This is a genomic window from Streptomyces sp. NPDC001536, from assembly GCF_042894505.1.
In the GTDB taxonomy this organism is placed as follows: Bacteria; Actinomycetota; Actinomycetes; order Streptomycetales; family Streptomycetaceae; genus Streptomyces.
Map to the genome: position 1 here is coordinate 1 of NZ_JBIAVQ010000004.1, position 56438 is coordinate 56438.

Consider the following 56438-nt stretch of genomic DNA (forward strand, 5'->3'; position numbering starts at 1 on the left):
GTACCGATGTAGATCCAGGAACCGGCGGTCATCTGCCCGTACATGGTCAGGCCCAGGGCCTCCAGACGGCGGAACTCCTCCCAGTTCGCCCAGTCGCCGACCAGGTTGGAGTTGGCGATCAGCACGCGCGGCGCCCACTCGTGGGTCTGCATGACACCGACGGGCCGGCCGGACTGCACCAGCATCGTCTCGTCCTGCTTGAGGGTGCGCAGCGTGCGGACCATCGCGTCGAAGGAGCGCCAGTCACGCGCCGCCTTGCCGGTGCCGCCGTAGACGACGAGCTTGTCGGGGTGCTCGGCGACCTCGGGGTCGAGGTTGTTCTGGAGCATCCGCAGGGCGGCTTCCTGCTGCCATCCCAGGGCACTCAGTTCCGTACCGCGCGGCGCTCGGACGGGGCGGGGTCCTGACATGGTCTGCCTCCTAGCGGACTGTTGCTGCTGTTATTCACATCCTGACTTTCTGAATAGACCTAGTCAATAGGGCCGTCCCGCAGCGTGGGACGGCAACCGGTGTTTGGCTGGATGCATGGGCGCGGACAACGACCTGACGGGGGACGGCGTGGACAACGGCAACGGGGAGCTCATGGCGCGTGCGGCGCGGCGGGACGAGGCGGTGCGGGCCGCGGTGGAGCAGGGGCTGCTGGGGCCCGGCCACCCCATCGTGGGCCTTCTGGACGTGGCCGGCATCCGGGAGTCGGCGGCGCAGTTGCGGGCGGCGTTCGACGCGGTCACCGCGCCCGGCACCCCGGTGCTGCACGCCTTCGCGGTGAAGGCGACCCCGCTGGTTCCGGTGCTGCGGCTGCTGCGGGAGGCGGGGATCGGGGCCGAGGTGGCGAGCCCCGGCGAGCTGGCGCTGGCGCGGGCGGCGGGGGTACGTCCGGAGATGACGGTGCTGGACTCGCCCGCGAAGACTCCGGCCGAGCTGCGGGAGGCGCTGGCGCTGGGGATCGCCGTCAACGCGGACAATCCGCAGGAGCTGGACCGTATCGACGCGCTGAAGCGGTCCGCCACGAGCCGCTCCCCCATCGGGATCCGGGTCAATCCGCAGGTCGGCGGAGGGTCGATCGGGGCGACGTCGACGGCCACGGCGACCTCGAAGTTCGGGGTGGCGCTGCGGGACGAGGGCGCGCGGGAGTGGATCGTGCGCGCCTACGCCGACCGCCCCTGGCTCACCCGGCTGCACGCCCACACCGGCTCCCAGGGCATCCCGCTGTCGCTGATGGCGCAGGGGGCGGCGGAGACGTACGCGCTCGCCGAGGAGATCAACCGGAGCATCGGGCGGCGGCAGATCGACACCCTCGACATCGGTGGCGGGCTGCCGGTGAACTTCGGCTCGGACGCGACGGCGCCGACGTACGCGCAGTACGCGCGGCTGCTGAGCGAGGCGGTGCCGGGGCTGTTCGACGGGCGGTACGGGCTGGTCACCGAGTTCGGGCGGTCGCTGCTGGCCAAGCACGGGACGGTCGTGGCGCGGGTCGAGTACGCCAAGAGCGCGGGCGGACGGGCGGTGGCGGTGACGCACGCGGGGGTGCAGGTGGCGACGCGGACGGTGTACGTGCCGGGGTCGTGGCCGCTCAGGATCGCGGCGTACGACGCGAAGGGCCGGCCCAAGGAGGGGCCCGAGGTGGTGCAGGACGTCGCCGGGCCGGCCTGTTTCGCGGGGGACCTGCTCGCCGAGGGGCGGGCGCTGCCGCTGCTGGAGCAGGGGGACTACGCGGCGGCGCTGGACACGGGGGCGTACTACTTCGCGCACCACTACGCGTACAACTCCCTGGCGCGGCCCGGCATTTACGGTTTCGCCCCGAGCAAGGGCGGCGGTGGCGGGGTCGCCTTCGCGACCGTCCGTACGCCGCAGACGCTCGACGAGATCGTGGCCGAATCCGGAGGGGCGCACGCGTCCGGCCTCACCACCCTTTGAGCGACCGCGCGCCGTTGACGCACGCCGGTGGACATGTGGGTCAACTGTTCGGAAAACGAGCTCAGTTGACCCACCTTAGTCACCCGGCGCATGTTCCACCGGAAAATGCCAGAATCCTCACCCCTCACGCACACCCTGCGTAGTTTCGGCGTCACTCAGCCGAACCCCATGCGGGAGGGGAACCGCGGTGCCCGGAATCGACGAGTGTCTGCTGGAAGCCATGCAACTGCCCGGTGCCCGGGGCGCCGCGCTGGTCGACTGGACCAGCGGGCTGGCCCTGGGCACCGCCGGGGAGTCTCCGGGCGGCGACCACGAGGCGGCCGCGGCGGAGGCGGCCGAGCTGGCCCGACTGGCCGCCGAACACCGGGCGTTCGCCCCGGACGACGACGTCACCGACCCACCGGTCGAGGACGTCATCATCAGCAACCGGGACAGCTACCACGTCCTGTGCTTCGTCCGGACGTCCTTCGACAGCAGCGTCTTCCTGCATCTGTGGCTGGCCCGCGTGGAGGGCAACCTCGCGCTGGCCCGGATCCGCCTCGGTGAGATGACCGGACGGCTGGTGCTCGGATGACAGCGGTCAGGACCCCACCGCCGCCCAGGCTGCCGATGCGGGACAAGGCGGAGGCCCGCGACCGGGCCTGGGGCGGTGTCTCACCGATGCTGACCCGGCTCGCCGCCGAGCGGGCCACCGGCGTCCTCGTGCGCGAGCGCGGCACCCTGCATCTCGCCGAGGGCCGGGTGGTGCACGCCGAGAGCCCCCTGGCACCGGGCCTCGACGTGCTCCTCACCGCCCACGGCACGCTCGACGCGGAGACCTGGAGCCAGGCGGTCGCCGAGGCCGACGGCGCCCCCGGCGCCGGTCTCCTGCTGGCCGGGCGCGGCCGGCTCACGCGGGGCGAGCTGGAGCTGTGCCATCTGGAGGCGCTGTACGACGCCGCCTACTTCGCGCTGGCGCCCAGCAGCAGCCCGGGCCGCTTCCGGTACACGGACGCGGGCCGCCACGGTGCCGTGCACCCGGTCACCGTGGCCGCCCTGGAGCACGAGACGCTGCGCCGCCGCGACCTGCTGCACCGCATCTGGCCCGACCCGGCGACCGACGAGGCGCCGCTGCTGCACTCCGACGCCCTCGCCGCCCCCGGCCTCACGGCCCGCCAGCGGGCGGTGCTGCACCTGGTCGACGGCGTCCGCGCGGCCTCGGACATCGCCCACCGGCTGGGCCGCCCGGCGTTCCACACCCTGGTGGACGTACGGCGGCTGGCGGCGGCCGGGGTCGTGACCCGCGACCCGGCCGCCGCACCCCGCACCCCCGGCCCCACGACCCGCGGCACGCCGACACCCCTGGCCGTCCGCGGCCCCGCACGCCCCTCCGATGCGGCCATGACCGACCCGTTGAGGGTCGCCGATCCCGACATCACGCTGCTGAAGAGGCTCAGGGATGCGCTGGAGTCCCTTTGAGCGGCAACGGGCACGCGCCGAGAGGAGAGACCTGATGGCGGCCGAACCCGAAATCCTGGACGAGCTGCGCCGGTTGAGAAGCCGGGTGCCGCACCTCACCGGCGCCCTGGCGGCGAGCGTGGACGGACTCGTCATCGCCCAGGACACGCCCGGAGTCGAACCCGAGGGCATGGCCGCGCTCACCGCCGCCGCGCTCGGCGTCGCCGTACGGCTGGCCGACGCGACCGGGCAGGGCGACTTCCGCGAACTGCTGGTGCGCGGGGCGTACGGCTATGTCTCGACGTACTCGGCGGGTCGCACCGCCGTCCTCACCCTGCTCGCCCAGGACGGCGTGAGCATCGGGCGGCTGCATCTGGAGGGCCGTCGCGCCAGTGCCCGCATCGGGGAGCTCGTCGACTCCCGGGCCCCCGTCGAGACCCCCGCGAAACCGGCCCGGGCGCCCGCCCGGACCGGCACCCCACGAACGAGAACGGCGCGCACGCCACGTACCACCAACGCGCGCACATCCACGGAAAGTTGAACCCGAGTAGAGGGGCTGACAAGCCATGGCCAACACCGAAACCTGTCTGAAGGAAGCTCTCGCCTCCATCGAGGGCGCGACCGGAGTCGCCCTCGTGGACTACACCAGCGGAATGGCGCTCGGCACGATGGGCGGCAGCAAGAGCTTCGACCTGAACGTCGCGGCCGCCGGGAACACCGACGTCGTGCGCGCCAAGATGCGCACCATGGAGCACCTGGGGCTCAAGGGCCAGATCGAGGACATCCTGATCACGCTGTCCGACCAGTACCACCTGATCCGTCTGATCAGCGGTCGCGGCGGCAACGGCCTGTTCATCTACCTGGTCCTGGACGCCAAGCGCTCCAACCTGGCGATGGCCCGCCACCAGCTGCGGAAGATCGAGGAGGACCTGGAGGTCTGACGGCTCAGACCAGTGCCGCGGCGCGGCGGCGCGCCCCGCCCGGGGCCGCGTCGCCCGCCGCGATGCCGGTGCCGCGGTACGCCTTGACCGCCTTGCCGGCCGGGCCTCCGCCGCGTGCATCGAGCCAGTCGACCCGCACCCACAGCAGGGCGTCCTCGGCCCGCTCGCGCCGCCCGAGCCACGCGGCCTTCAGCCGCAGTCCCACCCCGGTCCCGGCGAGCAGCATGCCGCCCGCCGCGGGCACGGCGAAGGAGCTGCCGAGCGCGGCCGCGAAGGCGAGCAGCAGCCACCAGCGGTGACCGCGGCGCCAGTTCCGTACGGTCACCGCGCGGTCCTGGAGCACATCGTGCTTGTCGGCGCGGGCGGCACCGCGGGTCAGGGCGGTGTAGCGCCTGCGACGGCGGTACGCCACCACGGCCGCCGCGACGATGAACAGCGCGGCCCCGGCCAGCACACCGATCCGGCGCCCCGTCAGCCCCGGCACCAAGGCGCCCACACCGGCGGCGAACACCCCGGCCCACCACAGCGGCGCGGCCCCGGCGCGTACGACGACGGCCACCCGGGCCAGGCCTTGAGCTCTGCGATCTCCGCGTGCCACGTTCCGCCTCCCAGCCGTATCGGCACAGTCCTTCAGCGGGGCAGATTAGTGAGCGAACGTGAGACAGGCATTAAAGTCGCGTCACTCCACGAAAAGACCCCGCGCCGCCGCCCGCACGTCGAACTCCTCCAAGCGGGCCTGTGCCTCCGGCAGGTCGTCGCACATGGCCTCAAGAAGCACCCGTCCGAGCAGCATCGGCGCGCACGCGGTGTCGAAGGCGAGCCCGGTGCCGACCGCGGCCGGCAGCAGCAGGTCGGACACCTTGGCGACCGGCGCGAACGCGGAGTCGGCGACGGTGACGACGGTCAGCCCGGCCTCCTTGGCGTACCCGAGGGTGTCCACGACCTCCCGGGGATGCCGGGGCAGCGCGAAGCACAGCAGCGTCGAGGCGCCCGCGCGGACGGCCGCGTCGATCCGGTCGTGGATCATCGTGCCGCCCTCGTGGAGCAGCCGTACGTCGGGGTGGACCTTGGCGGCGAAGTACGCGAAGCCGTACGCCTGGGAGGCCGCCGCCCGCAGGCCCAGCACCGGCAGCGGGCGCGAGGCCGCCAGCAGCCGTCCGGCCTTCTGCACGGGCCGCGGGTCGGCGAGCAGCTCCGCCAGGTGCCTGAGGTTCTCGATCTCGGCCTCGACGGCCTGCTGGTATTCGTTGTACGACGCGGATGCCGCCGTCTGTTCGGCGGGCGCGACCTCGCGCAGGTGCTTGCGCAGGGCCGGGTAGCCGTCGAAGCCGAGGGCGACCGCGAAGCGGGTCACGGACGGCTGGCTGACCCCGGCGAGCTCGGCCAGCTCGACGCTGGACAGGAACGGCACGTCGGCGGCGCGCCGCACCATGCTGTGCGCGATACGCCGCTGGGTCGGGGTGAGCCGGTGCCCCTCGAAGAGCGCCTGCAGCCGGGCCGCCGGGCTGTCGGCGACGGCCGTCGCCTTCTCGGCGCCGGGCTCGGCACCCTGCTCCGCGCTCATCACTCGCTCCCCCTCCAGATCTCCGTGAACCGGTCGAGCAGTGCGGTCGCCGCCGTCACGTCGTCCGTGAGCGGTCGGTCGGCCTGGTCCTCGTCGAGCACCGCCATGGCGAGCTCCAGCGCGCGGCCCACCGGGAGGTCCGGGTCGGGGCCGAGGTCGCGCTGGCGCAGCGCCCGTACGGCGGCGACGAGTTCGCAGGCCACCACCAGACGGTACGCACCGCACGCCCGCAGTGTCTGACGTGCGGCGAGCGAGGCGAAGCTGGCCTGTTCCTCGACGCCTCGGGAGAGTACAGCGTGGCCGAGCGACGCGGGTGCCGAGAAGGCCCGCAGCTCGCCGAGGGCGGCGCCGGCGGCGTACTCCAGGATCATCACGCCGGAGGAGGCGGGTTCGTGGTCGGCGAGGAAGGGGCGCAGACGGGTGTAGGCGGGCTCGTTGAGGGTGGAGAGCCGTGACGTGGACAGCCGGGCGACCTGGGTGAGAGCCAGCCTGAAGTGGTCCAGGGCGAGGGCGAGTTGGGCCTGGTAGAAGCCGCCGTGGTGGTAGGCGGCCATGTCCTCGGGGGTGATCAGCGGGTTCTCGGCCGCCGCGTTGATCTCGACCGCGACGACCTCCTCCAGGGCGTCGGCCGCGTCATGGGCGGGACCATGGATCTGCGGCAGGCACCGGAAGCCGTACGGGTCCTGGATCCGGCCCAGCGGCGGCGTCGGCCGCTCCTCGGCACCGATCAACTCCCGCATCCGCCGCGCCACTTCGGCGGACCCCCGGTGCGGCCGGGCGGCATGCACGGGCGCCGCGTACGCCTCGTGCGACCCGTCCACCGCGAGCAGGGACAGCGCCCCGACGACCTGCGTCGCCTCCAGCAGCCCCCGCAACTCGTGCAGGGCCAGGGCGGCCTGCCCGAGGGTGAGGGCGTTGCTGCTGATGAAGGCGAGGGCGTCGTTGTTGTCGAGGGGCTGCGGCTCGGGGGCACCGCTCACCCGCCAGAGCTCACCGGGGGTGCCAGGGGCACTCGCGCCGGAGACGCCGGAGACGCCGGAGACGCCGGAGCTGCCGGAAGGGCCCGCGCCCGAGCCACCGGAAAGACCCTCGGCCGCACCCGCCCCTCCCCGCCACGGATGCTCCCCCGCCAACGCCAGCCCCGCCTGCGCCAACGCCGCGATGTCCCCCGTGCCCACGGACCCGAACTCGTTGACGACCGGATACGCCCCGCTCTCCAGCGCCTCGCACAGCGCGGTGACCACGGTGGGGCGCAGCCCCGCGCCCCCGGCCAGCAGCTGGTTCGCCCGTACCGCGAGCATCGCGCGGACCTGTCTGGCCGGGAGCTCCTCCCCGATCGCGCCGGCGTGGCTGCGCAGCAGCCGCAGACCGTGCTCCGCGGCCGCCTCGGTGGGCACGGGCTCGTTCCGGTTGGCGCCGACGCCGGTGGAGCGGCCGTAGACGCGTCCGGTCGCGGCGATCTGCCGGGCGGCGTCCCAGGATTCGGTCACCCGCTTCATCGCATCGGTCCCGGGCACCGGCCGCGCGGCCCCGTCGGCGAGCCGCACGACGTCCGCGACGCCGAGTCCGATCCCGTCGAGGACCACCAGACCGGTGTGCACAGAACCGGGCGCGTCCACGATACGAGACGACATCAAGCCCAAACTCCCCTCAATCCGGACACAGGATCTTGCCTGCCGGTCATCCGTTACTTCGGATTTACGCCAACCCGTTGACAAGTTATTCAGCTACAGAGAACTCTGCATGACGTTATACAGCCGGGCAAGGGACATCTCATGATCCAGTTCGACGCGGTCCACAAGCGCTTCCCCAACGGCACGACAGCAGTGCACGACCTGACCCTCGACATGCCGGAAGGCGGCGTGACCGTCCTCGTCGGATCCTCCGGTTGCGGCAAGACGACGACCCTCAGAATGATCAACCGGATGGTCGAACCGACCTCCGGCACCATCAAGGTCGCCGGCAAGGACGTCACCCGCCAGGACGCGGCCGAGCTGCGCCGCTCCATCGGCTACGTCATCCAGCAGGCCGGCCTCTTCCCGCACCGCACGGTGCTCGACAACATCGCCACCGTGCCGCTCCTCCTCGGCCACGGCCGCCGCAAGGCCCGCGCCCGCGCCGCCGAGCTCCTGGAGACCGTGGGCCTCGCCCCGGACGCCGGCAAGCGCTACCCGCACCAGCTCTCCGGCGGCCAGCAGCAGCGCGTCGGCGTGGCCCGCGCGCTCGCCGCCGACCCGCCCGTGCTGCTCATGGACGAACCGTTCGGCGCGGTCGACCCCGTCGTCCGCACCCAGCTCCAGGACGAACTCCTCAGGCTCCAGAAGGAGTTGGGCAAGACCATCGTCTTCGTCACCCACGACATCGACGAAGCCGTCCGCCTCGGCGACCGCATCGCCGTCTTCCGCACCGGCGGCCACCTCGTCCAGTGCGCCGGCCCCGCCGAACTCCTCGCCCGCCCCGCCGACGACTTCGTGGCCGACTTCCTCGGCGCCGAGCGCGGCCTGAAGCTGCTCTCGCTGAAGACCCTGGCGGACGTCCCGCAGGGCCCGGCGCCGGAGGGCGGGACCTGGACCCTCGTCCTCGACGAGGCCCGCAAGCCCCTCCACTGGGCGAGCGAGGGCGCCGAGATCCCCGTACGACCGCTGACCGACGACGATTCCCTGCTGGCGGCGCTCAACGAGTCCATCGCCTCCCCCACCGGCCTGACAGCCCGCGTCGACGCGACGGGGGCCCTCACCGGCGTCTCCTCCCGCGACGACATCCACCAGCACGCCGGCCAGGCGCACAGCGAGGCCAGGGTGGTGACCGCATGACCATCGACTGGTCATGGATCGGCGACCACACCGACGACCTCACCACCCTCACGATCTCCCACCTCCAGGCAGCCCTCAGCGCCGTCTTCTTCGGCGTCCTGATCTCGCTGCCCCTCGCGGTGATCGCCCACCGGATCCGCCCCCTGCGCGGCCTGCTGCTCGGCGTCTCGAACATCCTGTTCACGATCCCGTCGATCGCGATCTTCGTGCTCCTGCTGCCGGTCAGCGGCCTGACCCGCACCACGACCGTGATCGGTCTGACCGTCTACACGCTGGTCGTGCTGCTCCGGAACACCGTCGAGGGCCTCGACTCGGTCCCCGCGAAGACCAAGGAGGCGGCGAAGGCGATGGGCACGCGCCCGCTGCGCACGCTCCTCACCGTCGAGTTCCCGCTCGCGCTCCCCGTGATCATGGCGGGCGTCCGCATCGCGACGGTCATGTCCATCTCGCTTGTCTCGGTGGCCACTTACATCGGCGACGGCGGCCTCGGCCAGCTCTTCACCGACGGCTTCCAGCGCAACTTCCCGACCCCGGTGATAGCGGGCGTGGTCCTCACGATCCTCCTCGCGGTGGTCGCGGACGCCCTGCTGGTCACCCTCCAGTACGTGCTGACCCCTTGGCGTCGGAGGCGAGCCTGATGTACGAACTGTTCAAGAACCTCGGCAGCTGGCTGACCAGCGGCGCGAGCTGGTCCGGCTCGGACGGCATCGCCCACCGCCTCGCCGAGCACCTCCAGTACTCGCTCCTCGCGACCCTCATCGCGGCCGCGATCGGCCTCCCGCTGGGGCTCCTCATCGGCCACACCGGCAAGGGCGCCTTCGTCGCGATCAACCTCGCCTCCTTCGGCCGCGCACTGCCGACCGTCGGTCTGGTCGTCCTCGTCTTCCTCGCCGGCGGGCTGTCGATGCTGCCGGTCTACGTCGCCCTGGTCGCCCTCGCGGTCCCGGCGATCGTCACCAACACGTATGCCGGAATGACGGCGGTCGACCCTGATGTGAAGGACGCCGCCCGCGGCCAGGGCATGCGCGGCCACCAGGTCCTCTTCCAGGTCGAGCTGCCGCTCGCACTCCCCCTGATCATGACCGGCCTGCGCCTCGCACTCATCCAGGTCGTCGCCACGGCGACCATCGCCGCGTACGTCTCCTTCGGCGGCCTCGGCCGCTATGTCTTCGACGGTCTGGCCCAGCGCGACCTCGTGCAGGTGCTCGGCGGCGCGGTGCTGGTCGCCGTGATCGCCGTGGCCCTGGACCTGGCCCTGTCCGGCCTCCAGCGCTTCCTCTTCCGCCACCGCACTGCCTAGGGACTTTTTCGATGAACCGTCGCACTCTCCTCGGCGGCCTGTTCGCGGCCGCCTCCGTCCCCGCCCTGACCGCCTGCGCGAGCGGCATCACCTCCCTCGACGGCGAAGGCGCCGGCACCGGTGGCGGCGGCTCCAGCAAGGACGGAGTCACCATCGGCACCGCCAACTTCACCGAGAACCAGGTACTGGGCTACCTCTACGCCGCCGTCCTGGAAGCGGCCGGCGTGAAGGTGAAGGTCCGCCCCAACCTCGGCACCCGCGAGATCCTCATCCCCGCCCTCAAGGGCGGCGACATCGACCTGCTGCCCGAGTACCAGGGCGCCCTCCTGCACTACCTCGACCCCAAGGCCACGGCCACCGAGGAGGGCGAGATGCAGAACGCCCTCGCCGTCGCCCTCCCCGCCGGGCTCCAGGTCCTGCCGTACGGCATGGCCGAGGACTCCGACGCCTTCGTCGTCACCCAGGAGACCGCGAGGAAGTACGGCCTGACCTCCCTCGCCGACCTGAGGAAGCAGAACGGCAGGCTCGTCATCGGCGCGGCGCCCGAGGTGAAGAAGCGCCAGGTGGGCGTCGTAGGCCTCAAGGACGTCTACGGCGTCGAGTTCAAGGAGTTCAAGTCGCTGGACTCCTCCGGACCGCTGGTCAAGGGCGCCCTGAAGAAGGGCGACGTGGACGTGGCCAACCTCTTCACCACCGACACCGACATCCAGGCCAACGACTGGGTGGTGCTGACCGACCCCAAGAACCTCATCCCCGGCCAGCACGTCGTCCCCCTCATCGCCGACCGCAAGGCCGACTCCACCGTCCGCAAGGCCCTCGCCCGCCTCGGCAACGTCCTCACCACGGCCCAGCTCACCGAACTCAACCGCCAGGTCGACAAGGACAAGAAGGACCCGGAGGACGTGGCGAACACCTACGCCACCCAGCACGGGCTGGCCTGATCGAGGGGCTGAACCCGACCACGAACACGGGGGCTAACCCCAGTGCGGCGGGCATCGGCGCTGCCTAACTTGGATTCCATGAGCGGAATGGACGCGCGGGACGCCGACCTCAAGAAGGAACTCGACGCCACCCTGCAAGCACGCAGGGAACTGGGCGAGGAGTACGAGTCCGCGCTGGTCGACTCCTTCCTCGAGAAGGTCGACCAGCGCATCGACGGCGCCGTGGAGCGCCGGGTGCGCCGGCAGCTGGCCGAGCAGCAGATGGTGGTGGCCCGGGGCTCCCGGTCGCCGAAGCCCACGGACTCCTGGGGGGAGCGCTTCGGCTTCGGCATCGTCTCCCTGGTCCTGGCGATCCCGCTGTCCGCGATCGGCGGCGGCGTCGCCCACCTCCCGGGCCTCCTCGTCGCCTGGGCCGGCATCGTGGGCGTGAACGCCTTCCAGGCGGTCCGCACCAACCCGGAGCTGTTCCGGGGCCGCCGCCATCGCCACGACAAGGACGACGACGGCTGGAAGGACTGACCGGGCCCCGTTCCGGTCACACCTGACGGGTCGGCAGCACCATGATCTGGCGCAGGTTGACATGCCGGGGCCGACTGGTGACGTAGGCGACGACATCGGCGAGATCCCCGGCCGCCAGCGCGCCGAACGCCTCGACCAGCCCGTCGACCTGCTCCCGCCCACCGTCGTCGAGATGCGAGGCGATCTCGCTCTCCGTCACCCCCGGCTCGATGTTGGTGACCCGCACGTCCTTCGGCCCGAACTCGCCCCGCAGCAGCGCCGACAGATGGGTGACCGCGGCCTTCGTCGCCCCGTACACGGCGAAGCCGGGAAAGCCGGTGAGATGCGCGGCGATGGACGAGACGTTCACCAGATCGGCGCTGCGCCCCCGCGCGGCCGCTTCCGTCAGGTCGCCCGCGAAGGCCCCGACGACCCGCAGCACCCCGGTGACATTGGTGTCGATCATTCGCCGCCACTCGTCGACGCGCGCGGCCTCGATCGGGTTCGGCAACATGACACCGGCGTTGTTGACGACCAGGTCGACAGCGCCGTACGCCTCATGGATCCGCTCCACGGCCGCCGCCACGGACGCGTCGTCGGTGACATCGGCGACCACGGCCAGCGCCTGTCCGCCGTCGGCCCGGATCTTCTCGACCACGGCGTCCAGCCGCTCCGCCCGCCGCGCCAGCAGGGCGACCCGCGCGCCCTCGGCGGCCAGCCGGACGGCGACGGCCTCGCCGATCCCGCTCGCGGCTCCGGTGACGACGGCGACACGGCCGGCCAGATTCTCGTACGACATCGAGATGCTCCTCGGGGAATTCCGCCGGGGCGTCTCCCCGGCCTCGTCCACGACCCTGCGCCGCCCGGGCCGCCGTACCCAGGGATGCGCTTTTCCTGGGTCTGCCAGTACCAGGTTCGGCTCCGGCCCTTCCCCTACGATCGAGCCCATGGACGGGGATCTCGGAGACTTCCTGCGCTCGCGCCGCGCCCGCATCCGGCCCGGGGAAGTGGGGCTGCCCTCGTACGGGCGCCGCCGGGTCCCCGGACTGCGCCGCGAGGAGGTGGCGCAGCTGGCCGGAGTGAGCGTCGACTACTACGTCCGGCTGGAACAGGGCCGCGGGCCGAGCGTCTCGGACGCCGTCCTGGACTCGATCGCCCGAGTGCTGCGCATGGACGAGACCGAGCACGCCTATCTGCGGGCGGTGGCCAGGCCGCCGAAGAAGACCGGGCCCCGCGGGAGCGCGCCACGCGTCCGCCCCGGCGTCCAACTGCTGCTCGACAGCATGGAACGCACCCCCGCCTTCGTCCTCGGACCCGCCATGGACGCCCTCGCCTGGAACGCCCTCGGCGACGCCGTGCACGGCTTCGGCCACCTGGCTCCCGGCCGGCGCAACCCCGTCCGCCAGCTCTTCCTCGACCCCGCCGGCCGCGACCTCTACTCCGACTGGGCCGCGGCGGCCTCCCAATGCGTCGCCAACCTGCGGCTGAGCGCGGGCGCCCACCCCGACGACCCGGCCGTGCGCGACCTCGTCGGCGAACTCTCCCTCAAGAGCGAGGAATTCCGCCGACTGTGGGCCGACCACCAGGTCAAAGCCTGCATGTACGGCGTCAAACGCCTCCGGCACCCGGTCGCGGGCCTGCTGACAATGTCGTACGAGTCGCTGACGCTGCCGGAGACCCCGGACCAGACGCTCGTCGTCTACACCCCGGAACCGGGCTCGGAGACGGCGGAGAGACTGGCGCTGCTGGGAAGTTGGGCCAGTACAGGCGCGTAGAAAAAGCTGTGCGCGGGGACCGCCGCACCCCCGTTGCCGGGGGGCGGGACGACGGCGGTCCCCGCGAGGGACGCTGACCGGGTCAGGCCGGGTCTCGCGTCCAGGCGTCTGTGGAGGTCCGGGAGCCGCTCCGGAGGTCCTGTGACGCCGTTTCGGTGCCGGCCCGGGCGGGGAGCCGCTCCCGCCCTGCCGACACCCACTAATGTGCCGGACCCGTGTTAAGCGTGTGCTGCGCGGACGTGACGCCCTCGTACCACTTCCGCGAAGTCCACCACTTCGGTAGGCAAACGCAAGTCCGCCCGCCGCACCCCCGGTTCACCGGAGGTTCACCGTCACTTCCCGCCCTTGGCGAGGAAGGCCGGCAGGGTCCCGGCCGCGACGTCAACCAGCTGCCTCTTCCTTCACCCGATACGCGGACCCAACTGGCCATCCGCTCACGAGTCCCGTCCCGCGGCCTCATATTTCGAGGTGTCCGAACACTTCATCCATCCTCGAAGAGGTACTCGCATGCCGGGCTGGTCCAGGAGCTTCCTCAACCCCTCACTCGTCTCGGCGCTGGAAGCCGGGCGCACCTTCGAGGAGTGGCTCGGCGGGCGGATACCCGCAGTGGATTACGCCCGGATCAGCGCCGACCAGAGCACGCGGTCCGCCGTCCTGGCCCAGGGGCGCGCGGCCGGAACAGGCATTCGCCACCAGCATGAGGAGAACAGCGACACGGCCACCGTGTTCGGCTTGGCCGTCGTCAAGTTCTACGAGGACAACGGCCTGACGGCTGTGCAGCCGACCATCGAGCGGCCGGCGTTCACGGAAATGACCGACGCGCTGCACTGCCGGAGGACGACCGAGGGCTTCCCCGTGCAGGCCCTCATCGCCACGGAACATGAACGCGTCTGGCGGCTGGCCGCGGACTTCGCCCGGCTCCATCAGGCTCTCACCGTGACCGAAGAAGGGCTGTTCATCGAGCGGCGGGCCGTCTTCGACCTTCACTCGAAGCGCGCCGAAGACGCCGGCGACGGCGAGGTGTGGAGGACGAAGGAGCGCGTCGAGCGCCACATCCGGCGGCGCGCCATCGACGGCGGGACGCCGGGCGGGCGCAGACGCTTCGGCTGGCTTCCGCCCGACCCCCGGTCGGGACTCAAGATCAATATGCGCAAGGATCCCGAAGAATGGCCTGTTCTCCGGGGGATGATCGAATCCGCGCTGCGTGGAACGAGTTGGAACGCCATCGCCAGGCACCTCAATGCACAGAGCGTCCCGACCGCTTCGGGAAACCGATGGAGCGGAGCGACGGTGCGCCAAGCCCTGGTCAACCCCGTGATGTGCGGCTACCGGGCCATCCATGGCGCGCTTGTCCGGGACCCCGCCACCGGCGCACCGGTCGTCGGACAGTGGGACACCCCCGCGACCGTCGAGGAGTGGGAGGCGCTGGTGGCACTCTCCCGAGAGCGCGGCTCGAAAAGAGGCACCCGCCTGACGAACGGCAGCCCGCCGCCGGGAGACGAGCCCCAGAACCTCCGCAAGTACCTGTTCAGTGGGTACCTGCGCTGTGGCGCCGCCCGGAAGGACGGCACTCCGTGCAACTCCAGGATGGGCGGTTGCGCCCGGCCGACCCCGACGAACCCCGACAACGCCGTGTACCTGTGTACCGCCCTGGACTGCGGGGGCACGGCACGCAACGTCCGTGACGTCGATCGCTGCGTCGAGGAGGTCGTGCTCTCCCTGATCGACGAGCGCCGCGCCGCCGTCGGCCCGGAGCAACCGGAATGGCCCGGCACTCCCCTACTGCGGTCCCTGATCAGTGAGCGGGACTCCGTCGGGCAGGCACAGGCAGCCGACCTCGAGACCCGGATCTCGGGGCTGGAAGCGGCCCGTGAGAAGCACCAGCGCGTCCGGCAGGAGGCTCTGACCGGCTGGGACTCGTCGCGCTGGCCCATGATGAGCCTGGAACAGCGGCGGGCGGCGACCGGCACCGTCCTGCAGTGCGTCACCGTCCTGCCGCTCCCGCCCGGTCGGTCACGTCGCGCCGCGTTCGATCCCGCGCTCCTTCGGATCACGCCCGTGAGCTGAACCGAAGGGCCTCCACGGGGGTGCCGTTCTTGCGAACGGCACCCCCGCCGGCCTCACTGAGCGGGGCGCGCCATGTACGCGAGCAGGTCCTGACGCGTCACCACTCCGGTCGGCTTGCCCTCGACCAGCACGATCGCGGCGTCCGCACGGCCCAGGACCGCCATGAGGTCTTCGATCGGCTCACCGGATCCCACCTGCGGCAGAGGCGACGACATGTGCTTCTCCAGCGGGTCGGTGAGGGTGGCGCGCTGGCTGAACAGAGCGTCCAGGAGGTCCCGCTCGACGATGGAGCCGATCACCTCCGCCGCCATGACATCGGGGTGCCCGGCCCCCGGCTTGACCACCGGCATCTGGGAGACGCCGTACTCGTGCAGCACCTCGATGGCCTCGCCGACCGTCTCCTCCGGGTGCATGTGGACCAGGCTGGGGATGGCGCCCGCCTTGTACCGCAGCACGTCCGCGACGCTCGCGGTCGGCTCCGACTCCTCGAGGAACCCGTAGGAGGCCAGCCACTCGTCGTTGAAGATCTTCGACAGGTACCCGCGCCCACTGTCCGGCAACAGCACGACGACCACGTCGTCCTCGGTCAGCCCTTCGGCCACCCGCAGCGCCGCCACGACGGCCATGCCGCAGGAACCGCCGACCAGCAGCCCTTCCTCCTTGGCCAGGCGGCGGGTCATCTGGAAGGAGTCCTTGTCGGACACGGGGACGATCTCGTCGGCGACGGTGCGGTCGTAGGCGGTGGGCCAGAAGTCCTCGCCGACGCCCTCGACGAGGTAGGGGCGGCCGGAGCCGCCGGAGTACACGGAGCCCTCGGGGTCGGCGCCGATGACCTTGACCTTGCCGTCGCTGGCGTCCTTCAGATAGCGGCCGGTGCCGGAGATGGTGCCGCCGGTGCCCACGCCCGCGACGAAGTGGGTGATCCTCCCCTCCGTCTGCTCCCACAGCTCGGGGCCGGTGGAGTGGTAGTGGGAGAGGGGGTTGTTGGGGTTGGAGTACTGGTCCGGCTTCCATGCGCCGGGCGTCTCACGGACGAGGCGGTCGGAGACGTTGTAGTACGAGTCCGGGTGCTCGGGGTCGACGGCGGTGGGGCAGACGACGACCTCGGCCCCGTAGGCCCGCAGCACGTTGATCTTGTCGGTGCTCACCTTGTCGGGGCACACGAAGATGCACTTGTACCCCTTCTGCTGGGCCACGATGGCCAGGCCGACGCCGGTGTTGCCGCTGGTCGGCTCGACGATCGTCCCGCCGGGCTTGAGCGCGCCGCTCTCCTCCGCCGCCTCGATCATGCGCAGGGCGATGCGGTCCTTCACGGAACCGCCCGGGTTGAAGTACTCCACCTTGGCCAGGACGGTCGCCTGGATGCCCTTGGTGACGTTGTTGAGTCTCACCAGCGGGGTGTTGCCGACGAGGCTGATCATCGAGTCGTGGAATTGCACCGTTGTCTCCGGATGCTGCAAAAGATGTGGTCTCAGTGGTTCAGCCAGCCTAAAGCCCGCAGCGATCGTTCACTCCCTGTTGAGATTGGACGACCGTCTGTACGGGGCAAGGAGTGGGTGTACGGCTAGCACGGAGGTGGCGGCGACGTATGACGAGCATGTCGAGGGCGAGGGTGGCCCGGCGGATCGCGGCCGGCGCGGCGTACGGCGGCGGCGGGATCGGTCTGGTGGGCGCGGCGGCCGTGGGGCTGCTGCTGGCGGAGGTACGGCTGGCCAAGCGGCAGGTGGGCAACGGCAGCGGTCCGTCGCCGCATGTGCCGAACGCGCAGGGCCTGTACGGCATCGCGTACGCCACGCCGGGTGAACCGCCGTTGCGGTTGACGATGCTGGGCGATTCCACGGCCGCGGGCCAGGGTGTGCACCGTTCGGGTCAGACGCCGGGGGCGCTGCTGGCGTCGGGTCTCGCGGCGGTGGCGGAGCGTCCGGTGGAGCTGCGCAACGTGGCGAACCCCGGTGCCCGCTCCGACGACCTGGACCGCCAGGTGGCGCTGATCTTCGCGGATCCGGGCCGGTTGCCGGACGTCTGCGTGATCATGATCGGGGCGAACGACGTGACGCACCGGATCGCGCCGACCCAGTCGGTCCGCCATCTGGCGGCGGCGGTGCGGCGGCTGCGCACGGCGGGTGCGGAGGTGGTGGTCGGCACCTGTCCGGACCTCGGGTCGATCGAACCGGTGCAGCAGCCGCTGCGCTGGCTGGCCCGCCGGGCCTCCCGTCAGCTGGCGGCCGCGCAGACGATCGGCACGGTCGAACAGGGTGGCCGCACGGTGTCCCTGGGCGACCTGCTGGGCCCGGAGTTCGCGGCGAACCCCCGTGAGCTCTTCGGCCCCGACAACTACCATCCCTCGGCCGAGGGGTACGCGACGGCGGCGATGGCGGTCCTTCCCACGGTCTGCGCCGCCCTGGGCCTCTGGCCGGCGGAGGAGGAGCGCCCGGACATCTCCCGCCGCGAGGGCTTCCTCCCGGTGGCCCGAGCAGCGGCGGAAGCGGTCGCCGAGCCCGGCACAGAGGTGACCGCGGCGATGCCGACGGGTCCGAAGGGACCCTGGGCCCTGCTGAAGCGGAGGAAGCGCCGCCGGGTGTCGGTGACGGATCCGGAGCGGGCGCCGGTGCAGCCCTGATCCCGCCGGGCGCGGGGCAGGAAAGCAAGCGCTTAGACAATTGCGGTCAGGGTCACACCCCCATACCCGTGACCTCGCCCATACGTACGGGTAACTTCCCAACCAGCCCTGCCCGGAAGAACCCCGTAGAACCTCGTACGCCAATGGAGCCGTCATGCCCGAAGCAGTGATCGTCTCGACCGCCCGCTCCCCCATCGGCCGCGCCTTCAAGGGCTCCCTGAAGGACCTCCGCGCGGACGACCTCACCGCCACGATCATCCAGGCGGCCCTGGCGAAGATCCCGGAGCTGGACCCGAGGGACATCGACGACCTGCACCTCGGCTGCGGTCTGCCCGGCGGCGAGCAGGGCAACAACCTCGGCCGCATCGTCGCCGTACAGATGGGGATGGACCACCTTCCCGGCTGTACGGTCACCCGCTACTGCTCCTCCTCGCTCCAGACCTCCCGTATGGCCCTGCACGCCATCAAGGCCGGCGAGGGCGACGTCTTCATCTCGGCCGGTGTCGAGATGGTCTCCCGCTTCACCAAGGGCAACTCCGACAGCCTCCCGGACACGCACAACCCGCTGTTCGCCGAGGCCGAGGCCCGCACCGCCGAGGTCGCCACGCAGGAGGGCACGACCTGGCACGACCCGCGCGAGGACGGCCTGGTGCCGGACGCCTACATCGGGATGGGCCAGACCGCGGAGAACCTCGCCCGTATCAAGGGCGTCACCCGTCAGGACATGGACGAGTTCGGCGTACGGTCGCAGAACCTCGCCGAGGAAGCCATCAAGAACGGCTTCTGGGAGCGCGAGATCACCCCGGTCACGCTGCCCGACGGCACGGTGGTCAGCAAGGACGACGGTCCGCGCGCCGGCGTCACCCTGGAGGCCGTCGGCGGCCTCAAGCCCGTCTTCCGCCCCGACGGACTCGTCACCGCCGGCAACTGCTGCCCGCTCAACGACGGCGCCGCCGCGGTCGTCATCATGTCCGACACCAAGGCCCGCGAGCTCGGCCTCACCCCGCTCGCCCGCATCGTGTCCACCGGCGTCTCGGGCCTGTCCCCCGAGATCATGGGCCTCGGCCCGGTCGAGGCGAGCAAGCAGGCGCTGGGCCGCGCCGGCCTCACCATCGACGACATCGACCTGGTCGAGATCAACGAGGCGTTCGCCGCCCAGGTGATCCCCTCCTACCGCGACCTCGGCATCGACCTGGACAAGCTGAACGTCAACGGCGGCGCCATCGCCGTCGGCCACCCCTTCGGCATGACCGGCGCCCGCATCACCGGCACGCTCATCAACTCCCTCCAGTTCCACGACAAGCAGTTCGGTCTGGAGACGATGTGCGTCGGCGGCGGCCAGGGCATGGCGATGGTCATCGAGCGCCTCAGCTGACCAACTGCCCGTGACCGCACGGGCACCCCGCGTGAGGCTCGGGCCCAGAACCCTTGAACCGCCAGGGTTCTGGGCCGTTTTGTGATCCAATCTCCCCCAGGATGTGACCTATCTCCCTCCGCGAAGGGATTTACGCAGGTCAGGACCGTTCTCACACGAAACCCCGGGCCCAAAGTCCTGTCCGTTTCGTGACGTTACGCACTGACAGCGGGATAGTCCGCCCTTCAAGCTGATGTAGGAAGTCGGGGGTCGACTTTGAACCGGGAGTACGTCAGTGAGCGCCATGCCGATCGCCTTGCTGGTCACCACGGCCGCCACGGGCGCCGTGGCCGTCGCCGTCCTGCGCACCCTCTTGCAGCTGCGCCGCCAGGTCGCGGCCCTGCACACCGAGCTTGCCAGGACGAACGCGGCCGCCGCGCGCGGTCTCGTGCCGCCCGCCCGCCACTCTGCCGACGCCGCTGAGATACGGGCCGCCGTGGCCGAGGCCCTCGCCGAGGAACGGGAGCGGGAGCTCGCCGAGGCGCGGGCGTTCTGGGCCGCCCAGGAGGCCCGTGACGCCTCCGACGCGCCGACCCTGCTCGGCCTGCCCGACAGTGAGCTGTTCCTGCCCCGCCAGGCCGATTTCGTGGGTCTGGAGCCGCTGGAGCCGGTCGCCGAACCGACCTCCGAGATCGACGAGTTCGCCGGGGAGTCCGCGGAGCTGGCCGCGGCCCGCCGCCGCCACCCCTCCCACCCGGACTTCGTCCCGGTGCAGTCGCCGGTGGTGAACGACCATGAGCGCACGGTGGCCACCCTGGAGGAACTCGCCGCAGGGCGCGTGGAGCTGGCCGATGTCCGCCCGGGCCCGCTGGGCACCCTCGACGTCTATGTCTTCGCCGACGGCACCACGCTCTGCATGACCCCGGGTCACCGGGAGACGGCGGAGCGCCTGGCCGCCGCCCTGACCGCGGGCGAGACCCCGATACTGCTGGGCGGTTCGGGAGTGTCGGGCGCGTACACCCTGACCTTCGCGTGCGGCGAGGAGAACGTCTACATCCTGGCCGACCGGGTCATAGCGAGCCTGTAGCTCAGACCCCGGCGCGCTTCTGCGCTTCCTCGACCAACCGCACGGCTTCGTCGACCTGGCCCTCGTCCGTGAGGACGAGGGCCAAGTCGTGCACGGCCACGGTGATCTGGTCCGCGGCCGCGAACATCCCGGCGTCCGGCATCTCCCGGGGCTCTTGCGAGGGGTCTTCGAGAAGCTGCGCGCGCCGGACCAACTCCCTGGCCAGGCCCAGTGCCTCGGTGGCGGCGCCCCGCTGCAACCGGCTCTGGGGGGCCGCCCTCAACCGGTCGGCGAAGTGATCCACGGCTTGCGTCAAACGCGCTGTATCGGCCACGGCGACACCGTACGCGCCGCACCGGGACTGTTGCCAACGGGCGAACCCTCAGGCACGGTGACCTGAAGGACCGGCTTACATCCCATGCGTCCGGAGGCGCCGATGTCCCAAGTCTTCTCCGAGGAGACCCACCGCAATCTGCTCGCCCGCATCCCCCACTGCACCGGTCGTGAAGTCTCCGACTGGCTGCGCACCGTCGACGAAGGCCCGGCGCTCTTCCGCTTCGAGGAAAAGGTCAGCTGGCTCCGCCACGAACACAACCTCGCCTACGGCCACGCGAAAGCTCTCATCCACGAGTACGACCTGAGGAGGGCCGCGCGCAAACTGCTCTAGGCGCGCACAACGACCCCAGACGCCACGACGACGAAGGGCCCCGGGAGGAACCCGGGGCCCTTTCACGCACGCGGGGTGCGTCAGTCGCTGCTGTTGAGGATCGCGATCAGCCTCAGGAACTCGAGGTAGATCCAGACCAGCGTCATCGTCAGACCGAACGCCGCCAGCCAGGCCTCTTCCTTCGGCGCGCCGTAGGCGATGCCGTCCTCGACCTGCTTGAAGTCGAGGGCCAGGAAGCACGCGCCGAGCAGGACGCCGATGATGCCGAAGACGATGCCGAGGCCGCCGCTGCGGAAGCCGAGGCCGTCACCGCCACCGAAGACGGCGAACAGCAGGTTCACCATCATCAGCAGGACGAAGCCGAGCGCGGCCGCCATCACGAAGCCGTAGAACCGGCGGTTGACGCGGATCCAGCCCGCCTTGTACGCCACCAGCACCGCGGTGAAGACCGCGAGCGTGCCGATCACCGCCTGCATGGCCGCACCGCTGGCGATGCGGTTGTCGACGACGCTGGAGACGACGCCGAGGAAGACACCCTCGAACGCCGCGTACGAGACGATCAGCGCGGGCGAGGCCTTGCGCTTGAAGGACTGGACGAGCGCCAGGACCATGCCGATCAGGGCGGCGCCGATGGCGATGCCGTACGACCGGTTGATGTTGGCGTCGTCGACCGGCAGGGCCGCCCAGGCGACCGCGGCCGTGACGACCAGGATGCCGAGGGTGGTGCCGGTGCGCATGACGACGTCGTCCATCGTCATCCGGCCGGTGCCGGCCGGGGCCTGCGGCGGCGCGCCGTGCTGCAGGTCCTGCTGCGCATACGGGTTCTGCGCGTACGGGTTCTGCGCGTAGGGGTCCGCCTGCGGCTGGGCGTACGGGTTGCCCTGCGCGTAGGGGTTGCCCTGCGTGCCTACAGCGGCGCCCCCGGCCTGCGGCTGGGCGTTGAAGCCCGCGTAGCCGTTGTCGCGGCTGAACCCCCGTCGCGAGAAGACCGGGTTGCTGCTCCTCATTTCACTCCTCCATGGCCACTGTGGCGGGCCTTGGCTCAAGAGTAATAGGTAGGCAAAGGATTGACCCTAGTGCTTGGGGAGGATCTTTCCCTTGTTGTGCTGGCCAACACGCTACGCGGCCCGCTGATTCCCGGCCACGGAGGGGCAGGTTCATGACGAAGCCGGTACATCGCCGCGACCGTCCGGAGATCACTCACCCGAACGGGAACCCCGTGTACCCCTCGGCGAGGTCCGTCTCGGCGGCCTCGGACGAGGCGATCCGTTCCAGCCGCGCCACCTGGAGCCGGTCCTCGAAGGGGGTGGCGTCGGGGGCCCGGTGCAGCAGCGTCGTCATGTCGTACGAGAACCGCTCGGCCTGCCATACGCGGCTCAGGCAGGTCTCGGAGTAGGCGTCGAGGAGCTCGGCGGATCCCGTCTCCCTCGCGTGCGTCAGCGCCCGCGCGAAGGTGACGACGTCCCCCACGGCGAGATTCAGCCCCTTGGCCCCGGTCGGCGGCACGATGTGGGCGGCGTCCCCGGCAAGGAAGAGCCGGCCGTGCCGCATGGGCTCATGGACGTAGGACCGCATCGGGGTGACGGACTTCTGGGTGATGGGACCCCGTTCGAGCCGCCAGTCGTCGTCGGTCTCGAAGCGCCGCTCCAGCTCGTCCCAGATCTCCTCGTCGCCCCAACTCTGCGCGTCGGTGCCCTCGGGGACCTGGAGGTAGAGCCGGGAGACGGACGGCGACCGCATGGACAGCAGGGCGAAGCCGCGCTCGTGGCGGGCGTAGACCAGCTCGTCGTGGGAGGGCGGGACGTCGGCGAGGATGCCGAGCCAGCCGAAGGGATACGTCCGCTCGAAGACCCGGGTCAGCTCCTCGGGGATCGCCTTGCGCGCGACGCCCCAGAACCCGTCGCACCCGACGACGTACTCGCACTCGAGCACGTCCTCCCGCCCCTCGTGCCGGAACCGCACCCTCGGACTGTCCCCGTCGGCCCCCTCCACGGCCAGCGCCTCCGCCTCGAACAGCAGCGGCCCGCCCTCCTTGAGCTGGAGGGCGATGAGGTCCTTGCACACCTCGGTCTGCGCGTACACCATCACGGACCGGCCACCGGTGAGGGCCGGGAAGTCGACCCGGTGCCGCTTCCTGTCGTACCGCAGCTCGATCCCGTCGTGCCGCAGCCCCTCCCGCTCCATCCGCTCCCCGGCGCCCGCCGCCCGCAGCACGTCCACGGTCCCCTGCTCCAGGATTCCGGCCCGCTGCCGCTGCTCGACGTAGGCGCGGTCGCGGCTTTCGAGGACGACCGAGTCGATGCCGGCGTTGTGGAGCAGCCGGGCGAGGAGGAGGCCGGCGGGGCCGGCTCCGATGATGCCGACGGTGGTACGCATCGGTCGTTCCCTTCGGTGGGCGTCATTGCCGCTGTGCGGGCGATGTTCGTACAGTGAAATTTCCTTCACTGCATTTCTCTTTCGCGAGTCTGCGACGGGTGGAGCGCTGTGTCAACGGTCGGTGCGGGGCTGTACGCCCGGGCGGAGCTCGATCCTGATGGTGTCGTCGTCCTCGATGACGTACGTGGCGTCGATGTCCCGGTTCCAGCCCAGCCGCAGCAGGTAGTAACGGTGGTCGCGTTCGAGGAGCAGGCGCAGGTCCGTGTACCGGTAGCGGTAGTGGACGGCCTTGCCGAGGTCCTCGTAGCGCGGCCCGGGCGGGGCGAAGTCGAGCCGCTCGGTGCTCATCACGACCACGGCGACCCGGCGCACCAGCTGCTCGGCGTCCCTCTGCGCGTCCTGCCGACCGAGCTGACCGGCGACGAGTGCGGCGACCCAGATGAGGAAGAGGCCCGCCACGAGAAGGGAACCGGCGCGCTCCCAGGGTGGCCGCAGTCGTCCGGAGGGCTGGGCGGCTTGGGCCAGCCCCAGCAGGAGGCCACCGGCGACGAGGAGCGGAGCGGTCCAGCCGTAGGGCTGGATCCAGCGCCAGAGCAGCATCAGGGCGACTCCGGCCACGACGAACCAGAGGTACGCACGGGCTGTGGCCCGCCCCAGCTCCCGAATGCGGCGGACGTGCCGGTCGGGGATGTGGAGGAGGGTCAGCAGGCGGGGCAGTGCGGGGACGAGGAGAGCCAGGGCCAGCACTTCGAGGACGGGGAGGGTGGCGAGACGCAGGCTGTGCATGACGAGCTCGAAGGTGCTCAGACCTACGGCGAAGGGACTGAGGCGGAAGTAGTCGAAGTAGGCGTTCGTGTAGATGTAGCCCGCGTACAGCATCAGGGCACCGATGAAGGACGTGATGCCGGCTATCGAGTTGACCATGTCGAAAGGGCTGCGGGGGCCGGTCGCCGGCCCCGCGGGGGGCGGTCTGAGACGGGTGGGGCGGACGCGCGGGGGTGCGGGGCGACGGCGTGGGCGGGGTCGCCCGGGAGGGTTCACGGGGGACTGGCCGGCGGTGGTCATGGCGTCAGCTCGGCTCGGGAGTCGGGCCCGCACCGTCGGTGGGGGCATCCGTGTCCCCGGGGGGCGGCTCGGTGTCCCCGATCGACGGGTCGACCAGCGGAGGCTGCCCTCCCCCGTCCGTCGGGCTCGGCGACGGAGTGCACAGGGGGTAGTCGACCTGGCCCGGGGAGGGGCACTCGGAAGACGGATCCACCACACCGATGTCCCCGTTGGCGCCGACGTCGATCTCATCGTCGCCGCCCAAGGTGTCCTCCGGCGGTGGCGCGACTCCCGCGACCCCTGGATCCCCGCTGGTACCGCCATCGCCCTCGGCGCCGCCTCCACTGCCGGAGCCCGCGCCGACGCTGTCACCGCCCCCTGCCGTGGCGGGCGCGCTCACCCCGGGCGCCGGTCCACCACCGCCTGGATCCTCCCCGCCGGCCCCGGCACCCGACCCGCACCCGGCCGTCAGCCCCAGCCCCGCTGTCAGGCAGACCGCGGCGACACCTCGCCGCACACACAAACCACGCATGGCCCCCACCCCCGTACGGGACGCCCCTTCGCGCTCTCGCGCTGTCGCGATGTGCTGAAGGAAGGATCCCACCGGAAGCGGTGTCTGCCTACGGGTCCTGAAAAGGTCGGAGGTGCCCGGAACCGGACTTGAACCGGTACGCCCGCGAGGGGCAGCGAGGTTTAAGCTCGCCGTGTCTGCATTCCACCATCCGGGCAGGCCATGGGCTCCGCGTCGAGGTTCGAGCCTATCGGGATACATCCCCCGAACAGCGGACGGGCGGACCGATGTTGTCTTATTTTATTGACGTCTGAGGGTGCATCAGCCCGTGGAACGGGCCATCCGCACTTGCCAATAGCCTTACGCGCGACGGCCGGCCGCGCATGCGGAATGACGGAATTTCACCGCCCGAACGAGGGGGCTCCACCCGTTCTCGACGCGGCCTCCGTTCAGGCGCTCCCGTCATCCCCAGGTATGACACGGCCGGGCACCGTCAGCCGCAAGTCGCCCCCCGGAACCGGAACAGCGGCTGACTACACGGCGCCGGGGTACCGAGACGATGGTTCACATCCCCCGAACACGTCGTCGTCCCGTCAGGAGTGCCCACCCGTGACCACCACCCCCATCGCCGGCCGAGCCACCACCGTGGCCGCTCGCGCCACGGATCTGTCGAAGATCTACGGACAGGGCGAGACCCAGGTGGTCGCCCTCGACCGGGTCTCCGTCGACTTCCGGCAGGCCGAGTTCACCGCGATCATGGGCCCGTCGGGGTCCGGCAAGTCCACGCTGATGCACTGTGTGGCCGGACTGGACACGTTCTCCTCCGGGTCCGTGCGCATCGGGGACACCGAGCTGGGCTCCCTCAAGGACAAGCAGCTCACCAAGCTCCGCCGGGACAAGATCGGCTTCATCTTCCAGGCGTTCAACCTGCTGCCGACGCTCACGGCGCTCGAGAACATCACGCTGCCCATGGACATCGCGGGGCGCAAGGCCGACAAGCAGTGGCTGGACACCGTGATCCAGATGGTCGGTCTCAAGGACCGGCTCTCGCACCGGCCCTCCCAGCTCTCCGGCGGCCAGCAGCAGCGCGTCGCCGTCGCCCGCGCGCTCGCCTCCCGGCCCGACATCATCTTCGGCGACGAGCCCACCGGAAACCTCGACTCCCGCTCCGGCGCCGAGGTACTGGGCTTTCTCCGCAACTCCGTACGGGAGTTGGGGCAGACGGTGGTCATGGTGACCCACGATCCGGTGGCCGCCGCGTACGCGGACCGGGTCGTCTTCCTCGCCGACGGGCGGATCGTCGACGAGATGTACCGGCCGACCGCCGAGACGGTCCTGGACTTCATGAAGCAGTTCGACGCGAAGGGCCGTACCTCCTGATGTTCCGCACCGCCCTGCGCAACGTCCTCGCGCACAAGGCCCGGCTGCTCATGACCGTGCTCGCCGTGATGCTCGGCGTGGCCTTCGTGTCCGGGACGCTGGTCTTCACCAACACCATCTCCAACGCCTACCAGAACAGCTCGGCCAAGGGCTTCGACCAGGTCGACGTGGCCGTCGAGCCCGACTACCAGGAGAGCAAGGGCGACAAGGTCGGCAAGGTCCCCGAACTCACCCAGTCGCTGCTCGACAGGAGCGCGAAGGTCGACGGGGCCGCCTCGGCCATCGGGGTCGTCAACGGCTTCACCGCCATCGCCGACAAGGACGGCAAGCTCATCGGCGGCGGCTTCCAGTCCCAGGGCGGGAACTACTGGGGGGACGAGGACCCGCGGTACCCGCTGAAGGAAGGCACGGCACCGCACGGCGCGAACCAGGTCGCCATCGACTCCGAGACCGCCGAGCGCGCCGGGTACAAGGTCGGCGACACGGTCCGGATCTCCGTCGACGGTCCCGTCCTGAGCCCGAGGATCACCGGCGTCTTCACCACCGACGACGGCAACGTCGCCGCCGGCGGCAGCCTCGCCCTCTTCGACACGGCGACCGCGCAGACGCTCTTCGGCAAGCCGGGCACGTACGACCAGATCGACGTGAAGGCCGCCTCGGGCACCTCCCAGACCGCGCTGAAGGCCGCCCTCGACAAGGCGCTGCCGGCGAACCTCGTCGAGACCACCACCGGGCAGCAGCTCGCCGACGACCAGGCCGAGGCGATCTCCTCGTCGATGGCCGGGCTGAAGCAGGGGCTGCTGGTCTTCGCGGGCATCGCGCTCTTCGTCGGCACGTTCATCATCGCCAACACCTTCACCATGCTGGTCGCCCAGCGCACCAAGGAGCTCGCGCTGCTGCGGGCCGTCGGCGCCTCGCGCCGGCAGGTCACGCGGTCGGTGCTGGTCGAGGCGTTCGTGGTCGGTACGGTCGCCGGGGTGACCGGTCTGGTCGCCGGTATCGGCATCGGGGCCGGGCTGCGCTCGCTCATGGGCACCCTGGGCGCCACCGTCCCCGACGGTCCGCTGATCGTCTCCGGCGGCACGGTCGCCACCGCCCTCGCGGTCGGTGTCCTCATCACCATGCTGGCGGCGTGGCTGCCGGGCCGTAGGGCCGCGAAGATCCCGCCGGTCGCCGCGATGAGCAGCGTGCACGCGCAGGCCACCACGAAGTCGCTGGTGCTGCGCAACACCCTGGGCGCCCTGTTCAGCGGCGCCGGCGTCGCGGTCGTCCTGGCGGCGACCACGATGGAGGGTTCGGACGGCCAGGCCCCGATGGGTCTCGGCGCGGTCCTGCTGATCATCGGTGTGTTCATCCTGACCCCGCTGCTGTCCCGCCCGCTGATCGCGGCCGCGGCACCCGTCCTGCGGATCTTCGGTACGGCGGGCAAGCTGGCCCGTCAGAACTCGGTCCGCAACCCCCGTCGTACCGCCGCCACCGCCTCCGCGCTGATGATCGGCCTCACCCTCATCACCGGGATGACGGTGATGGCGGGCAGCCTGCAGAAGTCGATCGACAAGATGGCCTCGTCGGCGATCCGCGCGGACTACGTCGTGTCGATGGCGAACGGCAACGAGCTCTCGCCGGACGTCGCGAAGGAGCTGGGCCGGGTCGACGACGTCACCGAGATCAGCCCGATGCGCAACTCCCCCTCGCGCATCGGCGGCGAGACGGAGTACCTCACCGGCGTCAACGGAGCCTCGTTCGGCAAGCTCACCGACCTCAAGGTCGACGCCGGCACGTTCAAGGTGAGCGGGACGCAGGTCGTGGTCGACTCCGATCTGGCCGAGCGGCGTGGCTGGAAGGCCGGTTCGAGCCTCACCGTCGCCTACGAGGACGGCGAGAAGCAGAAGCTGACCGTCGCCGGGGTCTACGAGGGCAACGAGTTCTTCAGCGGCCTCCTACTCGACAACGCCACGCTCACCCCGCATGTGCCGGACGCCGCCGACATGATGGTCATGGTGAAGACGTCCGACGGGGCGTCGAGCGCGACGAAGGACAAGCTGGAGAAGGCCCTCGGCACCAACCCGGCCATCAAGGTCCAGAGCAAGCAGGACCTGTCCGACGACATCGCGCAGATGTTCACGCTGATGCTGAACATGCTCTACGGGCTGCTCGCCATGGCGGTGATCGTCGCGGTCCTGGGTGTCATCAACACCCTGGCCATGTCGGTCTTCGAGCGCTCCCAGGAGATCGGTATGCTCCGCGCGATCGGCCTGGACCGCAAGGGCATCAAGCGGATGGTCCGCCTGGAGTCCCTGGTGATCTCCCTGTTCGGCGGGGTGCTCGGGATCGGTCTGGGCGTCTTCTTCGGCTGGGCGGCCGGCGAGCTGCTGGGCACCAGGATGGCGACGTACGAACTGGTCCTGCCGTGGACCAGGATGGGCCTGTTCCTGCTGCTGGCGGCGGCGGTCGGCGTCCTGGCGGCGCTGTGGCCGGCCCGGCGCGCGTCCCGGCTGAACATGCTGACGGCCATCAAGTCGGAATAGCCGTACGACATTCGGGGCCCGCCGCGGACAAGCGGCGGGCCCCTTCTGTCGGTTCGGCTCCAGGAACCGACTGTTCAGTTCCAGGTGCGCGCCCGCAGCGGCAGCCCCGACCTGCCCTGTTCCGCCGGCCGGACGGCCAGGACCTGGTTGACTCCGATGCGGTTGCGTTCGAAGGCCAGAGCGCTGGCCGCCATGTAGAGGAGCCAGACCCGGGCCCGGCCGGTGCCGGCGATCCGCTGGGCACGGGGCCAGTCGGCCTCCAGGTTCGCTACCCAGCGACGCAGGGTGAGGGCGTAGTGCTCGCGGATCGACTCGACGTCGCGCACCTCAAGGCCGGCGCGCTCCAGTTGGGTGACGGTGGTGCCGAGAGGGGCGAGTTCGCCGTCGGGGAAGACGTAGGCGTCGATGAACTCGTCGACGTGGTAGGCGGTTTCGTCGCGCTGGGGACGGCGGGCGATCTGGTGGTTGAGGAGCCGTCCGCCGGGCTTCAGAAGGGCGTACAGGTCTCGGGCGTACTCCAAGTACCGGTCGGCGCCGACGTGTTCGGCCATGCCGATGGAGGCGATCGCGTCGTAGGGCCCGTCGGTGACGTCCCGGTAGTCCTGGACGCGGATCTCGATCCGGTCGGTGAGTCCCTCGTCGGCGACGCGCTTGCGGGCGTAGGAGGCCTGTTCCTGGGAGAGGGTGACGCCGACGACGCTCACGCCGTGCTCGCGGGCGGCGTGGATGGCCATCGATCCCCAGCCGCAGCCGACGTCGAGGAGGCGCTGACCGGGTGTCAGGCCGAGTTTGCGGCAGACGAGTTCGAGCTTGTCGCGCTGGGCGGCTTCGAGGGTGCCGTCGGGCGACTCCCAGTACGCGCACGAGTAGACCATCGACGGGCCGAGGACGATCTCGTAGAAGTCATTGCCGACGTCGTAGTGGTGGCTGACGGCGCGTCTGTCGCTCCGCCTGGTGTGCAGGTGCCTGCGGCGGCGGACCTCCTCGCGGGGCGGGGCGGGCGGCAGCGGCGGTCCGCCGAGCTTCACGAGGCCGCGCACCGCGGCCCGTACGTCGGGCTCGCGCAGCGCCTGGGAGAGGGTTCTGGCGTCGTCGTCGCGTTCCCAGACGAGGCCCGAGACGAGGCCGAGGGCGGTGTAGAGGTCACCGTCGATGTCGAGGTCACCGGCGACCCAGGCGCGCGCGAGACCGAGCTCGCCCGGCTTGAACAGCAGCCGCCGCACGGCCCGGCGGTTGCGCACGACCAGCGCGGGGGCGCCCGGCGGGCCCGCCTGCGATCCGTCCCACGCGCGGATACGCACCGGGAGGGGGACTCCCAGCAGTCGTTCCAAGAGGTTCTTCAGCCGCGGCGCGGCATCGGACATGGCGCACACCTCCGTGACGAGGATCCTGAATTTGTCCACTTACGTAAACAAAAGCGGGCGCGCAGTCCAGTCCCGGCGCGGCGTCATGACCGGGCAAAGGACACGTATGTACGACGCCGAAGGGGCCGCCCGCACCACGGATGGCGGGCGGCCCCTTCGGGCTGTTCAGCGACCGGAGCCGGTCAGGAGGCCTTCGCCTCGGTCTTCTGCTCCGGCTTCGGCGCCGCGGGCACCGGCTTCGCGGCCTCGTAGAACTCCTCGCGCGGGTGCTCCATCGCGCCGAGGGAGACGACCTCGCGCTTGAGGAACATGCCGAGGGTCCAGTCGGCGAAGACACGGACCTTGCGGTTCCAGGTCGGCATGGCCAGACCGTGGTAGCCGCGGTGCATGTACCAGGCGAGACGGCCCTTGAGCTTGATCTTCATCTTGCCCATGACGATCATCGCGACGCCCTTGTGGAGGCCGAGACCGGCCACCGCACCCTTGTTGGAGTGCGCGTACTCCTTCTGCGGGAAGCCCCGCATGCCGGAGACCACGTTGTCGCCGAGGACCTTGGCCTGGCGCAGCGCGTGCTGGGCGTTCGGCGGGCACCAGGCGTTCTCGACGCCGGCCTTGCGGGCGGCGACGTCCGGGACCTGGGCGTTGTCGCCGGCGGCCCAGATGTAGTCGGTGCCCTGGACCTGGAGGGTCGCGGCGGTGTCCACGTGGCCACGGGGGCCGAGCGGCAGGCCGTAGCGCGACAGGACCGGGTTCGGCTTGACGCCGGCGGTCCACACGATGGTGTTGGAGTCGACCTCCAGGCCGTTCTTCAGCACCACGTGGCCGTCGACGCAGGAGTCCATCGAGGTGGAGAGGTAGATCTCCACGCCGCGGCTCTCCAGGTGCTCCTTGCCGTACTGGCCGAGCTTGGGGCCGACCTCGGGCAGGATCTTGTCCGCGGCATCGACGAGGATGAAGCGCATGTCCTCGCGGGACACCGTCTTGTAGTACTTGGCCGCGTCGCGAGCCAGGTCCTCGACCTCACCGATGGTCTCCGCACCGGCGAAGCCGCCGCCGATGAAGACGAAGGTGAGCGCCTTGCGGCGGATCTCCTCGTCGGTGGTGGAGTCGGCCTTGTCGAGCTGCTCGAGGACGTGGTTGCGCAGGCCGATGGCCTCCTCGACGCCCTTCATGCCGATGCCCTGCTCGGCGAGGCCGGGGATCGGGAAGGTGCGGGAGACCGCGCCGAGCGCGATGACCAGGTAGTCGAAGGGCAGCTCGTACGCCTCGCCGACCAGCGGGGCGATCGTGGCGACCTTGCGGTCCTGATCGATGGTGGTGACCCGGCCGGTGAGAACCTCCGCCTTGGGCAGCACGCGTCGCAGCGGGACGACGACATGGCGCGGGGAGATGTTGCCGGCGGCGGTTTCGGGGAGGAAGGGCTGGTAGGTCATGTACGACCGGGGGTCGACGACCGTGACGGTCGCCTCGCCGTAGCGCATCTTCTTGAGAATGCGCCGAGCTGCGTACAGGCCTACGTACCCACCGCCTACTACGAGGATCCTGGGACGCTCCGTGGTGCTCATGCCATCGAGTATCCACCTGCCCCAGGGGGGTCGCTCGTGCGCCCCTTCACAAGCTCCGACAGGGTGTGTGTTATCCTCCGCGACCCACGTGATCCAGGTCATGGCACGGAGCGGGAACCGGCGTGTAGGGCGGGCCGTTGTCAATGCCGCGTGAGCTGCCTCTCCGGGCTTTCGGGGCCGTCGTGAGACCTTCGAAACGATCTCGTGGAGGACCCTCGCGCGAGGTCCGCACCCACGCGTTTTGAACGTGTTCACACGGGTGTTGGGCCCTCGGAAGGGTCAACCGGGCCACATTCCTCGTCCGGCAGGGCCCAATTCCTTGTGAAGAACTTCACGAACTTTTCCGACGGCACGCGACGAAGGGGCCCCGAAGGGCCCCTCAGACGTGCTCATACGTTGTTCTTCCTGCTCAGCAGAGGGCTACGTGATCGACCACGCGATGCCGTCGAGGATGTCGTGCTCGCTCACGACGACCTCCTCGGCCCCCACCCGCTCCATGATCGAGAGCAGTACGAGGGCCCCCGCGGCGATCACGTCCACGCGCCCGGGATGCATGGAGGGCACCGCCGCGCGCTCGGCGTGCGTGGAGCGCAGCAGCCACTCGGTGATCTCACGGACCCGCTCGCGCGAGACCCGGGAGTGGTGGATGCGGGCCGAGTCGTACCCGGGCAGCTCCTGCGCGATCGCCGACACGGTGGTGACGGACCCCGCGAGCCCCACCAGCGTGCGCGCCTCGCGCAGCGGCACGGACTCCTCGGCGAGGTCGAGGGCGGCCGCGATGTCCGCGCGCATGGCGGCGATCTGCGCCTCGGAGGGCGGGTCGGTGACCGCGCCGTCCTGGACGAGATGCCGCTCGGTCATCCGTACACAGCCGATGTCGACGGAACGGGCGGCACGCACCTTGTCGTCCCCGACCACGAACTCCGTCGAGCCGCCGCCGATGTCCACGACGAGATAGGGCTCGGCGAACCCGTCACGGCCGCTCAGCTCCTTGGTGGCGCCCGTGAAGGAGAACTCCGCCTCCCGCTCGCCGGAGATGACCTCGGGCTCGACACCGAGGATGCCGACGACGCCCTGGACGAACTCGTCCCGGTTCGAGGCGTCCCGCGAGGCGGAGGTGGCGACGAACCGCACCTTGGCGGCGCCCAGTTCACGGATCACGTCCGCGTACACCCGGCAGGCCGCGAACGTCCGCTCCAGCGCCTCCGGGGCCAGCCGGCCGGTCCGGTCCACGTCCTGGCCGAGCCGCACGATCGTCATCCGCCGGTCCAGCTCCAGCAGCTCACCGGTGGCGGGGTTGACGTCCGCGACGAGCAGACGGATCGAGTTCGTACCGCAGTCGACGGCGGCGACCCGGCTGAAGCCCTCGGGGACCGGCGGGGCCTCGGCGAAGGAGCCGCTGCGGGCCTCGGCGGGGTCGACGACCACGCCCTCCTCGCCAGGGTGCTCGTCCGCCGGGTCGGGAGCCACCAGCGGCTGCACGCACGGGCCCTTGCGCCACCACTCGGGCAGCATCTCGATCGCCTCGTCGCCCAGCGGGTTCACCCCGGGCCCCGCGGCCAGCGAGTGCCCCACGAGCACGTGCAGGCACTTCACCCGGTCCGGCATGCCGCCCGCGCTCGGGAAGCCCTCCAGGACCTCGATGGCGTCGCGGCGCGCGATGTAGTCCTCGTGCGCCGCGCGGTAGGCGGCGGCGAGCTCCGGGTCGCTCTGGAGCCGCTCCGTCATCTCCTTCATGACGCCGTTCGCCTCCAGCGTGCCGATCGCCGAGGCGGCGCGCGGGCACGTCAGGTAGTACGTCGTCGGGAAGGGCGTGCCGTCGGGGAGCCGGGGGGCCGTCTCCACCACGTCCGGCTGGCCGCACGGACAGCGGTGCGCGATCGCGCGCAGGCCGCGCGGCGGACGCCCGAGCTGCTGCTTGAAGGCCTCGACGTCGGCGTCGGTGGGCTCGGTGCGCTCAGTGGTCGGCGGGGGCGTTTCCATGCCGTACGAAAGTCTCTCTGCTGTCTGACTGCGGAAAAGGTCGGTTCACTGGTCGGAGGCGTCGGACTTGTCGACCCCGTCCCAGACGTTGGAGTACCAGGGGCGGTCGGCCGCCCCCAGTTCGGCGCGCGACTGCCGCGCCGCGCCCGGGTCGACGACGATGAACCCCGTCTCCCCCGGCAGCACATAGTGGAGCCGCTCGCGGATCTGCTGCTCGGCGTACGCGTCGTCCTGCCAGCGTGCCTTCTGGTCCCGCAGGTGCTCGACCCGCTGGCGGGCCTGCTCCTGCTGGCGCTGGAGGTCCGCGATCTCGGCGCGCTGGGAGACGTACTGCCTTATCGGGTAGGCGAGCGCGACGATCAGCGAGCACAGGACCAGCGCGAGCAGGGCCGCCCGGCCGGTCAGTCGGGAGCGGCGGGCCTGCCGTTTGGTCTGGGAGCGGTAGACCCGGGCCGCGGTCTGCTCACCGAGCAGCTTGATCCTGGTCGCGGTGGAGAAACGGTCCCGGTCCTTGACGGCCATGCCCCAGCCTCTCCTTCCACACACGCGCGTACGTCCCCGCACACGGTACGGGACCGCGTACAGGGACGTACGTACGACTGGCTAAGCCTTAGCCCGGTGTGGGTCAGCCCTTGCTGTGCCGATGGTCCGCAGAGCGGACGTGCGGGAAGCTCAGCCCTTGAAGCGCGGGAAGGCGCTGCGGCCGGCGTAGACCGCGGCGTCGTCGAGGATCTCCTCGATGCGCAGGAGCTGGTTGTACTTGGCGACGCGGTCCGAGCGGGCCGGGGCGCCGGTCTTGATCTGGCCGCAGTTCACCGCGACGGCGAGGTCGGCGATGGTGACGTCCTCGGTCTCGCCGGAGCGGTGGGACATCATGCACTTGAAGCCGTTGCGCTGGGCCATCTCGACGGCGTCCAGGGTCTCGGTCAGCGAGCCGATCTGGTTGACCTTGACGAGCAGGGCGTTGGCGGAGCCCTCCTCGATGCCGCGGGCCAGACGCTCCGGGTTGGTGACGAAGAGGTCGTCGCCGACGATCTGGACCTTGTCGCCCAGCTTGTCGGTGATGACCTTCCAGCCGGCCCAGTCGTCCTCGAACAGCGGGTCCTCGATGGAGACCAGCGGGTACGACGAGACGAGCTCCTCGTAGTACTCGGTCATCTCGGCGGCCGAGCGGGACTTGCCCTCGAACTCGTACTTGCCGTCCTTGTAGAACTCGGACGCGGCGACGTCGAGCGCGAGCGCGATCTGCTCACCGGGGACGTAACCGGCCTGCTTGATGGCCTCGACGATGAGGTCGAGGGCGGCGCGGTTGGACTCCAGGTTCGGGGCGAAGCCGCCCTCGTCGCCGAGGCCGGTGGACAGGCCCTTGGTCTTCAGCACCTTCTTGAGGGTGTGGTAGACCTCGGCGCCCCAGCGCAGCGCCTCGGAGAAGGACTCCGCGCCGATCGGGGCGATCATGAACTCCTGGATGTCCACGTTGGAGTCGGCGTGCGAGCCGCCGTTCAGGATGTTCATCATCGGAACGGGCAGCAGGTGCGCGTTCGGGCCGCCCAGGTAGCGGAAGAGCGGGAGGTCGCTGGCCTCGGAGGCGGCGTGGGCGACGGCGAGGGAGACGCCGAGGATGGCGTTGGCGCCGAGGGAGCCCTTGTTGTCGGTGGCGTCCAGGTCGAACATGGCCTGGTCGATCAGGCGCTGCTCGGTGGCGTCGTAGCCGACGAGCTCCGGGCCGATCTGCTCGATGACGGCGAGGACGGCCTTCTCGACACCCTTGCCCAGGTAGCGGTTGGGGTCACCGTCACGCAGCTCGATGGCCTCGAAGGCACCCGTGGAGGCGCCGGACGGAACGGCGGCACGACCCGTGCTGCCGTCGTCGAGGCCGACCTCGACCTCGACCGTGGGGTTGCCTCGGGAGTCCAGGATTTCCCGGGCTACGACGACGTCGATGGACGGCACGAGCATCTCCTTCTTGGGATGTGACACGGTCCGCCGGGACCGCGGTGTGTTCTGCGAGACGAGCCTAACCGGCTCCGGGCGATCGGCCACCGCGTGGACCGCCCCGTGGACAGAACCGAGAGTAAATTGTTTCCGAACGGAACAAAGACGGTTTCGGAAACCGGGCCGAAATCGGGGGCGCGCGAGATGGGGCGCGCAAAAAGCCCCGCCCCGGTGCGTACGGGGGAACACGCACCGGAGCGGGGAGCCCGTGGGGACGGGGGGACCCTCACGAGGCCTTCAGTATGAGGACCACGGATGTGAGGGCGCTGTGGTTCAGCTGGGTCTTACTTGAGGTGCAGCTGCTGACCCGGGTAGATGAAGTCGGCGTCGCTGACGATGTCCTTGTTCAGCTTGAACAGCTTCTGCCAGCCGCCCTTGACGTCGTGCTCCTCGGCGATGGAGCTGAGGGTGTCACCCTTGACGACCTTGTACTCGCCGTCGCCCTTCTTGACCTTCTGGCCGGTCGGGGTGGTGACGGTCTTCTTGGCGGCCGGGCGCTCGGCGGAGCGCGAGGCCTGCTGCTCGGAGGAGCGGGTGCTGGAGCCGCTGTCGCTGCTGGAGGAGCCGCTGCTCGACGAGCCGCCGCCGTTGTAGCTGGCGTTGGACAGGCCGACGCCGCAGGACGGCCAGGCACCCTTGCCCTGGCCCGCGAGGACCTTCTCGGCGATCTCGATCTGCTGCGCCTTGGTGGCCTGGTTGGCCTGCGCGGCGTACGCCGTGCCGCCGTACGCGGCCCAGGTGGAGGCGGAGAACTGGAGACCGCCGTAGTAGCCGTTGCCGGTGTTGATGGACCAGTTGCCGCCCGACTCGCACTGGGCGACGGCGTCCCACTCGGAGGCGGTGGCGGCGGAGGCGTTGCCGGCCGCCATCAGCGGGGCGGCTATGGCGACACCGGTGACGCCGGCGAGCGCGGCGGCGCGGGTGGCCTTGGACGGACGGCGGTGCTTGCCCTTGCCGGAAAACAGCATGGTGGATCCCCTCACCGACGCCTGCGAGGTGAGCTGTCGGGTTCGGGCCGGTTGAGTTGCCCGGCCGCGCATCTGGGCCTTTCGGCCTGCTGCGCGGCTTCACCCCGAGCCGGTCCAGCGTGAACTGCTGGGCCCGGCACTTACCTTGGGTCCCCCGCTCCTGCCTACGGCGCTTGACGCGACGACTGTTCCCGTACGGCCGCTGGCAGGATTCGGCGTTGCGGCAGCCGGGGCTCGTGGTGACGAGCGGTGTTGACCGTAGACAGGGAATCCGGGGAATTTCAAAGACGATCAGGGCTTCTGAGACTCATCCCACACTTTCACCAAACCGGACATTTGATGCGAAGTGTGGCGCGAACTCCCGGGATTCTCCTGGGTTTTTCGCCCTATTCGCTACCGAGTACGAGGGTCTGACCGGGCTCGATGCTGCTCGGGTCGGCGCCGATGACCTGCTTGTTCTCGGAGTAGAGCCGGCGCCATCCGCCGTCGACGTCAAGGGAGTCGGCGATGGAGGCGAGCGTGTCGCCGGCGCGGACGGTGTACGAGCCCTCGTCGGCGCTCGCGCCGCGGTGGCGGCCGGTGCTCTCCTTGGCGGCGGAGAGGGCTCCGGTGTCGACGAGAGCCGAAGAGCCGCCTTCCTGCCAGGAGTTGTCCGATTCGACACCGTTTGCCGGTGCCGTGGAGGGGCTGTCGGACGGCTGCGTACTCTCGGCACCGGAGTCGGAGTTGCCCGACTTGGCGGAGTTGTCCGCTTCGGTGGAGGCCGAGGGCGAGGGGGTCGGGTCGGCGGAGGATCCGGTCGACGAGTCGGACGATCCGGAGGAGTTGGACAGCCCGGACGAGACAGACGAATCGGACGACTCAGATGAATCCGACTCTTCGGATGCCGAGGGGGTGCCGTTCGCGACGCCGGTGTCGACGTCGTCCGAGGCCGAGTCCTTGCTCAGCCCGTTGAGCAGCCCGCAGGTGCCCCAGACGCCGACACCCTGGTCCGCGAGGACCTTCTCGGCGACGGCTATCTGCTGGTTGCGGCTGGCGAGGTCGGGGCTCGTGGCGTAGTCGAGGCCGCCGTACTTCTCCCAGTTCTCCTGGGACAGCTTGAGCCCGCCGTAGTAGCCGTCACCGTTGTTCGCACTCCAGGAACCGTCGGTCTCGCACTTGGCGACCTGATCCCAGGTGTTCCCGTCCGCCGCGCTCGCGCCCGTGGCACCGAGGAGCGGAATCGCGATGGCGGAGCCGGTCACACCGGCCGCGACGAGGAGTGCCGGAGCCTGGCGGGGGCGACGGTGACGACCGTTCCCGGTGAGCATGCGGAGGCCTTTCGCGAGACAACAGTGACCGGCGCGACGGGTGGAGACAGTCGCCGCGCTGATGCGTGAACGTATCGGCAGTCGATCACTTGTCACAAGTTAATGCCGCGCAGATCACGTGAAGATCACAGAGTTGAGAGCATGTCACGTTTACAAGGAGCTGCGCGGATGGACCAGTTGGCGCGAAGCCGCGCACGGAATCGGCGTGAAGCCGATTGGCGGGGTCACCTGGCGGCCCGCCCGCAGATGTGAAGCCGGTCACCGCGCTCGGTTGGTGGGTGTGAACTCGACCGGCAGGGTACGCAGTCCACGCATGATGAGCCCCCCACGCCACCTCAAATCGACTGAATCCGCCGCGAGTCGGAGGTCCGGGAGCCGGGTGAGGAGCGTGGCGAGCGCGGTCTGGCCCTCCAGGCGGGCGAGCGGGGCGCCGAGGCAGTAGTGGATGCCGTGGCCGTACCCGAGGTGCTGGTTGTCGCGCCGGGAGAGGTCGAGGACGTCGGGATCGGCGAACCGCTCCGGGTCCCGGTCCGCGGCGGCGAGGACGACCAGGACGGGGTCGCCGGGCGCGATGTCCTGTCCGCCGATGGTGAGCGGCTGGGTGGCGAAGCGCCAGGTGGCGAGTTCTACGGGACCGTCGTAGCGGAGGAGTTCCTCCACGCCGGTTTCCAGGAGGTCGCTCTCCCCCGCGGCCAGGGAGTCCTGGAGGCGGGTGCGCTGCTCGGGGTGGGTGAGGAGCGCGTACGTGCCGTTGCCGATGAGGTTGACCGTGGTCTCGAAACCGGCGAAGAGAAGGATGAAGGCCATCGCCGCGGCCTCGTTCTCGGTGAGGTGCTCGCCGTGGTCGGAGGCGCGGATGAGACCGGAGATGAGGTCCTCGCCGGGGACGGGGTCGGCGGGGAGCTCCGCGCGCTTGCGGTGGATGAGCTCCAGCAGATAGCCGCGCATCTTCTTCACGGACCGTGCGACACCGCCCCTCGGCCCTCCCCCGTGCCGGATCATCATGCCCGCCCAGTCCCGGAAGTCGTCCTGGTCCTCGCGCGGGACGCCGAGCAGGTCGCAGATCGCGTAGATGGGGAGCGGGAAGGCGAACTCGTGGATGAGGTCGGCGGACCCCTTCTCCGCGAACCGGTCGATGAGCTGATCGGTCAACTCCTGCACCCGGTCGGTGAACTCGGCGACCCTGCGCGGTGTGAACGCCTTGCTGACGAGCCGGCGGAGCCGGGTGTGGTCCGGCGGGTCGATGTTCAGCAGATGCGTCATCAACTCGGCCTTGCGCTCACCGGGGATCCCGGTCTTCCCCTTCGCGTGCGCCGGCTCGGCGTGATGCGCCGGGTTCTTGCTGAGCCGCTGGTCGGCGAGGGCCTGCTTGGCGTCGGCGTACCGCGTGACCAGCCAGGCCTCCACCCCGCTGGGCAGCTTCGTGCGGTGCACGGGGGCGTGCTCGCGGAGCCAGGCGTAGGCGGGATAGGGGTCGGTCGCGAACTCCCAGGTGAAGAGCTCGGGAGGGGCGGCAGTGGTACGGGTGGGCGCGGGCTGGTCGGTCACTCCTCGACCGTATCCGGGTTTCCGTCGAGGGCCTTCCTCGCCGCCGGGTGGCCCAGGTCGGCGGCCTTGCGGTACCAGGTCTTCGCCTCGTCGGGCCTGCCCCGCTTCTCGAGGAGCGCGGCGAGACGGTAGGCGCCGTACGCGTCGCCGGAGGCGTGGGCCTTCTCGTACTCGGCACGGGCTTCGTCGAGTCGGCCCTGCTTCTCGAGTACGAGGCCGTGGTGGGCGATGTCGAGGGGGTAGCCGTCGGTGTCCGCGAAGTAGGCCTCGGCAACCGCCAAGGAGTCGGCATTGTTCCAGGAGAGCGTCAACAGTTCGGCCGCCGGTCCCTTGCCCGCGTCCGCCGCACGTTGTAGCCAGACCTTGGCTGTTTCCCCCTCGTTGTGCACCAGGTGCCACCTGGCGAAGCTGATGGCGACCTCGGTTCGTCCGGCCATGGCCGCGGCCACGTAGTGGTCCCACGCGCCCTCGTCGTCCCCGCCGCCGAAGCACAGATCGCCGAGCAGGTGGGACGCCTCCAGGTCATGGCCGGCCGCACCAGCCCGAAGCCACTGCCTCGCCCGCTCCAACAACACCTTCCCCATCAGGGTCGCCGCCCCGGTGTCCCCCGCCTCGGCGGCCGCCTCCAGGAAGGGTTCGGCGTCCTTCGTCTCGCCCCGCTCCACGAACAGCCGCCCCAGTCGCCCCGCGGCCTCCGTCTGCCCGGCCTCGGCGGCCCGCCGGAACCACTCCTCGGCCTCGACCTCCCTCCCCAGACTCTCGCCAACCGCCCCAGCTCGAACATCGCCTGACTGTCCCCGGCGTCGGCCGCGCTCCGGAACGCCTCCCCGGCACGGCGGGCCACCACCTCGAAGTCGTACGCCGCATCCCCCCGCGCCGCCTCCAGCGCGCACCGCCACACCGACGCGTCCACCGCGGGGAAACCCGCGTCCTGCGCCGCCGTCTCCACGAGATACGGCGCCGCCTCCCACATCCGCATGCCGCTCCGCCGCAGCATCCGCAGCGCCCCGTGCCGCTTCCCGGCGGCCCACACGAGGGCCTCGTCGACCGACTCCCGCTCCACGCCCGCGCCGACGTCGTCGTCGTCGGCCTCGTGCACCTTCACGAGCAGGTCCTGCGACACCGGCCCCTGGAGCCCGCACCGCGCCAGATCGATCGCCGCCCGCACCAGCGCATGCCCGCGCGGATGCCGGTCGGCCCGGCGCGCCCGCCGCCATTCCTCCCAGAGCAACGGCCCGACGGACAGATAGGCCGCCACTCCCTCCGCACCACTGCGCCGGGCGGCCTCCGTCAGACGGGCATCGCCCGCTCTCCCGGCCCGCTCCCGCTCGGCCTCGCTCCACTCCCGCGGCAGCTCGACCATGTGGGCCAGGTCCAGGACCCGCCCGCGCGGAGTGTTGCGGCACTCGTCGTACGCGTCCTCGCGCAGCGTGGCGAGCACCACCACCCCCTGCCCGGTCAACTGCGCCAGCAGCCGCGGTTCCAGTCCGTCGCCGAGATGGGTGTCGAGGTCGTCCAGCCACAGGACGACCGGGTCGAGCCGACCGCGCAGCACGGCGGGCAGGGCCCGCAGATCCTCGCCCCGCGCGGGGGCGAACACCCGGGCATCGGGGAGGACTTCGGCCGCCGCCTCGAGCGCCGTACGCGTCTTCCCGCCGAACGGCTCCCCGAGCACGACCACCAGCCCGCCGTCCGCCCCGGCCTGCTCGAGAGCGGCTCGCACCGCCCCGTCCGCGTCCCGCCGGACGTACGGCGGGAGCGGCGGCAGCCCCTGCCCCCGGCGGGTCGGCCGCACACCGTGCGCGAGCGGCTCCACGTCCTTCGCCGTCGGCCAGTCGTCGACCACGGGCTGTGGCACACCCGGCCGGGTCTCGTAGGTGTTGCGGACGTGCTGGACGCCGATGACCTGATCGTGGAACGTGGCGTCGCGGAAGTCGAGGTGGTCGCCGGCGACGTGGGTCACGCTGTCTCCGGTGGCCAGGGTGTTGCGGTCACCGGAGACAGCGATGCCGATGTCACGGCCCGCTGCGACGCTCCTCGGCCCTGGAGCAGCGGAGGGCTTCGACGCGAGGGCCTGCAGTTCGGCGAAGGCCTCGGGCTGCTCGTGTCGCAGAATGCTCAGCATCCCGACCGAGCCCCGCGTGCTCGACCATTGCCACTGAACGTTGCTGAAGAACCGCGACAGCACGCCCATGACCCGCTGAGCCGTCTCCGGCGACTCGTCCATCGCGCTCTGCAGCGCGTCCCTGAATTCCCCCAACTCCGATGCCACACAAGCCCCCACGCCTCACACCGTCCGTGAGGGCAACGGTACTAAGCGCCGACCCCCTCAGCGGCGCGAACCGCATCCCGGTAGGCCCGCGCGGCGACCCGCAGAGCCGCCTCGGGGTCGACGCCCTCCGCCTCCGCCCGGACCGCCATCGCCAGCAGCTCGTACCCGATGCCCTCCCCCGCGGGAAGAGGCACGTCCAGGCCCGCCGTGCGCACCCTCGACGCCAGCTTCGACGCCAGGGCCAGGCCCGGCTGGCCGAGGGGGATGCCGTCCGTCACCGAGGCGCGCTGTTTCTCTGTCGCCTTCGTGCGCAGCCAGTGCTCCTTCACCTCCTCGGGGGTCGTCGCGGTCGCGTCGCCGAAGACGTGCGGGTGGCGGTGGATGAGCTTGGTGACGATGCCGCCGGCCACGTCGTCGATGGAGAAGGGGGTCTCGGGGTCCTCCTCGGCGATGCGGGCGTGGAAGACGACCTGGAGGAGGACGTCGCCGAGTTCCTCGCGCAGTTCGTCGCGGTCGCCGTCCTCGATGGCCTCGACGAGTTCGTACGCCTCCTCGATGCCGTACTTGGCGAGACCCTTGTGGGTCTGCTGGGAGGACCAGGGGCACTCGGCGCGGATGCGGTCCATGACCTGGACGAGGTCGAGGAGGCGGGCGCCGGGGAGGTCGTAGGAGGCGGGGAGGAGTTCCAGCTCGGGCATGGACACACGGCCCGAGCCGGCGAGGCGGGCGAGGCCGTCGGTGAGCTCGGGCTCGCCCTCGCCCGTCGCGACCACGACCACGGTGTGGCCGCCCGCGCACGCCTCGACCAGTTCCTCCGCGGTCGGGGAGGCCTCGTCGACCTGTATCCCGGCCTCGCGCAGATACGGCAGCTGCGGGTGCGCACCGTCCGCGCACAGCACCCGGCCGGCGTCGCGCAGCGCCTGCCAGGCGGGCCAGGACAGCAGGCCGGGGGCGACACGGTGGCTGGTGGTCAGCAGAACGATGCGGCCGGAGGCGGCGGCCGGGGCGGATGCGGGGCTGGTGGTGTTCACGGTTCGAAGCTAACCCACGCCGCCGACAGACCTGATCAGTTGTCCACAGGCCGGGGCTCGCGGTGGGATCGTATGACCGGCGAAGGGGTGAGTGGGGTGCTACGGCGGTGGTGGTGCTGCCGCGGTGGCGGCGCCGCCCGGGAGGCGGCGGGCGTCACGCCGTCTCCGGTGCCCCCGACGCCGTGACCTCCCGGACCCACGGTGTCTTCGCGTCGACGCGGCTGCTCTTCTCGACGTCCCAGCTGCCGTAGCGGGGGTTGAGGTCGATGTCGAGATTCTTGGACGCCTTGGCCAGGGCCTGCCAGAAGTCGGCCTTGCCGGTGTCGGTGCCGAGGACGGCGGCGAGTTTCTGGGCCTCCAGTTGGAGGCGGAGGTTCTCGTCGAGGCGCTCGGGGGCGATGCCGTAGCGCTGGAGCCAGGCCGCCTCCAGGGCCTTGGCGCCGCCGGCCTGCTGTTCCAGACCGGTGCGCATGTCCTGGATCTCCTTGCGGGTGACCGTCACCCCGGCGTCCTGCGCCGCGCGGTGCAGCACCTGGTCGAGGACCATGCTGTGCAGGGTGTCCCGGCTGAGGGTGCCCGTCTTGGCGATGGCCTGCGCGTACTGCGCCTCGTCCGGCACCGCGGCGCGCTGCGCCTCACGCACCTCGTTCACCCTGGTCTCCAGCTGGGCGACGGTGATCCGCTGGCCACCGACGACGGCTGCCGCACCGGGATGCGCATCGTTTCCGCAGGCGGTGAGAAGGGGTGCCGCGACGATCGCGGCGGAGAGGAGGAGCGCGGTGCGACGGCGGCGGTGCAAGGAAGCCTCCCGAGGAGATTGTGCGACGGTGCACAAAGTCTTGCGGTGATCGATGGTAGGCAGTGGACAAGCTCTGGCCAACCCATTCGACCAACGATTCATCTGGACTTGGGGCACCGCCGCGCCCGCCAGGGAGGAGGCCGTGGTGGCGGGTGAGCTTCTCGGGGGTGGAGCCGGACCGGCGCCCCTCGCTTTCGGGAAACGCGGTCCCTAGGGGCGCACAAGATTCTCTCCGCGCACGGCAGAACCTAGCCGCGCACCTGTCCCAGCCACTCCAGCGTGCGCCGGACCTCCACCGCGAGCGGGTGGCCGGGGCCGTGCAGGCGTTCCACGTCGTGCACGAGGCGGGCCAGCGTGTCGTGGGCGGCCGCACGGTCGCCGAGGGCGAGCAGGAGGTGGCCGATGCGGCGGCGGACGTCGTGGGCGAGCTCGGGGTCGCCGGCCACGTACTGGTTCTCGTAGTACGGCAGCAGCGCGCGGTACTCGGCGAGCGCCGCCGCCGGTTCACCGAGCTGCTCCAGGCACTGGGCGGCCTCGTAGCGGTAGCGCAGCGACTGGGGGTCGGCCTGGCCGGCCTCGGCGGCGCGTTCGTCGGCGAGGCGGCGCAGTTCGGGCAGCGCGCGCCGGTACTGGCCGTCGTCCAGGAGCGTGGCGGCGTACTGCTTGCGCAGGGTGCGCACGACCGGGGAGTGCTCGCCGTGCTGTTCGGCGGCCGCGGGCAGGATCGCGCCGAGGATGTCGACGGCCTGGGTGATGCGGCCCTCGCCGAGGAGGCGCTTGACCTCGTCGACGGCGCGTGCGACGTCGGGTTTCTCGGCGGGCGGCGCGTGCGGCGTGGCGGGCGCCGGCTGGGGTGCGGGGGTGCGGGCGCGGTCGGGCCAGGGGGCGTGCGGGCGCAGGAAGGGGCGCGTGGGGTCCAGGGGCGCCCCGGTGGGGGTTCCGCGCGCGGGCAGGAGCAGCGCCAGGTGCTCGTACACCTCCTGCGCGCTGGCGGGCCGGTGCTGCGGGTCCTTGGCGAGCAGGCGCAGGACGAGGGCTTCGAGCGCCTCGGGGACTTCGGGGCGCAGACGGCGCACGGGGAGCGGGGGCTCGTAGAGGTGCCGGTGGAGCACGCCGAGCGCGGTGGAGCCGGAGAAGGGGACGTCGCCGCTGAGGAGTTCGTGGAGGAGTACGCCGAGTGCGTACAGGTCGGTGTACGGGCCGACCGCGCCGCCCATGGCCTGTTCGGGCGCCATGTAGGCGGGCGAGCCGATGGGGGTGCCGGTGTGGGTGAGGCGGGTGGTGTCGGCGTCCATGACGGAGGCGACGCCGAGGTCGAGGACGGTGACGGTGCCGTCCTGCTTCACCATCACATTGCGGGGCTTGAGGTCGCGGTGGACGATCGGCACGGCGTGCACGGCGCTCAGCACGGCGCAGAGTTGCGCGGCGACCGCGACGGCCCACTGCCAGGGGTACGGGTCGTGCTCGGCGAGGTGGTCGGAGAGGTCCGCGCCGTCGACGTACTGCATGACGAGGAACAGCTCCTCGCCCTCGCTGCCCGCGTCGTGCACGGTGACGAGCCCGGGGTGGTCGACCTGTGCGGTCACCCGGCACTCGCGGACGAAGCGGCGGCGCAGCTCGTCGGCCTCCTGCCCGGCCACCTTGTCGGGGCGCAGCAGCTTCACCGCCACGCGCCGGTCGAGCCGTTGGTCGTAGGCCGTCCAGACCTGTCCCATGCCGCCCTGTCCGATGAGCGTGGACAGTTCATAGCGGCCTGCGACGACACGTCCTGTCGTCACGGTCACCTTCCGCCCTCGTAACCGCCGTTGGGGTTGCCGTCCTGGCGGCGCAGGTAGTCGCTCAGTTCGTCGAGCTCGGCGCGCACCTGGTCGATGCGGGCGGGCGCGGGGCGCTGGGGCGGCTGTGCCGGGGGCACGGGCGCGTGGGGCACCGCGTCGCGGGGGGCGGGCGGCTGCGGCAGCGGGCTCTGCGGGATCGGCGCCGGTGTCTGCGGCAGGGTCGCCGCGGTGTACGGCGACCGGGGCTGCGGATATCCGTAGGCCGGGGCAGGAGCGGGCTGCGGGCCGTACGTGCCGTAGCGGAGCTGGTGGAAGTGGCGGATGTCCGCGGCGAGGTAGTAAGAGATCGCGGCGATGAGCGTGCCCAGGAGCAGGACCAGGCCGGTCCAGCCGCCCACGGTGTGGATCTCCTCGCCGCCCTCGATGCCGAGCAGCACCAGTCCGGTGACGATCGCGGCGAACGAGGCCACGAACAGCCCCCAGTCGAGCCCCCGGCGCGTCACGAGCGCCAGGCGCAGCAGCATCGACCAGGCCAGCAGCCCGACGGAGAAGACCGAGATCACCACGAACAGCACACGCAGGAAGACCAGCAACGCCGGATGGGGCGGCTGCTTCACCGGCTGCGTGTAGCCGTGGCCATGCATGACAGCTCCTGGTGCCTGAGGTGGGCATACGGGGGCGGCCGACGCCCGGCAACCCCGTTCCTGCGATTGTCGCTTCGAGCGTATAGGCCGACAACGACATGCGGTCCAGGGTTGTACCGAACCGTTGTCGTGCTGATCACGTCCTACGGTGGCGCAGGTCGCGGCGGGGGCGCCCGGACGGCCGGGTTCCGCAACTGCCGGGCGCCACCTGGTGTCAGTCGGGAGCGACCGTGCCGTCCGTGAGGCCGTCGTACATCCCGCGCACGAGCTGGTCTCCGAGCCGTCCCGCGCGCCGTAGCGCCCGCTCGAACTCGTCGAGTGCGCGGAAGCGCGCGCCGTAGCGCCGTTGTTCGTCGAGCGGGAGCCGGGGCAGTTGCAGTCGGCGCACGTCCAGGCGGGTCGCGGTGGAGGCGTAGCTGCTGGCCTGGCGGTTGTTGGCGGTGCCGCGCAGGAAGCCGGCGAGGAACCAGGGGTCGAGCGCCGTGGGATCGGGGCGCAGGAGTACGAGACTGCGCCCCAGGGCGGCGCCCCCGCTCGCGTCGTCGATCACGCGCGCCACCGAGCCGCCGCCGAGCACCGGAACGACGACGTCGCCCGGCTCGACCAGCACGGCCTCCTCGTCGCTCTCGGGGAGCGTGCCGGAGGGGGCGGTGCCGGCGAGGACGTCGTGGTCGGTGAGGACGGGCACGCGTGCGTGGCCGCCGTTTCCGCCGGTGCGCATCACCAGGGCGCCCCCGCGCGCGAGTTCACCGATGGTGGTGAGCGGCCAGCGGGCGGGCTGTGCGGTGTCGGCGGGCGGCGGGGTGAGGTCGGTGGTCAGGCGCAGGGTCTCGCCGAGGCGCTCGCGCACGGCCGTGAGCGCCTCCGCGCCGTCGGCCGCGGCCGCCGGGGGGAGGTGGCGGGCCGGGGCGAGATCCACGTCGTCGTCGAGGAGATCGATGACGGGCAGGGCGCGCGCGAGGCCGGGACGCTCCTGAAGGGTGCCCGCGCGGTCGAAGGCGCGCCAGGCGTCGAGCACCGTTTCCCGCACGGCCCGCCAGTCGGGGCCGCCGCGCCCCTCGGTGGCGAACTGTCCGGTGTCGGCGAGCAGCACCTCGGGCTGGGCCGGCGCCTTCTCGGGGCGGCGCAGCACCCACAGATGGAGCGGGATGTTGTACGGGGGCGCCGCGCCGACCGGGAGGGCGACGACCGCGCGCAGCGCACCCCGGCGCAGCAGGTCGGCGCGGATACGGCGGCCCGAGCGTCGGGAGGCGGCGGCGGGCGGCATGAGGAGGACGGCGGTACCGCCGTCCTTGAGGCGGGCGAGCGCGTGCTGCACCCAGGCCAGCTCGGACTCGGTGCGGGCCGGGAAGCCGTACTCCCAGCGGGGGTCGTAGGCGAGTTCGTCGTGGCCCCAGTTGCGCTCGTTGAACGGCGGGTGGCACAGGACGGCGTCGGCGCGCAGCTCGGGGTGGGCGTCGGCGCGCAGGGTGTCGCCGGTGGCGCCGTGCACGCGGGCGCGGGTGTGCAGGGCGAGCCGGAGCGCGGTGAGGCCGGCGAGCTCGGGAGCGCTGTCCTGGGCGTACAGCTCCTGGTCGGCGCGGGCGGTGACGGCGCGCAGCAGGGCGCCGGTGCCGCAGGCCGGGTCGAGGACGGTACGGGCGGGGCCCGCCAGGTCGGCCATGAGGCCGGCGAGGTCGGCGGGGGTGAGCGTGTACTGGCGCGGGTTGGCGTCGAGGTGCCGGCCGAGCAGGAACTCGAAGGTCTGCCGGGCGCCCAGCTCCGCGGCGAGGTCGGCGGCGCCGCGCAGGAGGGGGACGGAGGGGAGGAGTTCGGGGCCGAGGGGGGCGTGAACGGCGGCGCGGGGGCTCGCGGGGGGTGAGGTGTTCACAGCGCCGGAGCTGTTCACGGCGTCCGAGGTGTTCACACCCGGCGCGGCTCCGAACCGTGGCGTCAGGACCTCCTCCAGCGCCCCCGGCAGCATCGCCGCCAGACGTGCGTCGGAGCCCGCGCTCGCGTCCAGCCAGACGGTGGGGCGGTCGTGGATGAGCAGCAGGACGCAGCCGGCGTGAGTGAGTGCGGTGACCGGGCCCTCGGGGTGGCCGGAGAGCTGCTGCCAGACGCGTTCTCGCAGCGGGACCTCGGCGAGTTTTCCCTGGTCGCGTAGCCATGCCTCGACCTCGGCGAGGGCGAAGGAGGGGCTGGTCTCGGTGCCCCCGACCGGCTTGGGGAAGTCGGCGTGGCGACGGCGCCAGTTGCTGACGGCGGCGCGGCCGACGCCTGCGAGCCGGGCGATCCCGGCGGCGGTCACCTCTGTGGCGTTGTCCTGCACCGGCCCGGCTCCCCTCGTCGTGCTGCGTGGCCCCGCGCGTCCCCGCATCTGCCTGCGCTCCGCGTGTGACGCCGAGCATAGCGGCGTACGCAAGATCTACCCATTCACGGCCGTGTACACAATCCGTCTCGTGAACCGTGTTGACTCGGTTCACAAGCTCTGTTCTTATTGACCCAGCGAACGAACGGCAGCCGATCGGCGGCTGTCACCGTGTTGGAGGGGACACAGTCATGGGCATGAAGGGCAAGGTCGCGCTGGGGGCCGTCGTGGGGATCGTCGTCATCGGTGCCGTGTCGGCGAACTCCGGCGACGACGGCAGCGACTCCACGAGCAGCGACAAGGGCTCTTCGGCGTCCGCACAGGCGAAGACCGGCGGCGAGAAGGAGACGGCGAAGGCGGCCGAGGAGAAGAAGGTCGCGTTCGAGGGGGACGGCGACTTCCAGGTCGGCTCGGACATCAAGCCCGGCACCTACCGCACCACCGGCAACGACGACGGCATGTGCTACTGGGAGCGCGCCAAGGACTCCTCCGGCGAGATGGACTCCCTGCTGGCCAACGACAACGTCACCGGCGCCAGTTACGTGACCGTCAAGGCCTCCGACAAGCTCTTCAAGTCGAGCGACTGCAACGACTGGGAGGCCGTCGACACCAAGGCGAAGGGCTCCCCCGCGGCCAAGATGGCCGGCGACGGCGGCATGTTCAGAGTCGGCGCCGACATCGCCCCCGGCACCTACAAGTCCACCGGCAACGAGGACGACATGTGCTACTGGGAGCGCGCCAAGGACGCCGAGCACGGCCTCGACTCGATCATCGCGAACGACAACGTGACCGGCTCGGCCGTCGTCACGATCAGCGCCTCGGACGCCTACTTCAAGACGTCCGGCTGCACGGACTGGAAGAAGACCGGCTGACGCCGGCCACCGTACGGCGCGGTCCGGCGGGGCCGACCCACGGCAGTACCCGCCGGACCGCGCTCCCTTTCCGGACGCCGCGCGTCTCGCCGCACCCGCTCACCACACCGTCACACCACCGAGGAATTCCCATGCGTCGTACCGCACTTGCCGCCCTCTGCCTCACCGCCGCGACCGCCCTCGCGCTCACCGGCTGCCAGTCCGGCCAGTCCGGTCAGTCCGGGAAGGACAAGGCGGACGGCAAAGCCCGCACGTCCAGCCCGTCGAGCAGTCCCAGCAAGGCGAAGGAACCGTTCGCCGGGCTGACCGGCGGCGAGATCGCCGACCGGGCCGTCGAGGCCACGACCGGCGCCTCGTCGCTGCGGATGAAGGGGGACGTCCCCGACGACGGCTCCGGCGGCACCATCGAGATCGACATGGCCCTGAACAAGCGGGGCGAATGCGCCGGCACGATGAGCGTGGGCGGCCAGGGCAAGGCCGATCTGATCAAGGTGGGGGACACCGTCTACATGAAGTACGACGAGGCCTTCCTGCGCGCCCAGAGCAAGGGCGAGAAGACGTCGGACGTGGACGCGGCCGTGGCGCTGCTGGCCGGGAAGTGGACCAAGATGTCCGCCAAGGGCGAGGACGCCAAGGACATCGCGGGCTTCTGCGACCTGGACACGGTGCTCGGCGACGCCGACGACGCCGACTCGGACGCCACGCGCTCCAAGACGACCACCGTGGACGGCACGCCCGCGATCGTGCTGCACGAGCGGGACGGCAAGGAGCGCTACACGCTCTACGTCGCCACCGAGGGCAAGCCGTATCTGCTGCGGGTCGACAGTGCCTCCGCGAGCGACCCGGGCACCCTGACCTTCAGCGAGTACGACGAGCCCGTCCCCGCTCGGAAGCCCAGCGGCGAGATCCTCGACCTCGACGCGCTGGGCGCCTGAACCGCCCTGCGGCTACAGCGGATGCCGCATCCACACATTGGGCTCGACATACACCGCGGCCCCGCGCTCCGGCTCGCACCGCACCGCACCGGCACCAGCGCTCCGGGCACCTCGATGTCACCCCGGGTGTCGAAGGGCAGCCCCGTCCAGCGGCGCCACTGCTCCAGCGAACCGGCCACCGTCATGGAGGCCGGGGTCACGGAGTGGATCGTGGCGCCGGCCCGGACGTGGACGCGCAGCCACGGGTCGTGCGGGAGTCCGTCGGGGCGTACGCGGTGGGCGTACTCCTCGATGGGGGTGTGCGGTTCGAGGTGCTTGGCGCTGGGGCGGACGGGGGCGACGACCTCGCTGAAGCCGTGCGCACGGGCGTTGTCGCGCATCGCCGACAGCATGCGGCCGGACAGGCCCTGGCCCTGGGCGTCGGGGCGGACGTTGATGGCGATCGCGCTGACGGTGTCGGGCCGGATGCCTCGGCGCAGGTCGGCGAAGGCCCACAGGAGCACTTCGTCCCAGCCCCGGGCGGGCAGCTCACCCCGGCCCTCGGCGTCCAGGGCGAAGGGCACGCTGAACCCCGTGGCGACGACCTCGCCCCGCTCGTCCTCGGCGAACAGCACATACGCCGGGAACTCCCTGGCGATCCGGCCGTAGTGGTGGTCGCCCACCAGGTCCCTGGTGACGAACTCCGGCCAGCTGTCGGCCATCGCGACCACGCGCCCGTGGTCGTCGGGGCGTTCGGCGAGACTCGACACCTTCAGTTCCATGCGGTCACCGTAGGCGGGCCCCACCAGGGCCGGAACCCGCTTTTCCGCCCCACCGGCGCCGACGGCCCCTACGGACGGGTCAGCCCCCGCACTGGCGCAGCATCATCTCCTTGTCGGCCTTCGTCACCGGAAGGTCGTACTTCAGCGAGACCTGCGCGAAGCGCACCACGTACGAGCAGCGGATCCGCTTGTTCGGGGGCAGCCAGGACGCGGGTCCCGAGTCGCTCTTGGATCCGTTGGTCGGGCCGTCGACCGGCATGAGGTTGAGCGGGTCGTTGGCTATGTCCTCGCGCTTGCCCTTGTCCCAGCGAGAGGCACCCATCTGCCAGTCGTACGACAGCGGCATGACGTGGTCTATCTGCACCGCCGTGGCACGGGACTTGACCCAGTCGATCTCCTTGCCGGTGTAGGGGTCGACCAGGGTCATGGAGACGACGACACAGTCCGAACCGGAGCGGAAGCGGACGTCCTCGCCGTCCCTCTGGAGGAGGTCGTTGCGGGTGTCGCAGCCGTTGCGGGAGAAGGGGATGCCGCCGGGCGCCGAGTCCATCCACGCGTAGCCGAACTCGTCCCGGTCGTAGCCCGTCTTGGGGCCGCGGCCCTTGGTCTCCACCTTCTCGATCAGGGCGCGCGCCTTGGTTCTGTCGGCGTCCGTGGTGATCGCCGCGAGGCCGGCCTTGGTGCCGTCCGGGTTGTCCAGCGGGTTCACCGCGCGGCCGGAGCTCACCACCGGGCCAGAGCCGGAAGGCTCGCCGTCCGCGGGCAGTTGCACGCCCTCGCAACCGGCGAGCAGTACGACCATGCCGAGCATCGCCGCGGCGCCGGCCGCCCCACCCCTCAGACGCGTCACGGTGGTCCCTCCCCTTGTTCTCCTGGTCCACCCCGCACGAGCGGTCGTGCCTGCTCTCACGGTACTGGTCGAGAGGTCCAGACCATATAGGCCCTCAAGGGGCATACCTCTCAAGGCGGGCGTATCGTCATTGCTGAGTCACCTCCGGAAGGAGCTCTGGATGGGCATCCTCGACAGGTTCAAGAGCAACCGCGCGGCGCAGGACAAGGCCAAGAACATGTCCGACGCGGCGGAACGCAAGGTCAACGAGAAGACGGGCAACAAGTACGAGAGCCAGGTCGACGGCGGGCAGCAGAAGATCGAAGGCGCGATGGGCATGGATCGCGACCGGCCCGAACAGCCGTAAGGCCACCGGACCCCACGGAGGAGCAAGAGATCCCCGCCGGGCCCATCGCCCGTGCGGCCGAGATCCCCTGAACCACTCCGACGCCGAGGCCGTCTGCGGAACCACAACTCCCGCGGACGGCTTCGCGTTTCCGACCACCCCTCACGGCTCCTCCAGGACCACGACGCGATCCGCACTCCGCATCCAGTGGTGCTTGACGGCGTCCCACAGCAGGTCGGGCATGCCGTCATGGTGCCGCGAGGTCACGCCGGGTGCAGTCAGTTTTGCGGCTGCCCAAGGCCCTCGTTCAGACCTTGCCTATCCCCAGCGTCGTCTCCGAAGGCAGCAGGCCCGAGGAGAGGACCGCGACCCAGAAGTCGCCGAGCAGTTCGACGAGGCGGTCGGTGTCGGGCCGGCCGAGGGACTGCCAAGGGGCGGCGGCGAGTTGGTCGGTGTGCTGTTCGACCTGGTGGCGCAGGGCGCGGCCGGGCTCCGTCGCCGTACCGTCCTCGTCGAGCAAGCCCCGGACGGTCAGGCGTTCGCGAGCGGCGGACCATTCCGCGTCGCTCCAGCCGCGGCTCTCGAAGCGCTCGACGGACGCGGCACCTATGGCCGCGAAGGAGACTAGCGACTCGGCCGGGTCGAGGTCGGCGACGAGGAGGGCGGCGAGGTGGCCGTCGCCGCGGTGCTCGCGCAGGATCGTCGCCGCGTGCCACAGCTGGAGGTGCGGGATCGTGGGCCACTCCAGCTCGGCGTTGGCCGCGGCGAGAGGACGGCCCGCGCTGTTGACCGCTTCGGCGGCGCGGCGGGCGAGGGCGGCGGCCTCCGCCAGTTCGGGACTGTCGACGCGCTCGCCGAATATCTCCTGGTACGCACGGTCGACGCCGCGCAGTCGCGCCGCCAGCACCGCCTCGGGGCTCGCGACGCTCCACGCGGAGTCGATGTGCTCGGCGACCATACGGGGACTGAAGCTGTAGAAGGCGGAGGTCACCCGCTCGGCGCCCACCGCGCCCAACGGGGCCGCGCGGAGCGGGAAGTAGCTCGGCCAGCGCTCCTTCGTGTCGTAGCCCAGCGCCTCGGCCTCCTCGAAGACCTCCGGCGCGTAGTACAGCACCGCGTGCAGGGGTTCCAGCAGGTGCCAGAGCTGGCGTACGCGGGCCGGGGCGACGCCGGCGGCGGCCGGATCGGTCTCGCTCTCGTGCTGCGACATGGCTTGACTCCTCGTCGTATCCAAGTGCTTCGGACCCGCTCCACAACTTGCCACTGACAAGATTGCCCGAGCCGCCCTAACTTGTCAATGCCTAGATTGGGCGTACGCTGCTGTCCATGGCATCCGCGGACACCACGAAGCCGGCCTCGCGCCGCCCCTACCACCACGGCGATCTGCGCCGCGCCGTCCTCACCGCCGCGCTCGACGTCATCGCCGCCGACGGCCCGTCCACGCTGAGCCTGCGCGACCTCGCCCGCCGGGCCGGCGTGTCGCACGCGGCCCCCGCCCACCACTTCGGGGACCGCACCGGCCTGCTCACGGCGATCGCGGCGGAGGGGTTCGGGCTGCTGGCGACCGCGCTGCGGGAGGCACCGGACCTCAAGGAGGCGGGCGTGCGCTATGTGCGCTTCGCGCGCGAGCACCCGGCGCACTTCCAGGTGATGTTCGCGCCGGGACTGCTGCGCGCCGACGACCTCGAACTGACCACCGCCCGCGCCCTCGCAGGCGACGCCCTGCGCGAGGCCGTGTCCGCCGTCCACCCCGAGAGCGGCCACTCCGAAGGCAGCCGCCCCCAAGGCAGCCACGGCATCGAGCCCCGCCTCGCCGGCGTCGCCGCCTGGTCCCTCGCGCACGGCTTCGCCACGCTGCTGCTCGGACACAACCTGGACGGGCCGGTGGGGGACCAGGATCCGGAGGAGGTGTTCCGGACGCTGGCGGGGATGCTGTTCCGGGCCACGTGAGGGGGTGGGTCAGGGACGCCGACAGCAGGTGCCTCGGGGAACCGGCAGCGGGTGCGCCAGGGAACAGGCTGCGTGGGCGTCAGGGAGCCGACAGCGTGGGCGCGCCAGGCAGCCCGGCACCGGCCGCGGGTGACCCCTGAGCGCCACGCACGGCACCCAGACCTCACCCGCACACGACCGGCGAGGCCCGGTGAGACCGACGAAGTCCGGTGAGAACCGGCGTGACCCGGCAAGAACCGGCGCGACCCAGCGTGCCCAGGCGTGACCCGACGAGCCCCGACGAGCCCCGACGAGCCCCGACGAGCCCCGACGAGCCCCGACGAGCCCCGACGAGACTACGACCCCAGAATCGACGCCAGGAACTCCCCGACCCACCCCAGCAGTTCCCGCCCGACCAACGGCTTCCCGCCCACCTTCGCCGTCTTCGGCCGCGGCACCAGCACCTGATGCACCGCCGGCTTGATGACGGTCCCGGGGTACAGCCGCTTGACCCGCAGCTCCTGCGACTCGCGCAACTCCACCGGTGCGAAGCGGATGTTGGTGCCCTGGAGGACGATCTCGCCGACGCCGCACGCGCGTGCCAGCATGCGCAGGCCCGCCACCAGGAGAAGGTTCTCCACCGGTTCCGGCAACTTGCCGTAGCGGTCGACGAGTTCCTCCCGTACGGCCTTGATGTCGTCCTCGGTGTTGGCCGAGGCGATCGATCGGTAGGCCTGGAGGCGGAGCCGCTCGCCCGGGGCGTAGTCGTGCGGGACATGGGCGTCGACCGGGAGCTCGATCTTGACCTCCAGGGGCGGCTCCTCCTCGACACCGCCCTCCAAGGAGGCCCGGTAGTCCGCCACCGCCTCGCCGACCATGCGGACGTACAGGTCGAAGCCGACGCCCGCGATGTGACCGGACTGTTCGCCGCCGAGCAGGTTTCCGGCGCCTCGGATCTCCAGGTCCTTCATCGCCACGTACATGCCCGCGCCCATCTCCGTGTGCTGGGCGATGGTGGCGAGGCGCTCGTGGGCCGTTTCCGTCAGGGGCTTCTCCGGCGGGTAGAGGAAGTAGGCGTAGCCCCGCTCCCTGCCCCGGCCCACGCGACCGCGCAGCTGGTGCAGCTGCGACAGACCGAAGTTGTCTCCGCGCTCCACGATCAGCGTGTTCGCGTTGGAGATGTCGATGCCCGACTCCACGATCGTCGTCGACACGAGCACGTCGAACTTCTTCTCCCAGAAGTCGACGACCACCTGCTCCAGCGCCGTCTCCGACATCTGACCGTGCGCCGTCGCGATCCGTGCCTCGGGGACGATCTCGCGCAGGCGGGCGGCCGCGCGGTCGATGGACTCGACCCGGTTGTGGATGTAGAAGACCTGGCCCTCGCGCAGCAGTTCACGGCGGATCGCCGCGCCGATCTGCTTCTCCTCGTACGGCCCGACGAAGGTCAGCACCGGGTGGCGCTCCTCCGGGGGTGTCGTGATCGTCGACATCTCCCTGATGCCCGTGACCGCCATTTCCAGCGTCCTGGGAATCGGGGTGGCGGACATCGTCAGTACGTCGACATTGGCGCGCAGCTTCTTCAGCTGCTCCTTGTGCTCGACGCCGAAGCGCTGCTCCTCGTCCACGATGACCAGGCCCAGGTCCTTGAACTTGGTCTCGGACGAGAACAGCCGGTGGGTGCCGATGACGACGTCCACCGAGCCCTCGCGCAGGCCCTCCAGGACCGCCTTCGCCTCGGTGTCCGTCTGGAAGCGGCTCAACGCCCGTACGTTCACCGGGAATTGCGAGTACCGCTCGGAGAAGGTGCCGAAGTGCTGCTGCACCAAGAGGGTCGTCGGTACGAGGACCGCGACCTGCTTGCCGTCCTGTACCGCCTTGAACGCGGCCCGGACCGCGATCTCCGTCTTGCCGTAGCCGACGTCGCCGCAGATCAGACGGTCCATCGGGACCGACTTCTCCATGTCCTCCTTGACCTCGGCGATCGTCGTCAGCTGGTCGGGCGTCTCGGCGTAGGGGAACGCGTCCTCCAGCTCGCGCTGCCACGGGGTGTCCGGGCCGAAGGTGTGCCCGGGTGCCGCCATGCGCGCGCTGTAGAGCTTGATGAGGTCGGCCGCGATCTCCTTGACGGCCTTCTTCGCGCGCGCCTTCGTCTTCGTCCAGTCGGCGCCGCCGAGGCGGTGCAGGGTCGGGGCCTCGCCGCCCACGTACTTGGTGATCTGCTCCAGCTGGTCGGTGGGGATGTAGAGGCGGTCGCCGGGCTGGCCGCGCTTGGCGGGGGCGTACTCGACGACGAGGTACTCGCGCGTGGCGCTCTGCACGGTGCGCTGGACCATCTCGATGTAGCGGCCCACGCCGTG

General features: G+C 71.0%; 50 protein-coding genes, 1 tRNA gene, 3 pseudogenes and 1 riboswitch (1 of these 55 running past the window's edge). Of the genes and pseudogenes, 22 read left to right on the top strand and 32 right to left on the bottom strand.

Going from position 1 to position 56438, the window contains the following annotated elements; translation table 11 throughout:
- Positions 1-410, bottom strand: a pseudogene (locus ACFY0U_RS12850) (urocanate hydratase); the annotation flags it as partial.
- A gap of 115 nt (positions 411-525) precedes the next feature.
- Here ACFY0U_RS12850 and ACFY0U_RS12855 point away from each other — a divergent pair.
- The 5 genes from ACFY0U_RS12855 (at position 526) to ACFY0U_RS12875 (ending at position 4295) form a co-directional block, all read left to right on the top strand.
- Entirely contained in the window at positions 526-1917 is a 1392-nt protein-coding gene (locus ACFY0U_RS12855; RefSeq protein ID WP_388634359.1) for a diaminopimelate decarboxylase, read from the top strand.
- A 187-nt stretch (positions 1918-2104) separates the two neighbouring features.
- Positions 2105-2491, top strand: a complete 387-nt coding sequence (locus tag ACFY0U_RS12860; protein WP_266826105.1) for a hypothetical protein — start codon at positions 2105-2107, stop codon at positions 2489-2491.
- The gene (locus ACFY0U_RS12865) at positions 2488-3375 is read left to right on the top strand and encodes a transcriptional regulator (protein ID WP_388634363.1); all 888 of its coding nucleotides are present in this window, start codon (positions 2488-2490) and stop codon (positions 3373-3375) included. The genes ACFY0U_RS12860 and ACFY0U_RS12865 overlap by 4 nt, the downstream gene beginning before the upstream one ends.
- A gap of 34 nt (positions 3376-3409) precedes the next feature.
- Positions 3410-3895 carry a roadblock/LC7 domain-containing protein gene (locus ACFY0U_RS12870; protein ID WP_266891477.1) on the top strand — a complete coding sequence of 162 codons (486 nt, stop codon included), beginning with the start codon at positions 3410-3412 and terminating at the stop codon, positions 3893-3895.
- A gap of 25 nt (positions 3896-3920) precedes the next feature.
- The gene (locus ACFY0U_RS12875) at positions 3921-4295 is read left to right on the top strand and encodes a hypothetical protein (protein WP_388634365.1); all 375 of its coding nucleotides are present in this window, start codon (positions 3921-3923) and stop codon (positions 4293-4295) included.
- Positions 4296-4299: 4 nt separating this feature from the next.
- On the opposite strand, the gene ACFY0U_RS12880 is transcribed toward ACFY0U_RS12875, so the two are convergent.
- From ACFY0U_RS12880 to ACFY0U_RS12890, 3 genes are all read right to left on the bottom strand, one after another.
- The gene (locus ACFY0U_RS12880; RefSeq protein ID WP_388634368.1) at positions 4300-4893 is read right to left on the bottom strand and encodes a hypothetical protein; all 594 of its coding nucleotides are present in this window, start codon (positions 4891-4893) and stop codon (positions 4300-4302) included.
- An 81-nt stretch (positions 4894-4974) separates the two neighbouring features.
- The gene (locus ACFY0U_RS12885) at positions 4975-5859 is read right to left on the bottom strand and encodes a MurR/RpiR family transcriptional regulator (protein WP_388634370.1); all 885 of its coding nucleotides are present in this window, start codon (positions 5857-5859) and stop codon (positions 4975-4977) included.
- Positions 5859-7493 carry an aromatic amino acid ammonia-lyase gene (locus ACFY0U_RS12890; protein WP_388634373.1) on the bottom strand — a complete coding sequence of 545 codons (1635 nt, stop codon included), beginning with the start codon at positions 7491-7493 and terminating at the stop codon, positions 5859-5861. Before ACFY0U_RS12890 ends, ACFY0U_RS12885 begins: the two co-directional genes overlap by 1 nt.
- A gap of 141 nt (positions 7494-7634) precedes the next feature.
- Here ACFY0U_RS12890 and ACFY0U_RS12895 point away from each other — a divergent pair, with 141 nt between their 5' ends.
- The 5 genes from ACFY0U_RS12895 (at position 7635) to ACFY0U_RS12915 (ending at position 11432) form a co-directional block, all read left to right on the top strand.
- Positions 7635-8672: an ABC transporter ATP-binding protein gene (locus ACFY0U_RS12895; RefSeq protein WP_388634375.1), complete on the top strand. Its 1038-nt coding sequence runs from the start codon at positions 7635-7637 to the stop codon at positions 8670-8672.
- The gene (locus ACFY0U_RS12900) at positions 8669-9310 is read left to right on the top strand and encodes an ABC transporter permease (RefSeq protein ID WP_388634378.1); all 642 of its coding nucleotides are present in this window, start codon (positions 8669-8671) and stop codon (positions 9308-9310) included. The genes ACFY0U_RS12895 and ACFY0U_RS12900 overlap by 4 nt, the downstream gene beginning before the upstream one ends.
- A complete protein-coding gene (locus ACFY0U_RS12905) occupies positions 9310-9972 on the top strand; it encodes an ABC transporter permease (RefSeq protein ID WP_388634380.1) in 663 nt (220 codons plus the stop codon). Before ACFY0U_RS12900 ends, ACFY0U_RS12905 begins: the two co-directional genes overlap by 1 nt.
- 11 nt (positions 9973-9983) lie before the next feature.
- Positions 9984-10913 carry an ABC transporter substrate-binding protein gene (locus ACFY0U_RS12910; protein WP_388634383.1) on the top strand — a complete coding sequence of 310 codons (930 nt, stop codon included), beginning with the start codon at positions 9984-9986 and terminating at the stop codon, positions 10911-10913.
- A gap of 78 nt (positions 10914-10991) precedes the next feature.
- Positions 10992-11432, top strand: coding sequence for a hypothetical protein (locus ACFY0U_RS12915; RefSeq protein WP_388634386.1), 441 nt, complete (start codon positions 10992-10994; stop codon positions 11430-11432).
- Between the two features lie 16 nt (positions 11433-11448).
- Here ACFY0U_RS12915 and ACFY0U_RS12920 read toward each other — a convergent pair whose 3' ends face one another.
- Positions 11449-12210: an SDR family oxidoreductase gene (locus ACFY0U_RS12920; protein WP_388634388.1), complete on the bottom strand. Its 762-nt coding sequence runs from the start codon at positions 12208-12210 to the stop codon at positions 11449-11451.
- Between the two features lie 148 nt (positions 12211-12358).
- Here ACFY0U_RS12920 and ACFY0U_RS12925 point away from each other — a divergent pair, with 148 nt between their 5' ends.
- Together ACFY0U_RS12925 and ACFY0U_RS12930 are read left to right on the top strand one after the other, a co-directional pair.
- The gene (locus ACFY0U_RS12925; RefSeq protein ID WP_388634391.1) at positions 12359-13186 is read left to right on the top strand and encodes a helix-turn-helix transcriptional regulator; all 828 of its coding nucleotides are present in this window, start codon (positions 12359-12361) and stop codon (positions 13184-13186) included.
- A 345-nt stretch (positions 13187-13531) separates the two neighbouring features.
- On the top strand, positions 13532-15253 hold the full coding sequence (locus tag ACFY0U_RS12930) for a recombinase family protein (protein ID WP_388634393.1): 1722 nt from the start codon (positions 13532-13534) through the stop codon (positions 15251-15253).
- Positions 15254-15306: 53 nt separating this feature from the next.
- On the opposite strand, the gene ACFY0U_RS12935 is transcribed toward ACFY0U_RS12930, so the two are convergent.
- On the bottom strand, positions 15307-16692 hold the full coding sequence (locus tag ACFY0U_RS12935) for a cystathionine beta-synthase (RefSeq protein ID WP_388634396.1): 1386 nt from the start codon (positions 16690-16692) through the stop codon (positions 15307-15309).
- 149 nt (positions 16693-16841) lie between these two features.
- Between ACFY0U_RS12935 and ACFY0U_RS12940 the strand changes: the two genes are divergently transcribed.
- The 3 genes from ACFY0U_RS12940 (at position 16842) to ACFY0U_RS12950 (ending at position 20314) form a co-directional block, all read left to right on the top strand.
- On the top strand, positions 16842-17873 hold the full coding sequence (locus ACFY0U_RS12940; protein ID WP_388634398.1) for an SGNH/GDSL hydrolase family protein: 1032 nt from the start codon (positions 16842-16844) through the stop codon (positions 17871-17873).
- Positions 17874-18027: 154 nt separating this feature from the next.
- A complete protein-coding gene (locus tag ACFY0U_RS12945; protein WP_388634401.1) occupies positions 18028-19248 on the top strand; it encodes an acetyl-CoA C-acetyltransferase in 1221 nt (406 codons plus the stop codon).
- A 283-nt stretch (positions 19249-19531) separates the two neighbouring features.
- Positions 19532-20314 carry a hypothetical protein gene (locus tag ACFY0U_RS12950; RefSeq protein WP_388635336.1) on the top strand — a complete coding sequence of 261 codons (783 nt, stop codon included), beginning with the start codon at positions 19532-19534 and terminating at the stop codon, positions 20312-20314.
- Position 20315: 1 nt separating this feature from the next.
- On the opposite strand, the gene ACFY0U_RS12955 is transcribed toward ACFY0U_RS12950, so the two are convergent.
- Positions 20316-20609 carry a hypothetical protein gene (locus ACFY0U_RS12955; protein ID WP_388634404.1) on the bottom strand — a complete coding sequence of 98 codons (294 nt, stop codon included), beginning with the start codon at positions 20607-20609 and terminating at the stop codon, positions 20316-20318.
- A 120-nt stretch (positions 20610-20729) separates the two neighbouring features.
- Between ACFY0U_RS12955 and ACFY0U_RS12960 the strand changes: the two genes are divergently transcribed.
- Positions 20730-20960 (top strand): DUF4287 domain-containing protein, encoded by a 231-nt coding sequence (locus tag ACFY0U_RS12960; protein ID WP_089102276.1) that lies wholly within the window; start codon positions 20730-20732, stop codon positions 20958-20960.
- A gap of 80 nt (positions 20961-21040) precedes the next feature.
- Here ACFY0U_RS12960 and ACFY0U_RS12965 read toward each other — a convergent pair whose 3' ends face one another.
- From ACFY0U_RS12965 to ACFY0U_RS12985, 5 genes are all read right to left on the bottom strand, one after another.
- Complete coding sequence (locus tag ACFY0U_RS12965; protein WP_388634408.1) at positions 21041-21967, bottom strand: Bax inhibitor-1/YccA family protein; 927 nt, start codon at positions 21965-21967, stop codon at positions 21041-21043.
- Between the two features lie 193 nt (positions 21968-22160).
- The gene (locus ACFY0U_RS12970) at positions 22161-23336 is read right to left on the bottom strand and encodes a 4-hydroxybenzoate 3-monooxygenase (RefSeq protein WP_388634410.1); all 1176 of its coding nucleotides are present in this window, start codon (positions 23334-23336) and stop codon (positions 22161-22163) included.
- Between the two features lie 111 nt (positions 23337-23447).
- Entirely contained in the window at positions 23448-24260 is an 813-nt protein-coding gene (locus ACFY0U_RS12975) for a hypothetical protein (protein WP_388634413.1), read from the bottom strand.
- 145 nt (positions 24261-24405) lie between these two features.
- Positions 24406-24780 (bottom strand): hypothetical protein, encoded by a 375-nt coding sequence (locus tag ACFY0U_RS12980; protein WP_388634416.1) that lies wholly within the window; start codon positions 24778-24780, stop codon positions 24406-24408.
- Between the two features lie 245 nt (positions 24781-25025).
- Positions 25026-25108 (bottom strand) — tRNA-Leu (locus ACFY0U_RS12985).
- A 392-nt stretch (positions 25109-25500) separates the two neighbouring features.
- Here ACFY0U_RS12985 and ACFY0U_RS12990 point away from each other — a divergent pair.
- Complete coding sequence (locus ACFY0U_RS12990) at positions 25501-26271, top strand: ABC transporter ATP-binding protein (protein ID WP_388634418.1); 771 nt, start codon at positions 25501-25503, stop codon at positions 26269-26271.
- Entirely contained in the window at positions 26271-28799 is a 2529-nt protein-coding gene (locus ACFY0U_RS12995; RefSeq protein WP_388634421.1) for an ABC transporter permease, read from the top strand. Before ACFY0U_RS12990 ends, ACFY0U_RS12995 begins: the two co-directional genes overlap by 1 nt.
- Before the next feature lie 74 nt (positions 28800-28873).
- Here the strand turns inward: ACFY0U_RS12995 and ACFY0U_RS13000 are convergent, their stop codons facing one another.
- The 16 genes and pseudogenes from ACFY0U_RS13000 to ACFY0U_RS13075 all read right to left on the bottom strand — a co-directional run bounded on the left by ACFY0U_RS13000 (position 28874) and on the right by ACFY0U_RS13075 (position 48367).
- Positions 28874-30163 (bottom strand): class I SAM-dependent methyltransferase, encoded by a 1290-nt coding sequence (locus ACFY0U_RS13000; protein ID WP_388634424.1) that lies wholly within the window; start codon positions 30161-30163, stop codon positions 28874-28876.
- 182 nt (positions 30164-30345) lie between these two features.
- Entirely contained in the window at positions 30346-31728 is a 1383-nt protein-coding gene (locus tag ACFY0U_RS13005) for an NAD(P)/FAD-dependent oxidoreductase (protein ID WP_388634427.1), read from the bottom strand.
- Between the two features lie 420 nt (positions 31729-32148).
- On the bottom strand, positions 32149-33051 hold the full coding sequence (locus ACFY0U_RS13010) for an exopolyphosphatase (protein ID WP_388635338.1): 903 nt from the start codon (positions 33049-33051) through the stop codon (positions 32149-32151).
- A gap of 255 nt (positions 33052-33306) precedes the next feature.
- Positions 33307-33711: pseudogene (locus tag ACFY0U_RS13015) on the bottom strand (DUF501 domain-containing protein); the annotation flags it as partial.
- A gap of 45 nt (positions 33712-33756) precedes the next feature.
- Positions 33757-34233: a septum formation initiator family protein gene (locus ACFY0U_RS13020; protein ID WP_388634430.1), complete on the bottom strand. Its 477-nt coding sequence runs from the start codon at positions 34231-34233 to the stop codon at positions 33757-33759.
- Between the two features lie 150 nt (positions 34234-34383).
- Positions 34384-35670 (bottom strand): phosphopyruvate hydratase, encoded by a 1287-nt coding sequence (gene eno, locus ACFY0U_RS13025; protein WP_388635340.1) that lies wholly within the window; start codon positions 35668-35670, stop codon positions 34384-34386.
- A gap of 320 nt (positions 35671-35990) precedes the next feature.
- Positions 35991-36674, bottom strand: coding sequence for a transglycosylase family protein (locus ACFY0U_RS13030; RefSeq protein WP_388634433.1), 684 nt, complete (start codon positions 36672-36674; stop codon positions 35991-35993).
- A 3-nt stretch (positions 36675-36677) separates the two neighbouring features.
- Positions 36678-36856, bottom strand: a riboswitch (cyclic di-AMP (ydaO/yuaA leader).
- A gap of 204 nt (positions 36857-37060) precedes the next feature.
- Complete coding sequence (locus tag ACFY0U_RS13035; RefSeq protein ID WP_388634437.1) at positions 37061-37984, bottom strand: transglycosylase family protein; 924 nt, start codon at positions 37982-37984, stop codon at positions 37061-37063.
- A 258-nt stretch (positions 37985-38242) separates the two neighbouring features.
- Positions 38243-39532, bottom strand: coding sequence for a cytochrome P450 (locus ACFY0U_RS13040; RefSeq protein ID WP_388634440.1), 1290 nt, complete (start codon positions 39530-39532; stop codon positions 38243-38245).
- On the bottom strand, positions 39529-40197 hold the full coding sequence (locus tag ACFY0U_RS13045) for a hypothetical protein (protein WP_388634443.1): 669 nt from the start codon (positions 40195-40197) through the stop codon (positions 39529-39531). Before ACFY0U_RS13045 ends, ACFY0U_RS13040 begins: the two co-directional genes overlap by 4 nt.
- Positions 40116-41804 carry a hypothetical protein gene (locus ACFY0U_RS13050; RefSeq protein ID WP_388634446.1) on the bottom strand — a complete coding sequence of 563 codons (1689 nt, stop codon included), beginning with the start codon at positions 41802-41804 and terminating at the stop codon, positions 40116-40118. Before ACFY0U_RS13050 ends, ACFY0U_RS13045 begins: the two co-directional genes overlap by 82 nt.
- Before the next feature lie 41 nt (positions 41805-41845).
- Entirely contained in the window at positions 41846-42835 is a 990-nt protein-coding gene (locus ACFY0U_RS13055; protein WP_388634449.1) for a nucleoside triphosphate pyrophosphohydrolase, read from the bottom strand.
- A 154-nt stretch (positions 42836-42989) separates the two neighbouring features.
- Positions 42990-43634, bottom strand: coding sequence for a SurA N-terminal domain-containing protein (locus tag ACFY0U_RS13060; RefSeq protein ID WP_388634451.1), 645 nt, complete (start codon positions 43632-43634; stop codon positions 42990-42992).
- A gap of 248 nt (positions 43635-43882) precedes the next feature.
- A complete protein-coding gene (locus ACFY0U_RS13065; protein WP_388635342.1) occupies positions 43883-45376 on the bottom strand; it encodes a protein kinase in 1494 nt (497 codons plus the stop codon).
- A 38-nt stretch (positions 45377-45414) separates the two neighbouring features.
- Positions 45415-46056, bottom strand: a complete 642-nt coding sequence (locus ACFY0U_RS13070; protein ID WP_388634454.1) for a hypothetical protein — start codon at positions 46054-46056, stop codon at positions 45415-45417.
- Positions 46057-46270: 214 nt separating this feature from the next.
- Complete coding sequence (locus ACFY0U_RS13075; RefSeq protein ID WP_388634457.1) at positions 46271-48367, bottom strand: N-6 DNA methylase; 2097 nt, start codon at positions 48365-48367, stop codon at positions 46271-46273.
- A gap of 230 nt (positions 48368-48597) precedes the next feature.
- On the opposite strand from ACFY0U_RS13075, the gene ACFY0U_RS13080 reads away from it, so the two are divergent.
- Positions 48598-49278, top strand: a complete 681-nt coding sequence (locus ACFY0U_RS13080) for a hypothetical protein (protein ID WP_388634460.1) — start codon at positions 48598-48600, stop codon at positions 49276-49278.
- Positions 49279-49409: 131 nt separating this feature from the next.
- Positions 49410-50213: a hypothetical protein gene (locus ACFY0U_RS13085; protein ID WP_388634463.1), complete on the top strand. Its 804-nt coding sequence runs from the start codon at positions 49410-49412 to the stop codon at positions 50211-50213.
- Between the two features lie 12 nt (positions 50214-50225).
- Here the strand turns inward: ACFY0U_RS13085 and ACFY0U_RS13090 are convergent.
- Together ACFY0U_RS13090 and ACFY0U_RS13095 are read right to left on the bottom strand one after the other, a co-directional pair.
- Positions 50226-50974: pseudogene (locus ACFY0U_RS13090) on the bottom strand (N-acetyltransferase).
- Positions 50975-51053: 79 nt separating this feature from the next.
- The gene (locus ACFY0U_RS13095) at positions 51054-51824 is read right to left on the bottom strand and encodes an HNH endonuclease family protein (protein ID WP_388634466.1); all 771 of its coding nucleotides are present in this window, start codon (positions 51822-51824) and stop codon (positions 51054-51056) included.
- A 160-nt stretch (positions 51825-51984) separates the two neighbouring features.
- Here ACFY0U_RS13095 and ACFY0U_RS13100 point away from each other — a divergent pair, with 160 nt between their 5' ends.
- Positions 51985-52170, top strand: coding sequence for an antitoxin (locus ACFY0U_RS13100; RefSeq protein WP_388634468.1), 186 nt, complete (start codon positions 51985-51987; stop codon positions 52168-52170).
- Between the two features lie 286 nt (positions 52171-52456).
- On the opposite strand, the gene ACFY0U_RS13105 is transcribed toward ACFY0U_RS13100, so the two are convergent.
- Positions 52457-53359 carry a hypothetical protein gene (locus ACFY0U_RS13105; protein ID WP_388634471.1) on the bottom strand — a complete coding sequence of 301 codons (903 nt, stop codon included), beginning with the start codon at positions 53357-53359 and terminating at the stop codon, positions 52457-52459.
- Between the two features lie 116 nt (positions 53360-53475).
- Between ACFY0U_RS13105 and ACFY0U_RS13110 the strand changes: the two genes are divergently transcribed.
- A complete protein-coding gene (locus ACFY0U_RS13110) occupies positions 53476-54099 on the top strand; it encodes a TetR/AcrR family transcriptional regulator (protein ID WP_388634474.1) in 624 nt (207 codons plus the stop codon).
- A 335-nt stretch (positions 54100-54434) separates the two neighbouring features.
- Here the strand turns inward: ACFY0U_RS13110 and mfd are convergent, their stop codons facing one another.
- A protein-coding gene (gene mfd / locus ACFY0U_RS13115; RefSeq protein ID WP_388634477.1) for a transcription-repair coupling factor crosses the window boundary here: on the bottom strand, positions 54435-56438 show its 3' portion. It continues 1527 nt past the right edge of the window; 2004 of the gene's 3531 nt are visible here — the last part of the coding sequence; its start codon lies off the right edge, out of view; the stop codon is at positions 54435-54437.

Bases quoted from the DNA above. Each gene is read 5' to 3' on its own strand.
- ACFY0U_RS12855 (WP_388634359.1), top strand. From the start codon at position 526: ATGGGCGCGGACAACGACCTGACGGGGGACGGCGTGGACAACGGCAAC.
- ACFY0U_RS12865 (WP_388634363.1), top strand. From the start codon at position 2,488: ATGACAGCGGTCAGGACCCCACCGCCGCCCAGGCTGCCGATGCGGGAC.
- ACFY0U_RS12870 (WP_266891477.1), top strand. From the start codon at position 3,410: ATGGCGGCCGAACCCGAAATCCTGGACGAGCTGCGCCGGTTGAGAAGC.
- ACFY0U_RS12875 (WP_388634365.1), top strand. From the start codon at position 3,921: ATGGCCAACACCGAAACCTGTCTGAAGGAAGCTCTCGCCTCCATCGAG.
- ACFY0U_RS12885 (WP_388634370.1), bottom strand. From the start codon at position 5,859: ATGAGCGCGGAGCAGGGTGCCGAGCCCGGCGCCGAGAAGGCGACGGCC.
- ACFY0U_RS12890 (WP_388634373.1), bottom strand. From the start codon at position 7,493: ATGTCGTCTCGTATCGTGGACGCGCCCGGTTCTGTGCACACCGGTCTG.
- ACFY0U_RS12895 (WP_388634375.1), top strand. From the start codon at position 7,635: ATGATCCAGTTCGACGCGGTCCACAAGCGCTTCCCCAACGGCACGACA.
- ACFY0U_RS12900 (WP_388634378.1), top strand. From the start codon at position 8,669: ATGACCATCGACTGGTCATGGATCGGCGACCACACCGACGACCTCACC.
- ACFY0U_RS12905 (WP_388634380.1), top strand. From the start codon at position 9,310: ATGTACGAACTGTTCAAGAACCTCGGCAGCTGGCTGACCAGCGGCGCG.
- ACFY0U_RS12910 (WP_388634383.1), top strand. From the start codon at position 9,984: ATGAACCGTCGCACTCTCCTCGGCGGCCTGTTCGCGGCCGCCTCCGTC.
- ACFY0U_RS12915 (WP_388634386.1), top strand. From the start codon at position 10,992: ATGAGCGGAATGGACGCGCGGGACGCCGACCTCAAGAAGGAACTCGAC.
- ACFY0U_RS12920 (WP_388634388.1), bottom strand. From the start codon at position 12,210: ATGTCGTACGAGAATCTGGCCGGCCGTGTCGCCGTCGTCACCGGAGCC.
- ACFY0U_RS12925 (WP_388634391.1), top strand. From the start codon at position 12,359: ATGGACGGGGATCTCGGAGACTTCCTGCGCTCGCGCCGCGCCCGCATC.
- ACFY0U_RS12940 (WP_388634398.1), top strand. From the start codon at position 16,842: ATGACGAGCATGTCGAGGGCGAGGGTGGCCCGGCGGATCGCGGCCGGC.
- ACFY0U_RS12945 (WP_388634401.1), top strand. From the start codon at position 18,028: ATGCCCGAAGCAGTGATCGTCTCGACCGCCCGCTCCCCCATCGGCCGC.
- ACFY0U_RS12950 (WP_388635336.1), top strand. From the start codon at position 19,532: ATGCCGATCGCCTTGCTGGTCACCACGGCCGCCACGGGCGCCGTGGCC.
- ACFY0U_RS12960 (WP_089102276.1), top strand. From the start codon at position 20,730: ATGTCCCAAGTCTTCTCCGAGGAGACCCACCGCAATCTGCTCGCCCGC.
- ACFY0U_RS12965 (WP_388634408.1), bottom strand. From the start codon at position 21,967: ATGAGGAGCAGCAACCCGGTCTTCTCGCGACGGGGGTTCAGCCGCGAC.
- ACFY0U_RS12970 (WP_388634410.1), bottom strand. From the start codon at position 23,336: ATGCGTACCACCGTCGGCATCATCGGAGCCGGCCCCGCCGGCCTCCTC.
- ACFY0U_RS12975 (WP_388634413.1), bottom strand. From the start codon at position 24,260: ATGGTCAACTCGATAGCCGGCATCACGTCCTTCATCGGTGCCCTGATG.
- ACFY0U_RS12995 (WP_388634421.1), top strand. From the start codon at position 26,271: ATGTTCCGCACCGCCCTGCGCAACGTCCTCGCGCACAAGGCCCGGCTG.
- ACFY0U_RS13000 (WP_388634424.1), bottom strand. From the start codon at position 30,163: ATGTCCGATGCCGCGCCGCGGCTGAAGAACCTCTTGGAACGACTGCTG.
- ACFY0U_RS13005 (WP_388634427.1), bottom strand. From the start codon at position 31,728: ATGAGCACCACGGAGCGTCCCAGGATCCTCGTAGTAGGCGGTGGGTAC.
- ACFY0U_RS13020 (WP_388634430.1), bottom strand. From the start codon at position 34,233: ATGGCCGTCAAGGACCGGGACCGTTTCTCCACCGCGACCAGGATCAAG.
- eno (WP_388635340.1), bottom strand. From the start codon at position 35,670: ATGCTCGTGCCGTCCATCGACGTCGTCGTAGCCCGGGAAATCCTGGAC.
- ACFY0U_RS13030 (WP_388634433.1), bottom strand. From the start codon at position 36,674: ATGCTGTTTTCCGGCAAGGGCAAGCACCGCCGTCCGTCCAAGGCCACC.
- ACFY0U_RS13035 (WP_388634437.1), bottom strand. From the start codon at position 37,984: ATGCTCACCGGGAACGGTCGTCACCGTCGCCCCCGCCAGGCTCCGGCA.
- ACFY0U_RS13070 (WP_388634454.1), bottom strand. From the start codon at position 46,056: ATGCATGGCCACGGCTACACGCAGCCGGTGAAGCAGCCGCCCCATCCG.
- ACFY0U_RS13080 (WP_388634460.1), top strand. From the start codon at position 48,598: ATGGGCATGAAGGGCAAGGTCGCGCTGGGGGCCGTCGTGGGGATCGTC.
- ACFY0U_RS13085 (WP_388634463.1), top strand. From the start codon at position 49,410: ATGCGTCGTACCGCACTTGCCGCCCTCTGCCTCACCGCCGCGACCGCC.
- ACFY0U_RS13100 (WP_388634468.1), top strand. From the start codon at position 51,985: ATGGGCATCCTCGACAGGTTCAAGAGCAACCGCGCGGCGCAGGACAAG.
- ACFY0U_RS13105 (WP_388634471.1), bottom strand. From the start codon at position 53,359: ATGTCGCAGCACGAGAGCGAGACCGATCCGGCCGCCGCCGGCGTCGCC.
- ACFY0U_RS13110 (WP_388634474.1), top strand. From the start codon at position 53,476: ATGGCATCCGCGGACACCACGAAGCCGGCCTCGCGCCGCCCCTACCAC.